Source organism: Streptomyces sp. NPDC043427, assembly GCF_056436655.1.
The window spans coordinates 259,527-314,803 of the sequence record NZ_JBWKCC010000004.1; the positions used below are offsets into that span (position 1 = coordinate 259,527).

General features: G+C 71.9%; 51 protein-coding genes and 4 pseudogenes (1 of these 55 only partly in view). 30 read left to right on the forward strand and 25 right to left on the reverse strand.

From position 1 onward, the window contains the following. The 3 genes from AC067M_RS10865 to AC067M_RS10875 all read right to left on the reverse strand — a co-directional run. A protein-coding gene (locus tag AC067M_RS10865) for a transporter (RefSeq protein WP_478696672.1) crosses the window boundary here: on the reverse strand, nucleotides 1–836 show its 5' portion. 754 nt of this gene lie to the left of the window's left edge; the window shows 836 of its 1,590 coding nt (coding positions 1–836); its start codon is at nucleotides 834–836; its stop codon lies off the left edge, out of view. After that, nucleotides 833–1,621 carry an ABC transporter ATP-binding protein gene (locus tag AC067M_RS10870; RefSeq protein WP_478696873.1) on the reverse strand — a complete coding sequence of 263 codons (789 nt, stop codon included), beginning with the start codon at nucleotides 1,619–1,621 and terminating at the stop codon, nucleotides 833–835. Before AC067M_RS10870 ends, AC067M_RS10865 begins: the two co-directional genes overlap by 4 nt. Nucleotides 1,622–1,747: 126 nt before the next feature. Next, the gene (locus AC067M_RS10875) at nucleotides 1,748–2,410 is read right to left on the reverse strand and encodes a bifunctional DNA primase/polymerase (protein ID WP_478696673.1); all 663 of its coding nucleotides are present in this window, start codon (nucleotides 2,408–2,410) and stop codon (nucleotides 1,748–1,750) included. A 350-nt stretch (nucleotides 2,411–2,760) separates the two neighbouring features. On the opposite strand from AC067M_RS10875, the gene AC067M_RS10880 reads away from it, so the two are divergent. Next, nucleotides 2,761–4,146, forward strand: coding sequence for a transcriptional regulator (locus AC067M_RS10880; RefSeq protein WP_478696674.1), 1,386 nt, complete (start codon nucleotides 2,761–2,763; stop codon nucleotides 4,144–4,146). A gap of 199 nt (nucleotides 4,147–4,345) precedes the next feature. Beyond that, the gene (locus AC067M_RS10885) at nucleotides 4,346–6,220 is read left to right on the forward strand and encodes a hypothetical protein (protein ID WP_478696675.1); all 1,875 of its coding nucleotides are present in this window, start codon (nucleotides 4,346–4,348) and stop codon (nucleotides 6,218–6,220) included. Between the two features lie 45 nt (nucleotides 6,221–6,265). On the opposite strand, the gene AC067M_RS10890 is transcribed toward AC067M_RS10885, so the two are convergent. Next, nucleotides 6,266–7,582 carry an ABC transporter substrate-binding protein gene (locus AC067M_RS10890; protein ID WP_478696676.1) on the reverse strand — a complete coding sequence of 439 codons (1,317 nt, stop codon included), beginning with the start codon at nucleotides 7,580–7,582 and terminating at the stop codon, nucleotides 6,266–6,268. Nucleotides 7,583–7,699: 117 nt separating this feature from the next. On the opposite strand from AC067M_RS10890, the gene AC067M_RS10895 reads away from it, so the two are divergent. Both AC067M_RS10895 and purU read left to right on the forward strand, forming a co-directional pair. After that, complete coding sequence (locus tag AC067M_RS10895) at nucleotides 7,700–8,200, forward strand: SCO4402 family protein (protein ID WP_478696677.1); 501 nt, start codon at nucleotides 7,700–7,702, stop codon at nucleotides 8,198–8,200. A gap of 245 nt (nucleotides 8,201–8,445) precedes the next feature. Beyond that, a complete protein-coding gene (purU, locus tag AC067M_RS10900) occupies nucleotides 8,446–9,327 on the forward strand; it encodes a formyltetrahydrofolate deformylase (protein WP_478696678.1) in 882 nt (293 codons plus the stop codon). A gap of 67 nt (nucleotides 9,328–9,394) precedes the next feature. Here purU and AC067M_RS10905 read toward each other — a convergent pair. Further along, nucleotides 9,395–10,012: pseudogene (locus AC067M_RS10905) on the reverse strand (transposase); the annotation flags it as partial. Between the two features lie 265 nt (nucleotides 10,013–10,277). On the opposite strand from AC067M_RS10905, the gene AC067M_RS10910 reads away from it, so the two are divergent. The 4 genes and pseudogenes from AC067M_RS10910 to AC067M_RS10925 all read left to right on the forward strand — a co-directional run. Continuing rightward, nucleotides 10,278–10,619, forward strand: coding sequence for a PadR family transcriptional regulator (locus AC067M_RS10910; RefSeq protein WP_037689838.1), 342 nt, complete (start codon nucleotides 10,278–10,280; stop codon nucleotides 10,617–10,619). Then, complete coding sequence (locus tag AC067M_RS10915; protein ID WP_478696679.1) at nucleotides 10,616–11,572, forward strand: hypothetical protein; 957 nt, start codon at nucleotides 10,616–10,618, stop codon at nucleotides 11,570–11,572. Before AC067M_RS10910 ends, AC067M_RS10915 begins: the two co-directional genes overlap by 4 nt. A gap of 201 nt (nucleotides 11,573–11,773) precedes the next feature. Continuing rightward, nucleotides 11,774–12,586, forward strand: coding sequence for a phosphatase PAP2 family protein (locus AC067M_RS10920; protein WP_478696680.1), 813 nt, complete (start codon nucleotides 11,774–11,776; stop codon nucleotides 12,584–12,586). 168 nt (nucleotides 12,587–12,754) lie between these two features. Continuing rightward, a pseudogene (locus tag AC067M_RS10925) lies at nucleotides 12,755–13,111 on the forward strand (transposase); the annotation flags it as partial. A 115-nt stretch (nucleotides 13,112–13,226) separates the two neighbouring features. Here AC067M_RS10925 and AC067M_RS10930 read toward each other — a convergent pair. Both AC067M_RS10930 and AC067M_RS10935 read right to left on the reverse strand, forming a co-directional pair. Next, nucleotides 13,227–14,498: pseudogene (locus tag AC067M_RS10930) on the reverse strand (zf-HC2 domain-containing protein); the annotation flags it as partial. Nucleotides 14,499–14,932: 434 nt separating this feature from the next. Further along, nucleotides 14,933–15,523, reverse strand: coding sequence for a sigma-70 family RNA polymerase sigma factor (locus AC067M_RS10935; RefSeq protein ID WP_478696681.1), 591 nt, complete (start codon nucleotides 15,521–15,523; stop codon nucleotides 14,933–14,935). A gap of 377 nt (nucleotides 15,524–15,900) precedes the next feature. Here AC067M_RS10935 and AC067M_RS10940 point away from each other — a divergent pair, with 377 nt between their 5' ends. Together AC067M_RS10940 and AC067M_RS10945 are read left to right on the forward strand one after the other, a co-directional pair. Further along, entirely contained in the window at nucleotides 15,901–16,278 is a 378-nt protein-coding gene (locus AC067M_RS10940) for an STAS domain-containing protein (protein ID WP_478696682.1), read from the forward strand. A 167-nt stretch (nucleotides 16,279–16,445) separates the two neighbouring features. Next, nucleotides 16,446–16,958, forward strand: a complete 513-nt coding sequence (locus AC067M_RS10945; RefSeq protein WP_478696683.1) for an EF-hand domain-containing protein — start codon at nucleotides 16,446–16,448, stop codon at nucleotides 16,956–16,958. On the opposite strand, the gene AC067M_RS10950 is transcribed toward AC067M_RS10945, so the two are convergent. Continuing rightward, the gene (locus AC067M_RS10950) at nucleotides 16,942–18,459 is read right to left on the reverse strand and encodes a class I adenylate-forming enzyme family protein (protein WP_478696684.1); all 1,518 of its coding nucleotides are present in this window, start codon (nucleotides 18,457–18,459) and stop codon (nucleotides 16,942–16,944) included. The two genes, AC067M_RS10945 and AC067M_RS10950, sit on opposite strands and share 17 nt — an antisense overlap. Before the next feature lie 99 nt (nucleotides 18,460–18,558). On the opposite strand from AC067M_RS10950, the gene AC067M_RS10955 reads away from it, so the two are divergent. The 5 genes and pseudogenes from AC067M_RS10955 to AC067M_RS10975 all read left to right on the forward strand — a co-directional run. Continuing rightward, nucleotides 18,559–19,752: an amidohydrolase family protein gene (locus AC067M_RS10955; RefSeq protein ID WP_478696685.1), complete on the forward strand. Its 1,194-nt coding sequence runs from the start codon at nucleotides 18,559–18,561 to the stop codon at nucleotides 19,750–19,752. Then, nucleotides 19,752–20,885, forward strand: coding sequence for an acyl-CoA dehydrogenase family protein (locus AC067M_RS10960; RefSeq protein WP_478696874.1), 1,134 nt, complete (start codon nucleotides 19,752–19,754; stop codon nucleotides 20,883–20,885). The genes AC067M_RS10955 and AC067M_RS10960 overlap by 1 nt, the downstream gene beginning before the upstream one ends. Nucleotide 20,886: 1 nt before the next feature. Beyond that, complete coding sequence (locus tag AC067M_RS10965; protein WP_478696686.1) at nucleotides 20,887–21,792, forward strand: acyl-CoA dehydrogenase family protein; 906 nt, start codon at nucleotides 20,887–20,889, stop codon at nucleotides 21,790–21,792. Nucleotides 21,793–22,190: 398 nt separating this feature from the next. Next, nucleotides 22,191–22,340 (forward strand): hypothetical protein, encoded by a 150-nt coding sequence (locus tag AC067M_RS10970; RefSeq protein ID WP_478696687.1) that lies wholly within the window; start codon nucleotides 22,191–22,193, stop codon nucleotides 22,338–22,340. A gap of 18 nt (nucleotides 22,341–22,358) precedes the next feature. Then, a pseudogene (locus AC067M_RS10975) lies at nucleotides 22,359–22,826 on the forward strand (ATP-binding protein); the annotation flags it as partial. Between the two features lie 518 nt (nucleotides 22,827–23,344). On the opposite strand, the gene AC067M_RS10980 reads toward AC067M_RS10975, so the two are convergent. Continuing rightward, the gene (locus tag AC067M_RS10980) at nucleotides 23,345–24,271 is read right to left on the reverse strand and encodes a cyclase family protein (protein WP_478696688.1); all 927 of its coding nucleotides are present in this window, start codon (nucleotides 24,269–24,271) and stop codon (nucleotides 23,345–23,347) included. 86 nt (nucleotides 24,272–24,357) lie between these two features. Between AC067M_RS10980 and AC067M_RS10985 the strand changes: the two genes are divergently transcribed. The 3 genes from AC067M_RS10985 (at nucleotide 24,358) to AC067M_RS10995 (ending at nucleotide 27,593) form a co-directional block, all read left to right on the forward strand. Then, complete coding sequence (locus AC067M_RS10985; RefSeq protein WP_478696689.1) at nucleotides 24,358–25,269, forward strand: SDR family oxidoreductase; 912 nt, start codon at nucleotides 24,358–24,360, stop codon at nucleotides 25,267–25,269. 120 nt (nucleotides 25,270–25,389) lie between these two features. Beyond that, nucleotides 25,390–26,544, forward strand: coding sequence for an acyl-CoA dehydrogenase family protein (locus AC067M_RS10990; RefSeq protein WP_478696690.1), 1,155 nt, complete (start codon nucleotides 25,390–25,392; stop codon nucleotides 26,542–26,544). Beyond that, a complete protein-coding gene (locus tag AC067M_RS10995) occupies nucleotides 26,544–27,593 on the forward strand; it encodes a Zn-dependent alcohol dehydrogenase (protein ID WP_478696691.1) in 1,050 nt (349 codons plus the stop codon). The genes AC067M_RS10990 and AC067M_RS10995 overlap by 1 nt, the downstream gene beginning before the upstream one ends. Here AC067M_RS10995 and AC067M_RS11000 read toward each other — a convergent pair. Further along, on the reverse strand, nucleotides 27,583–28,602 hold the full coding sequence (locus AC067M_RS11000; RefSeq protein ID WP_478696692.1) for a GlxA family transcriptional regulator: 1,020 nt from the start codon (nucleotides 28,600–28,602) through the stop codon (nucleotides 27,583–27,585). The two genes, AC067M_RS10995 and AC067M_RS11000, sit on opposite strands and share 11 nt — an antisense overlap. A 71-nt stretch (nucleotides 28,603–28,673) precedes the next feature. Between AC067M_RS11000 and AC067M_RS11005 the strand changes: the two genes are divergently transcribed. Beyond that, nucleotides 28,674–29,993: an MFS transporter gene (locus AC067M_RS11005; protein WP_478696693.1), complete on the forward strand. Its 1,320-nt coding sequence runs from the start codon at nucleotides 28,674–28,676 to the stop codon at nucleotides 29,991–29,993. Between the two features lie 157 nt (nucleotides 29,994–30,150). Further along, complete coding sequence (locus tag AC067M_RS11010) at nucleotides 30,151–30,603, forward strand: nuclear transport factor 2 family protein (protein WP_478696694.1); 453 nt, start codon at nucleotides 30,151–30,153, stop codon at nucleotides 30,601–30,603. On the opposite strand, the gene AC067M_RS11015 is transcribed toward AC067M_RS11010, so the two are convergent. Beyond that, the gene (locus AC067M_RS11015; RefSeq protein ID WP_478696695.1) at nucleotides 30,549–31,220 is read right to left on the reverse strand and encodes a hypothetical protein; all 672 of its coding nucleotides are present in this window, start codon (nucleotides 31,218–31,220) and stop codon (nucleotides 30,549–30,551) included. The genes AC067M_RS11010 and AC067M_RS11015 overlap by 55 nt on opposite strands. Before the next feature lie 215 nt (nucleotides 31,221–31,435). Further along, nucleotides 31,436–32,020, reverse strand: a complete 585-nt coding sequence (locus AC067M_RS11020) for a flavin reductase family protein (protein WP_478696875.1) — start codon at nucleotides 32,018–32,020, stop codon at nucleotides 31,436–31,438. Nucleotides 32,021–32,100: 80 nt separating this feature from the next. Here AC067M_RS11020 and AC067M_RS11025 point away from each other — a divergent pair, with 80 nt between their 5' ends. After that, entirely contained in the window at nucleotides 32,101–33,024 is a 924-nt protein-coding gene (locus AC067M_RS11025; RefSeq protein ID WP_478696696.1) for a hypothetical protein, read from the forward strand. 250 nt (nucleotides 33,025–33,274) lie between these two features. On the opposite strand, the gene AC067M_RS11030 is transcribed toward AC067M_RS11025, so the two are convergent. From AC067M_RS11030 to AC067M_RS11045, 4 genes are all read right to left on the reverse strand, one after another. After that, nucleotides 33,275–34,072, reverse strand: a complete 798-nt coding sequence (locus AC067M_RS11030) for an enoyl-CoA hydratase/isomerase family protein (RefSeq protein WP_478696697.1) — start codon at nucleotides 34,070–34,072, stop codon at nucleotides 33,275–33,277. Continuing rightward, nucleotides 34,035–34,547 carry an ankyrin repeat domain-containing protein gene (locus AC067M_RS11035; RefSeq protein ID WP_478696698.1) on the reverse strand — a complete coding sequence of 171 codons (513 nt, stop codon included), beginning with the start codon at nucleotides 34,545–34,547 and terminating at the stop codon, nucleotides 34,035–34,037. The genes AC067M_RS11030 and AC067M_RS11035 overlap by 38 nt, the downstream gene beginning before the upstream one ends. A 39-nt stretch (nucleotides 34,548–34,586) precedes the next feature. After that, a complete protein-coding gene (locus AC067M_RS11040) occupies nucleotides 34,587–36,812 on the reverse strand; it encodes an acetate--CoA ligase family protein (protein WP_478696699.1) in 2,226 nt (741 codons plus the stop codon). A gap of 196 nt (nucleotides 36,813–37,008) precedes the next feature. Beyond that, a complete protein-coding gene (locus tag AC067M_RS11045; protein ID WP_478696700.1) occupies nucleotides 37,009–38,220 on the reverse strand; it encodes a flavin-containing monooxygenase in 1,212 nt (403 codons plus the stop codon). A gap of 234 nt (nucleotides 38,221–38,454) precedes the next feature. On the opposite strand from AC067M_RS11045, the gene AC067M_RS11050 reads away from it, so the two are divergent. Together AC067M_RS11050 and AC067M_RS11055 are read left to right on the forward strand one after the other, a co-directional pair. After that, the gene (locus tag AC067M_RS11050; protein WP_478696701.1) at nucleotides 38,455–38,904 is read left to right on the forward strand and encodes a DoxX family protein; all 450 of its coding nucleotides are present in this window, start codon (nucleotides 38,455–38,457) and stop codon (nucleotides 38,902–38,904) included. Continuing rightward, nucleotides 38,904–39,305, forward strand: coding sequence for a Zn-ribbon domain-containing OB-fold protein (locus AC067M_RS11055; protein ID WP_478696702.1), 402 nt, complete (start codon nucleotides 38,904–38,906; stop codon nucleotides 39,303–39,305). Before AC067M_RS11050 ends, AC067M_RS11055 begins: the two co-directional genes overlap by 1 nt. Nucleotides 39,306–39,373: 68 nt before the next feature. Here the strand turns inward: AC067M_RS11055 and AC067M_RS11060 are convergent, their stop codons facing one another. Together AC067M_RS11060 and AC067M_RS11065 are read right to left on the reverse strand one after the other, a co-directional pair. Beyond that, the gene (locus tag AC067M_RS11060; protein WP_478696703.1) at nucleotides 39,374–40,039 is read right to left on the reverse strand and encodes a pyridoxine/pyridoxamine 5'-phosphate oxidase; all 666 of its coding nucleotides are present in this window, start codon (nucleotides 40,037–40,039) and stop codon (nucleotides 39,374–39,376) included. Nucleotides 40,040–40,063: 24 nt separating this feature from the next. Continuing rightward, on the reverse strand, nucleotides 40,064–41,236 hold the full coding sequence (locus tag AC067M_RS11065; protein ID WP_478696876.1) for a thiolase C-terminal domain-containing protein: 1,173 nt from the start codon (nucleotides 41,234–41,236) through the stop codon (nucleotides 40,064–40,066). A 103-nt stretch (nucleotides 41,237–41,339) separates the two neighbouring features. Here AC067M_RS11065 and AC067M_RS11070 point away from each other — a divergent pair, with 103 nt between their 5' ends. Both AC067M_RS11070 and AC067M_RS11075 read left to right on the forward strand, forming a co-directional pair. Beyond that, nucleotides 41,340–42,746 (forward strand): acyl-CoA dehydrogenase family protein, encoded by a 1,407-nt coding sequence (locus tag AC067M_RS11070; RefSeq protein ID WP_478696704.1) that lies wholly within the window; start codon nucleotides 41,340–41,342, stop codon nucleotides 42,744–42,746. Further along, nucleotides 42,743–43,276 (forward strand): nitroreductase family deazaflavin-dependent oxidoreductase, encoded by a 534-nt coding sequence (locus AC067M_RS11075; RefSeq protein WP_478696705.1) that lies wholly within the window; start codon nucleotides 42,743–42,745, stop codon nucleotides 43,274–43,276. The genes AC067M_RS11070 and AC067M_RS11075 overlap by 4 nt, the downstream gene beginning before the upstream one ends. Here the strand turns inward: AC067M_RS11075 and AC067M_RS11080 are convergent. Then, a complete protein-coding gene (locus AC067M_RS11080; protein ID WP_478696706.1) occupies nucleotides 43,200–43,823 on the reverse strand; it encodes a LysE family translocator in 624 nt (207 codons plus the stop codon). The genes AC067M_RS11075 and AC067M_RS11080 overlap by 77 nt on opposite strands. 82 nt (nucleotides 43,824–43,905) lie before the next feature. Between AC067M_RS11080 and AC067M_RS11085 the strand changes: the two genes are divergently transcribed. Then, a complete protein-coding gene (locus AC067M_RS11085) occupies nucleotides 43,906–44,358 on the forward strand; it encodes an Lrp/AsnC family transcriptional regulator (RefSeq protein ID WP_478696707.1) in 453 nt (150 codons plus the stop codon). Between the two features lie 78 nt (nucleotides 44,359–44,436). On the opposite strand, the gene AC067M_RS11090 is transcribed toward AC067M_RS11085, so the two are convergent. Further along, nucleotides 44,437–45,072, reverse strand: coding sequence for a TetR family transcriptional regulator (locus tag AC067M_RS11090; protein WP_478696877.1), 636 nt, complete (start codon nucleotides 45,070–45,072; stop codon nucleotides 44,437–44,439). A gap of 134 nt (nucleotides 45,073–45,206) precedes the next feature. Here AC067M_RS11090 and kbpA point away from each other — a divergent pair, with 134 nt between their 5' ends. The 3 genes from kbpA to AC067M_RS11105 all read left to right on the forward strand — a co-directional run bounded on the left by kbpA (nucleotide 45,207) and on the right by AC067M_RS11105 (nucleotide 49,217). Continuing rightward, a complete protein-coding gene (gene kbpA / locus AC067M_RS11095; RefSeq protein ID WP_478696708.1) occupies nucleotides 45,207–45,929 on the forward strand; it encodes an AfsK-binding protein KbpA in 723 nt (240 codons plus the stop codon). A 177-nt stretch (nucleotides 45,930–46,106) separates the two neighbouring features. Continuing rightward, nucleotides 46,107–48,449, forward strand: coding sequence for an outer membrane protein assembly factor BamB family protein (locus AC067M_RS11100; RefSeq protein WP_478696709.1), 2,343 nt, complete (start codon nucleotides 46,107–46,109; stop codon nucleotides 48,447–48,449). 201 nt (nucleotides 48,450–48,650) lie between these two features. Beyond that, complete coding sequence (locus AC067M_RS11105) at nucleotides 48,651–49,217, forward strand: hypothetical protein (protein ID WP_478696710.1); 567 nt, start codon at nucleotides 48,651–48,653, stop codon at nucleotides 49,215–49,217. Nucleotides 49,218–49,224: 7 nt separating this feature from the next. Here the strand turns inward: AC067M_RS11105 and AC067M_RS11110 are convergent, their stop codons facing one another. From AC067M_RS11110 to AC067M_RS11120, 3 genes are read right to left on the reverse strand one after another with little or no spacing between them, the layout of a single operon-like run. Next, entirely contained in the window at nucleotides 49,225–49,998 is a 774-nt protein-coding gene (locus tag AC067M_RS11110) for an enoyl-CoA hydratase/isomerase family protein (RefSeq protein ID WP_478696711.1), read from the reverse strand. Further along, a complete protein-coding gene (locus AC067M_RS11115) occupies nucleotides 49,995–50,414 on the reverse strand; it encodes a Zn-ribbon domain-containing OB-fold protein (RefSeq protein WP_478696712.1) in 420 nt (139 codons plus the stop codon). The genes AC067M_RS11110 and AC067M_RS11115 overlap by 4 nt, the downstream gene beginning before the upstream one ends. A 1-nt stretch (nucleotide 50,415) precedes the next feature. Next, nucleotides 50,416–51,564, reverse strand: a complete 1,149-nt coding sequence (locus AC067M_RS11120) for a lipid-transfer protein (protein WP_478696713.1) — start codon at nucleotides 51,562–51,564, stop codon at nucleotides 50,416–50,418. 97 nt (nucleotides 51,565–51,661) lie between these two features. On the opposite strand from AC067M_RS11120, the gene AC067M_RS11125 reads away from it, so the two are divergent. Next, on the forward strand, nucleotides 51,662–53,266 hold the full coding sequence (locus AC067M_RS11125) for a FadD3 family acyl-CoA ligase (RefSeq protein ID WP_478696714.1): 1,605 nt from the start codon (nucleotides 51,662–51,664) through the stop codon (nucleotides 53,264–53,266). A gap of 51 nt (nucleotides 53,267–53,317) precedes the next feature. On the opposite strand, the gene argG is transcribed toward AC067M_RS11125, so the two are convergent. Both argG and AC067M_RS11135 read right to left on the reverse strand, forming a co-directional pair. Next, nucleotides 53,318–54,763: an argininosuccinate synthase gene (gene argG, locus AC067M_RS11130; protein WP_478696715.1), complete on the reverse strand. Its 1,446-nt coding sequence runs from the start codon at nucleotides 54,761–54,763 to the stop codon at nucleotides 53,318–53,320. Between the two features lie 52 nt (nucleotides 54,764–54,815). Further along, nucleotides 54,816–55,277: TetR-like C-terminal domain-containing protein (locus tag AC067M_RS11135; protein WP_478696716.1), on the reverse strand; the 462-nt coding region annotated here is incomplete at its 5' end.

Here is a 55,277-nt window from a genome sequence, read left to right on the forward strand (position 1 = left end):
GTACCGCGATCGCGCGAGGCCGACTCCGCGGCCTGCAGCGTCGAACCGTCGGGCGCGGTCATCAGTCGCGTCAGACTGCGCGCCCACGCCACGACCAGCAGCACCAACGCGCCGACCGACACGGCGAGTTGTCCGACGGCGACACCGTACGACCCCTCGCTCACCGAGTCGACCATGCCGAGCGCGGAGGCGGGCGGCACCCAGCGCAGTACCGCGGCCGCCGGGTCCAGCTCCCCGAGTCCGGCGGAACCGAGCCGCTGCGCACCGAAGTTGACGACCTGCGCGCCGACGGCGATGACCAGCCCACTCAGCACCGCCAGATCCCGTCCCTTGCGGCTGGTCAGCAGGCGGATGTTGGCGGCGGCGACGGCCCGCGCGAGGGACAGGCACAGCAGCAGCGCGAGGGCGACCCCGACGACGGCCGTCACGAACGCGGCCGCCCCGTGCGCCACGGAGATCGCCGAGCCCACGAGCAGCAGCAGGGTGAACAGCGGCCCGATCCCCACCAGCGAGGCCGCGAGCAGCGCCCGCACCAGGGGCCGGGGCCGCAGCGGCAGCATCACCAGCCGCGTCGGATCCAGCGTCTCGTCCCCGCTGGGGAAGAACAGCGGCATCACCGCCCACCCCAGCCCCAGCACCGCCACGAGCAGCACGACCAGCGAGACGGCGTGCTCGTGCCCGCGCAGCGCGAGGAGACCGAGGAACTGCAGAGCGGCGAACAGGAGAACGACGACGGCGGAGACGATGTACGCCGCCCGCCGTCCCCCGGACTGCCGCAGCCCGTTCCGCAACAGCGACAGCTTCAGCCGTACGACGGTGGAGGTCACGCTCGTCATCGGCGGCCACCGAGCCAGTCGAGGTCGGTACCGGTGTCGCGGCCACTCGCGCCGACGAGGTCGAGGAACGCCCGCTGGAGGGTGGGGTGGTCGCCGCGCACCTCGTCGAGCGTGCCGTGGGCGCGGATCCGGCCGGCCGCCATCACGGCGACCCAGTCGCACAGTGACTCGACCAGCTCCATGACGTGCGAGGAGAAGACGACGGTGGCGCCGGAGGCCGTGTACCGCTCCAGGACGCCCCGGATGGTCTGGGCGGAGACCGGGTCGACGCCCTCGAACGGCTCGTCGAGGAAGAGCACTTCGGGATTGTGGAGGAGAGCGGCCGCGAGCCCTATCTTCTTGCGCATACCGGTCGAGTAGTCGACGACCAGCTTGTGCTGTGCGCCGGCCAGGTCGAGGACGTCGAGGAGCTGCGTGGCCCGCTTGTCGACCTCGGTACCGGGCAGCCCGCGCAACCGCCCGCTGTACCCGAGCAGTTCCCGCCCCGACAGCCGCTCGAACAGCCTGAGCCCCTCGGGCAACACCCCGATCCGCGCCTTCACCGCGACCGGATCCCGCCACACGTCGTGCCCTACGACCTCGACGGACCCCTGATCGGGTCGCAGCAACCCGGTCACCATCGACAGCGTGGTGGTCTTCCCGGCCCCGTTGGGCCCGACGAGCCCCACGAACTTCCCCGCGGGCAATTCCAGATCGATCCCGGCAACGGCAACCTGCTGCCCGAACCGCTTCCAGAGCCCCTGCACGCGCACGGCGCTACTTCCCACCCCAGCTCCCTCCGTCAGGGATCAACCCTACGTGCCGGTAGCGCCCCGAAGGGGCGCGGGGAACTGCCTGAGAAACCACGAACAACCGGCAGCCGCCGACGGACAAGCACCAGGCAGATACGAGGGCGAACGGCTACCGAACGGCTACCGATCCCTACCGCAGGCGTAGGCGAGCGGCGAGATCAACTCCTCCGCATCCGGCAGCCACCGATTCGCAGGCGTAGGCCGGCAGGCCCACTGCACAGCCCCGCGAGACCCGAACCGCGTAGGCGGCGCAGCCACGTACGCCCCCTCCCCGAGCGCGACCAGATCAAGGGACGAGGGCGACCAGCCCAACTTCCGCACCAGATCCGGCATCTTCACCGACGCCCCCGGCAACACGAAGAAGTGCATCCGACGATCCGGCGTCAACGTCACAGGGCCCAGCGTCAACTCCATCCGTTCCATCCGCGCCAGCGCCAGAAACCCGGCCGTCTCCGGAACGGAGATCGCGTCGAACGTCCGCCCCGTCGGCAGCAGGATCGACGCCGTCGGCTGCTTCTGCCACATCCGGCGCGCCACGGTCGCGCTGCCGGTGGCCTGTGTGGCCCAGTCCGCACGCGCCGGATGCGCGCCGGGGACGGCGCACGCGGCGTCGCCGCAGGAGCAGTGCTGCACCCCTTCGACCGCTTCCAGCCAGGTGCCGGGGAACACGTCCCAGTGGCGTTCCTCGGCATAGCGAACGGCGGTCTCCAACAGCGATTCCCCGCGCTGCTTCGGAATCTGAACGGCTTCGGTGCCCGCGATCGTCTCTTCCACGTTGAGCACAACTCCCGCGTCCACCTGGAGTTACGGCTCTCGAAGCCTGCCGTCGGAGATTGACGGCATGGGTCCGGCGCGCGCCGGGGAGGAGCTTGGGCCCCCCTCTGGGGCGCATGGGTGCATGTGTGGGGGCGCGCGGAAGGATCCGGGTTGTGAGTGGGTAGGCAGGGTTGGGGCCGGCTTCTGCCGTTACCCCGGCAATCCTCACATGCCTCGCATTTTCGTCCTGTTTGCGGGGCATTGATCTTTGCGGCCGGATCTTTGCGCTTCTGCTCGCCGGAGGCGACGTGACCCGGTCGGGAAAGACACATCAACTCGGTGCGCGGGCAGGCACCGCAGCCACAGGGGGTACGCCAATGGCCGCAAGGCCACTCGTCGCGCGGCAGCCGAACGAACGGCTGCAGGCGCTCATCCAGGAAGCGGGGTGCTCGAACGCCGGGCTGGCCCGACGGGTCAACATGTGCGGCGCCGAGCACGGCCTCGACCTGCGCTACGACAAGACGTCGGTGGCGCGCTGGCTGCGCGGACAGCAGCCGCGCGGACGGGCCCCGGCGATCATCGCCGAGGCGCTGGGCCGCAAGTTGGGCCGTACGGTCACGATCGACGAGATCGGCATGGCCAACGGCAAGAACCTCGCGTCGGGTGTCGGTCTCCAGTTCTCGCCGACGGTACTGGGGGCCATCGAGCAGGTGTGTGAGCTGTGGCGGAGCGACGTGGGCCGCCGCGACTTCCTCTCCGGCTCGTCCGTCGCCGCGTCCGCGCTGGTCGAGCCCAGTCGCGACTGGCTGATCTCCGCGCCGGACGCCCAGGTGTCGCGCACGGTCGGGCCGCGTGTGGGCCAGTCCGACGTGGCGGCGGTCCGCGCGATGACCCAGGCGCTGGTCGACCTGGACCACCAGTACGGCAGCGGGCACGTACGCCCGGTCGTCGTGCACTACCTGAACAGCGTCGTCTCCGGGCTGCTGGCCGGCTCGTACCGGGAGGCGGTGGGCCGTGATCTCTTCGCCGCGGTCGCGCGGTTGACGGAGCTCGCCGGGTACATGGCGGTCGACACCGGCCAACCGGGCCTGGCCCAGCGGTACTACATCCAGGCACTGCGGCTCGCGCAGGCGGCGGGTGACCGCGGATACGGCGGGTACGTCCTCGCCGCGTCCATGAGCCATCTTGCCGCGCAGCTCGGGAACCCGCGGGAGATCGCGCAGTTGGCGCGGGCGGCGCAGGAGGGGGCGCGCGGGCGCGTGTCACCGCGCGCGGAGGCCATGTTCTTCGCGGCGGAGGCGCGCGGCCACGCCCTGCTGGGCGATGCCCGGGCGGCCCACGTGGCGTCCGGGCGCGCGGTCACCGCGCTGGACGCGGCGGATCCGGACTCCGGGGACGACCCGGCGTGGATCGCGCACTTCGACGAGGCGTACCTGGCCGACGAGTTGGCGCACTGCCACCGTGACCTGGGGCAGGCCGAGGCGGCGGCGCGGTGCGCCGAGCAGTCCCTGGCCGGGCACCCCGAGTCACGCGCGCGCAGGCGGGCCATCGGCCACCTCCTGCTCGCCACCGCCCAGGTCCAGCAGCGCGAGGTGGAACTGGCCTGCCACACCGGGATGAAGGCCGTGGAACTCCTTGAGAAGCTCCGCTCCAACCGGGGCGCCGAATACCTGGAGGACTTCCAGCAGCGGCTCGATCCGTTCCGGGACGAGTCGGTGGTACGGGAGTTCGGGGCGCGGCTGGAGGTGAAGGTCGCCGCGTGAACGAACGGAAAACAGGGCTCCGGTCGGGAAGGGAGGGCTCGTTCGGCGGAGGGGGAGCGCGTTCCGTCTCGGCGGCCTGGTGATCTGTTACGGCGGTCACAGGGACCCAGGTCACGGCCTGAGCTGCGTAGCACCTGGCTCCGCGAACCCGGTAGCGTGAGCCGACGATTCCGAAGGTCCCCCATTCGTAGGAGTCCCGGTGACGCAGAGTGGACAGGGCGAGGAGCCCTCGGCGCGGCCCGCGCGCGAAGGCATCGTGCTGCCCTCCGACGGTGGCGAGCCCCTGCTGCCGGGCATGACGGGTGGATCGGGTGACCGACAGCCGGGCCCGCAGCGGGGGCCCGCGACGGGGCAGCACCACGGCGGGCAGTACGGCCGCCAGGACCCCGCCGCGGCACCGCCCGGCGGCCAGGCCTGGGACCGCCCGTGGGGCCCCGACCAGCAACAGAACCCGGCCCCGCCGCCGAACCCGGGCTGGCCGACCCCGCCCGACCAGCAGTGGAGCACGCCCGAGCCGCCGGCCTGGGACGCGCCACAGCAGCCGGGCGCACTGCCCCAGGAGGGCTCCCCGTCCCAGGGTTACGGCACCGGCTCCCAGCCGCAGGGCTACGGCGCTGACGCCCACCCGCAGGCCTACGGCACCGGCGCACCGTCGCAGGCCTACGGCACCGGCGCACAGCCCCCCGCGTACGGCAGCGGCAGCACGCCCGCGCAGCCTCCGGCGTACGGCGCCGAGGGCACGGGCGGCACGCAGTCGTCGTACCCCGGGCAGGGAGGCGGCACGGGCGGTGCCCCCGGCACCCCGCTGCCCCCGGCCGACGAAGGGGCCACCCAGTACATACCGCCGGTCCCGGCCGCCCCCACGGACGAGGCCACCCGTTACATACCGCCGGTCGCCGCCGCCCCGGCGGACGAGGGGGCCACGCAGTACCTGCCGCCGGTCCCCGCCGCGCCCGCCGACGAGGGCGCGACGCAGTACCTTCCGCCGGTCGGGCCCGGGGCGCTGCCGCCCGAGACGCCGGCCGAGTCCACGCACTTCCTGGGACGCGCGACGCAGGGCGGGCCCGGACCGATGCCGGAGCACGGTGCGGCGTCGGCCGGGAGACCCGGCCCGGGCGCGGGGCCCCGGCCCGGAGCCGGGCCGCTGCCGCCCGCCGCAGGGACCGACGCCGAGGCCACCCAGTACATCCCGCCCGTGACGGGCGGGCCCGGTGGGGCGCCGTACGGGAACCAGCGCACGCCCTCCGAGTTCGACAACCTCTTCCGCAGCGACCAGGGCGACGGGGGCCAGGCCGGCTCCACTCAGCAGCTGCCGCGGATTCAGCAGCCCCAGGGCGGCCACGACGGATACGCGCCCATGGCCTCGTACGCCCCGCCCGCCGGTCCGGACGGGCGGCGCGGGACGCGGGACGACGGTGGCGACGAACGCGGCCGCGGCGGGCGTACCGGCTCGCGCGTGCCGTTGATCGCGGCCATCGGCGTGGGTATCGCGGTCGTCGGCATCGGCGCCGGCGCGCTGCTGGCCGGCGGGGGCGGCGGTGATGACAAGGGTGACGACAAGACCGTGGCCGCCTCGGCGCCCGCGACGGACGCCTCCGGTTCCGCGGCCGCCGATCCGGCCGAGCAGCAGGCGACCGCACTGGACGCGCTGCTGGCCGACAGCGGCAGCAGCCGTACCAGCGTGATCAACGCTGTGGGCGACGTGAAGTCCTGCACCAACCTCGGCCAGGCGGCCACGGACCTGCGTGACGCGGCCAAGCAGCGCAACGACCTGGTGACCAAGCTGTCGGGGCTGTCCGTCGACAAGCTGCCGAACCACACGGAGCTGACGGCCGCCCTCACCAAGGCGTGGCAGGCGTCCGCGGCGGCCGACAACCACTACGCCGCCTGGGCCGACCAGGTCGCCGGCAACAAGAAGCTCTGCAAGAAGGGCCAGGCCCGCTCCACGGGCCAGACCCAGGCGGGCAACCGTGAGAGCGGCACGGCGAGCACGCAGAAGAAGACCGCCGCCGAACTGTGGAACGCGATCGCGAAGACGTACGGGCTGACCCAGCGCCAGCCGGTCCAGCTCTGAGACGGGCGGGCCCCGCCCCGCCCCCGGCCCCAGTCGGGGTCCGCGTCAGTCGAGGTCCGCGTCCAGCAGGGTCTTCGTCACGTCGACGAAGCCCTTCTCGGCCGCCACCAGCCTGCCCTGCCGGACGACCTGCAGGGTCACGGAGGTGTTGACCAGGCGCGGGAAGCCGACGGAGGCGAGCCGGTCCGAGTAGCGCCAGCGCAGTGGCGGCGTGAGCCCGCCCGTGGTCACCTTCAGCCCGTCGTTCAACGCCTTGCGCACGGTGGACGCGCTCACCTCGCCGTCCTCGAGCGACTCCACGGCCTGCCGGAACGCGGTGTACGCGATCCAGGTGGTCTGCACTCCGGCGTCCGCGGGATCGATGCGGTTGTCGGAGAAGGCCTGCTCCTTGATGACCTGCTTCATCTCATCCCACCGTTCGTCGGTGGCCACCGGGTACCAGCCGCTGATGTACGCGCCTTCGTACGGCCCCGACGCGCCGCCGGAGGCGTCGATGACCGTCTGGTCGACGCTGCCGAGCACGGTCGCGGTGCGCACGGTGGGATGGTCGGCGCGGGTGCGACGGAAGGAGTCCATGAAGGTGTCGTTGCGGTCCCCGAGGGCGGGCACCACACACCCCTCCTTCGCCGGGTCCCCGGCGGCGTGCTCCAGCGAGCGCTGGGACTGCGTGCCGTACTCCGTGGAGTCCTCCTTGGCCAGCAGGTCCTCCGCGGCCTCGTGCCGGCCCGCCCGCAGTCCGGAGTCCAGCAGGGCCGGCAGCTGGTCGCCCGCGATGGAGTCGGGGCGCACGAGCGAGACGGGGCCGCAGCGGCCCGCCAGCTCCTTGCCCAGGCCGGCCAGGAGCGCGGGCTGGCCCCCGTTGACCGGGTAGGACAGCGGGCTGGTGAACTCGCTGTTGGTGACGCCGTAGCCGCCGATGTACGGGACGCCGCCGCTCTCCAGCGCCGGGAAGAACGAGTTGGCGTACTGGCTGTAGGAGCCGACGACGGCGACCACGTTCTCCTTGACCGCGCGCCGGGCGCATTTCGCGGCCTCGACGCTGTCGTTGTGGTCGTTGCAGGTCAGGACCTTGAGCTTGCGGCCCTTGATGCCGCCGTGGGCGTTGACCCAGCGGGCGTAGGCGAGCGCGAAGGCGGGCATTCCGGGTTTGTTGGTCGCCTGGGTCTGTTCCGGCGCCCAGGTCATGACGGTGACGGGGGCGTCCCCGGCGCCCCCCGTGCCGCCGGGGACGACTCCGCAACCGGCGGCGAGCGACGCACACGCGGCCAGCGCGCCCACCGAGCGAACAGCGGCTCTGACGGGACGAGTGGAGTGGCCGAACAAGGGGAGGAAGGTGCTTCGCTTGCGTCGCCTGCCGGTCATGGAAACGCACGATTCCTGCACACCGCTAACCTGGGAGTGACCTCCGGTCAACGGTCGGTGACGCGGAGGTGAATTGCAGGGGGCGGTGACCCGTGGTCGAGGGGGAACGTACGATCGATGACCGTGCAAGGTGCGGACAACTCTTCCCGTCGCGGGCGTCGCTCATTCACCATGGGCGGCATGCCCCTCAACGACATGCCCTGGTGGCGCTGGCGCAGCAATGTGCGCTCGGCGCTGCACATGCTCTCCGATCCGGTGTTCCAGCGGGACGTCTGGCTGGCAGGCGTGGACGGGTACGGGGACGTCACCGACGCCGTGTACCGCCTCGTCGAGGACACCTGGCTGGACAACTGGTCCGCCGAGAAGTACGTCGGCACGATCTTCCGTGACTCGCAGGAGGCGGCGCTCGTCGACACCGCGGTGCTGCGGGTGCTGCGGATCATGCACCAGGTCGGCCCGGACGCGCCGGTCTCCGCCTATGTCGACCATCCCGCCTGGCCGGAGGCGGTGCGGGCGGCCCGCGACGCGCATGTGCGCATGGCCACGGCCGACGGGGAGGACGCGGACGTGCCGCCGCGAACCCTGGAGGTGCTGCGGATCATGACGCGGTCCGCCTAGGGCCTCTCGTTTGGATCATGCCGGGCTCGCGGGCCCCGGCACCGCGCCTCGCCGCGTTGTCGTCGGTCGGCAGGGCTCCGCCCTGCCGCCCTCCTCCGCCTTGCGATGCACGGCACCGGACCCCGCTCCCTGATCCGGCCTGATCCAAACGAAAGACCCTAGCGGTCTGCGTCTGGTGTCGGCGGCTCGGTCCGCGTGGCGGACGGGTTCCGGTGGGGTCCATGGGATATGGGACCCTTTCCTGCATGAACGAGCAGTCCACCCGAGCCGCGGCCCCGGCCGACCAGTACGTCCTCACCCTCTCCTGCCCGGACAAGCAGGGCATCGTGCACGCCGTGTCGAGCTACCTCTTCATGACCGGCTGCAACATCGAGGACAGCCAGCAGTTCGGCGACCACGACACGGGCCTGTTCTTCATGCGCGTCCACTTCTCGGCGGAGTCGCCGGTGACGGTGGACAAGCTGCGCGCCAGCTTCGCGGCGATCGGTGACTCTTTCCACATGGAGTGGCAGATCAACCGGGCCGACGAGAAGATGCGCATCGTGCTGATGGTCAGCAAGTTCGGGCACTGCCTGAACGACCTGCTGTTCCGGGCGCGGATCGGGGCGCTGCCGGTGGAGATCGCCGCGGTGGTGTCCAACCACACGGACTTCGCCGAGCTGGTGGGTTCGTACAACATTCCCTTCCACCACATCCCGGTGACGAAGGACACCAAGGCGCAGGCCGAGGCGCAGCTGCTGGAGCTGGTGCGGGCGGAGAACGTCGAGCTGGTGGTGCTGGCGCGGTACATGCAGGTGCTCTCCGACGACCTGTGCAAGCAGCTCAACGGGCGGATCATCAACATCCACCACTCGTTCCTGCCGAGCTTCAAGGGTGCGAAGCCGTACCACCAGGCACACGCGCGTGGGGTGAAGCTGATCGGGGCCACCGCGCACTATGTGACCGCGGATCTCGACGAGGGGCCGATCATCGAGCAGGAGGTCGAGCGGGTGGGGCACGACGTCACGCCGGACCAGCTGGTCGCGATCGGGCGGGACGTGGAGTGCCAGGCGCTGGCGCGGGCGGTGAAGTGGCATGCGGAGCGGCGCATTCTGCTGAACGGACGCCGGACGGTTGTGTTCGCCTAGTGCCGCATCAGGCAACGTTCGCCCTGTTCACGACCTCGCGGAGGCGTTCGTCGGCGGCGTGCTTGTTTCACCAGATGATGTAGCGACGGATCATGCTGCCCTGCTCAAGTTGTCGAGCACGATCGCGATGTGGATCTCAGGCGGGTAGAGGCTGCGCAGGTAACGCAGAACTCCAGGAACCTGGTCCGCTTCTTCTTCGGCTTGATGTGGCCCCGTAGAGCTTGCCCTTGGCCAGGTCGTAGGCGGCGAGCAGGTGCCGGACCCCGTGCGGGCGGGTGTAGGTCGCCCGCCGGCGGGGCCTCGGTTCCCGGGCGGGGTCCTTGTGGCGGCCGCCGCGTTCGGTCCACTGCCGACCGGGGTGGGGCTGGAGCTTGAGCGGCCCGAACTCGTCCATGCAGAAGATGACTTCGGGCTCGCCTTCCTCGGGTATGACCTCACCGTCGGCGATCGCGCAGAGGTGTTCGACCTGGGCCTTCTTGGCCGCGTAGTCGTGTGAGGTCTTCCAGGTCCCTATGCATTGAAATCAGACGCCTTCCTCGCGGAGCAGGGCCCGAAGGCCCTCGTGGCTGATGTCGTCGAACGCCCCCTCGGCTACCAGGAAGTCGCCCAGCTCGGCTGGGCTCCAGGTCGAGAACGGCAGGCCGTGCTCGGCCGGCTTGGATCTGGCGATCTTCTTGATCTCCCGGCCGGTCCGGGCGAACAGAGTCTGGTCCATGGAAGATTCAACGGAGGCGAGACGGGTCCGGCGGACACGGTGGGAATGACATTCCGCTCGGCCCGGACCAGGTCGCGGTGAGCATCCGCCAACGCCGCGCGGGTGTGTCGAGGAGACCGCCGTCGCGCCCGCCGGCCGGCCGGGAGAGGGTGACGCTCGCCGCGGGCGTGGAGGTGCTGCCGGTGATCACCCAGTGCTGGCAGATATATTTCGTAGCTCGATATATGCTCGATGCATGACCCGACAGAATCCGCCCTTGACGGAACCGCAGTACTTCATCCTTGCTGCACTCATGGATGGTCCGTTGCACGGTTACGGCATCATCAAGGCTGCCGAGCAGGCCACCGACGGGCGACTCCGGATCGCTGTCGGCACTCTCTACGGCGCGCTGGAGCGGATGGAGCGGGCCGGGCTGGTGGCCGCCGGCCATGAGGAGATCGTGGACGGGCGGGCGCGGCGCTACTACCGGCTCACCGAGGACGGCACCGAGGCGCTCGGCCGGGAGGCGCTGCGGATGCAGCAGGCGGCGGCCGTCGTCATCGGACGCTCGCGGGATGCCGGAGCGGCCCCGGCATGAATCGTCTGCTGCTTGCGGTCTATCCCGAGCCCTACCGTTCCCGGCAGGGAGAGGAGGTGCTGGCCTGCCTGTCCGAGGCGTATCCCGGCCGCTCCTGGCCCCCGCCGCGGGAAGTTGCCGCCCTGGTGCGCGCCGGGGTGCAGGCCCGCGCCCGTGCCGTCGTCGACGACACGGCCCGGCCGTGGTGGCTGGACGGCATCCATCTGGCCGCCCTGGCCCTCGCCGCGCTGGCGCTGGTTCCGTACTTGCAGGATGTGTGGCACTGGGCACTGCGCATCGACCCCGGACAGCACGCCATCGCCTTCCGCTTCTCCGGCTGGTACCCGTGGGCCGAAGGTCCCACGCGGATACGGCTGCTGCCCTACGGGCTGCTCCCGCTGGGCTGCCTGATCGCTCTGCTGCGTGGCAGACCGTGGATCGCGCTGCCGGCCGCGGCAGCCATGATCTGGGCCGGCGCCACGTCCCACGGCCGCACCCTCTTCGGTGACGAGGGCAAGGCGGGCCTGGGCTACTACGGTCTTGGCGCCCCGATAACGGCCCGTGACCTGGTGCTCTCGGGGGCGCTGTGCGCCGCGTGCGCGGTGCTGGCGCTCTGCCGTCCCAGCCGTCTGCGACGCCGCTCGTACCGCTGGCTGGCCCCCGTCGTGCTCGCCATGTTCGTGGCCGGGGGCCTGCACATCATCTCCGTCAGTCCGGCTTTCCAGCGCGGTTTGTTCGTCCTCGAGGTCACCGCGCTGCTCGGCGCGTGGGCGGCGACGGCCGCCACCGGCGACCACCGGTGGCTGATCCCCGTCGCGGCGGTCGCGATCGTCCGCACGCAGGCGATCGTCGTCCGTCCGGACGCGTTCATGCAGTCCTTTCCGGACCTGGTCGTCCTCATCCTGCTGATCGCACCCCTCCCCGCCCTGGCGATCGCCGCCCAGCGCCGACAGGGGCAGGCACTCGCCGAATAGGAGCGGACCCTGGTGGGCCGGCCGAGCCCGGCGGCCCACGTCGTGCCGCAAGACGTGCGTGACCGAACTCTCCCCAACGGAAGAAACAGAGCGATGACTCAGCACGATTCTCCGTCCCTGCCCGCGCACCGTCCGGGGGCCTCAAGGCAGGCCCCCGAGGCCCCCGACGACCCCAGCCCGTCGCGTACGACACGGCCGTGGATGCCGGCCCTGCTGTACACCCTGGGGTTCCTGACGGTCTACCTGCTCGCCATCTGCACCCCGTGGGGGCAACGAGCTGAGAACGCCCTGTTTGGCCTCGGTATACAGGGCGGCGAAGAAGCATGGATCTACCCCCTGTCAGGATCGACCTACGGCTCGACACCCCTGCCGCCGATGGAATTGACCGCCAAGCCCACCCTGATGGTCGGTCTGGCCGTCATCGTGGTCCTCACCCTGGTGCGGCGGTGCTGGCGGCAGGGGTGCGCGGCGCTCGGGGTCGTCATTCTCGCGACCGGAGGCAAGGAGGTGTTCAAATCGACCATGCCCCGCCCCGATCTGGTGGGCGCGCCCGAAAGTCTCCTTGATCAGGGCTTTCCCAGCGGGCACACGGCCATCCCCGCCGCGCTGACCCTCGCCACCGTCCTCGTGGTTTCCCCCCGCATCCGCCCCTACGTCGCCACGGCCGGTGTGCTGTGGCTCGCCTGCATCGCCGCCGCCAGCGCGACCATGGGCGGCCACCGGCCCAGCGAAGTGCTGGGAGCCACACTGTTGGCCTGTGCCTGTTACGGCCTCGCAACCTGGCTGCTGCCGCCAGCCGCCGCGCCAGGCGCCACGTGGAGCCCCCGTGCGCTGCCCGTCATCACTCTGACGCTGGCCTTGGCCGTCGCCCTCGTTTCCGGCGCACGGAACGACACCCTCACAAGGTCACTAACCTCCGCGGCGGCGGCCTTCATATGTGCGGCCCTGGTCTGGTACGCCGCAGTCGGGCGGCCCGCACGCGCCGCACGCCGCACACGCCCCGCGCTGGGCTGACCACCCGGCCGGCTCCGGGCGGGAACCGGCGCATCCTGGCAAAGCGGCGGTCCGACGCCACCGCCCAGTCGTCGAAGCCGTCGACGCCCGAGCGGAGATGCGCTCCCGCCCGGCGTGTCCTCCCGTAGTCCGGTCAACAGGCCGGTGTCGCCCGGCGCGGCAACCGGACGGCGGACGCAGTTCCTGGAGTTCTGCCGCTACCTGCGCACCCTCTACCCGGACAAGGTCCGTATCGCGATCGTCTGCGACAACTTCTCCCCGCACCTGACCACGAACAAGTGCCAGCGGGTCGGCACCTGGGCCGCGGCGAACAACGTCGAGATCGCCTACACCCCGACGAACTCCTCCTGGCTCAACCGCATCGAGGCCCAGTTCACCGCCCTGCGCTACTTCACCCTCGACGGCACCGACCACGCCACCCACAAAGAGCAGGGCAGCATGATCCGCCGCTACATCATCTGGCGAAACCGCCATGCCGACGACCGGCACCTACGCGCCGTCGTCGACAGGGCGAACGTTGCCTGATGCGGCACCAGCAGACGGTTGTGTTCGCCTAGGGCCCGACGTTTTTCAGGGGCGCGGGGAACTGCGCGACCTGCCACCACTCACCCGCACCCGCCCGCGAAGCAGCAACCCAGCCCTACATCCGGCTCAACGACGCCGCCGCGAACAGCACGTCCTTGATGGCCTCGCGGTCACCGACCTGACCAGCCGCAGCCTCCGCAGGAGATACATGTCCCGCGGCCAACCGGCAGAACTCCCCTCCGTCCAGGGCGATATGGGCCACCTCGTGCTCGGCGGAGCCCACCGCGGCGGGGGAGTCCAGCGGGATCAGCCACTCGCCGCCGCCCAACCCCTCGATCTCCAGCCGCAGGCTGCGTCCCGGCTCGCCCGCCGGGACGAGGTGGCGGTGGCGGGGAGGCGTGGCCAGGCCGGCCTGACGGCGGGCCGCGAGCGCGTTCGGCAGCACCCGCGCCGCCAGGCCGATCATGCGGTGCAGATGGCGCGGGGACGGCGGTGCGTACGGGTAGTCGACCGCCTCCGCGATGTCCTCGGCGTGCACCCAGCACTCGAACGCCCGGTCCAGCAGGGCGTCGCGCAGGTGCAGCTCGAAGTCGCCGTACGACACGACGCGCTCGCCCGAGCCGCCGGTGAACGACACCGTGCGGACGATGTCGTGGCCCTGTTCCCGCCACGGTGTCCGTACCTTGCGGGTGGGCGGGAAGTGCGAGGCACGCCAGTACGCCTCGGTGCGGGCGGCGGGCGTGGTGGCCTTGCCGGCGGCGGCGTCGCCGAGGGGGTCGTCGAGGCCGAGCGCGAGCGCGACGAGCCCGTCGACGGCGAGCAGGTGCGCGATGACCCCGGCGACGGTCGTACGACGGCTCGTCGCGGCGTCGCGCTCGAACCAGCGCAGGCGTACGGGAGCATGCCACTCGGCGTCGCCGAAGTCCTGGAGCAGGGCGTCGAGGCGGGCGGTCTCGGCGTCGTACGAGGCGGCCCAGTCCGGTACCGGGATGCGCGGCGGGCGGCGGTCGAGGCAGCCCGCGAGGACGCGGGTGCGCAGGCCGGGGTCGAGGTCGAGGCTCTCCGGGCGCTGCAACAGGCCGACCGCCTCACGCAGTCGCCGCGCCTCGTCCGCGCAGGCCCCGCAGTCGCCGAGGTGTTCCTCGACCGCCGCCGTCTCCTCCGCCGAACACGCCGCAAGCGCCCACGCCCCGAGCAACGCCTTCAACACCCGATGCTCCAGCACCGGCGCCTCCACCGCCCCCAACCCGGGCAACACCAACCCACTGTCCTCGACGGACACACGAGGCATCGGTATACGCGGAGGCTCGGCGGGATCACCCGAACCGCCACTCGGGCTCCCTGCCCCACCGGTCCCGTCTGACCCACCGGTCCCATCGGTCCCGTCAGGCCCCTCGCTCCCGCCAGACCTGCCAGACCCGCCAGACCCGCCAGACCCACCAGTCCCGCCAGACCCGGTCCCGTCAGGTTCACCGGTCCGAGCAGTCCCCTCAGGCCCACCGGTCCCGCTGACCCCGCCAGTGCCGCCAGTGCCGCCAGTCCCGCCAGACCCGGTCCCGTCAGGTTCACCGGTCCGAACAGTCCCCTCAGGCCCACCGGTCCCCTTAGCCCCACTGGTGCCGCCCGAGCCGTCGAGGGTGTCCGGTGCGCCCCAGTCGCTCGGGTCCTGCGCGCCGGAGCTGTCGGTCGAGTCATCCGCCATGTTCTGCCCTTGCGTCGCCGTTCCCGGAGCACCCGCGAGCCCGGAGGCGCTGTGCGCGGCCGTACGCTCCCGTCCCTGCTGCGCCGCACGCTCCGCGTCGTCGAACCCCCCGGCCCCCCTCACGCCGCACCCCCGTACCCCGGCGGTGCTCCCGGCGTGTCGGTGTCGTGGGCGGTGGAGAGGAGTTGGAGGCCGAGGCGGAGGCGGCGGCGGGCCTCGTCCTCGGTGACACCGAGGTCGACCGCGGTCTGGCGATAGTCGCGGCGCTGGAAGTAGGCGAGTTCGAGGGCGGCGCGGAGTGGGGTCGGCATGGCGTGGACGATGTAGTCGGCGCGGGCGGCGACCGAGGCGTGCCGGACCTTGTTCTCCAGGTCCTCGGCGTCGTCGGCGGAGCCTTCGCCGCCCTGGGTGAGAGCCTCCGTCTCCGTCGCGCGCAGCCGCTGTACGGCGAGACGGTGGGTGAGCGTGGCGACCCAGGTACGCAGGGGGCCCTTCTTCGGGTCGTAGGCGTCCGGGTTCTCCCAGACGTGGGTGAAGACCTCGCGGGTGATGCGGTCGGCCGCCCGTTCGTCCTCGAGCACGCGGTGGGCGAGGCCGTGCACGAGCGACGCGAACCGGTCGTACAGCTCACCGAGGGCGGCAGCCTCCCCGCGGGCGAGCCGCTGCTGCATCCTGCGGTCCCAGCGGGGCGGTGCGTCCTGCGTCGCCATGCGGCCCCCTCACCCCTGTGCTCGTGCGGCCCTGCCGGTCCGTCCCTGCCCAGCCTGCGTCCAACGTCACCTTGAATGTAGTCGGCATGGCCAAGCGCGCACGCCCCTTTGTGGCAATGTGCGCCCCCCGACCCGTCCCAGGTGGTAGGGGGGCCCGGGGTGCGCCGGGCGGACTTCCGGGCGCGTCTACCCCCGATCGCCTCTGTCAAGCCTGATCGAACAGGATCGAATACGACTGAAACAAGCCTCTTTTGTTCGATTACCGTTTCTGACGTCGTGTTTCAGGGAACCGCCGCTGGGCAGCCGCGCTGCAAGGAAGCGTAGGGACGGCTTCCGCTTCCGGTTTTCCGGGATTCTCCAGCGAGTGAAGGGCGTCGGTGGTGGCGTTCAAAGTGACCGACGTTGAGCAGGCCGGATGGGCCGTGCTCCACGTCTCCGGTGAAATGGACCTGGTGACATCGCCGGTGCTGCGTCAACGAGTGCACGACGTGGTGGCCGAGGGCCGCCACAGCCTCGTCCTCGACCTCTCCGAGGTGCAGTTCTGCGACTCCAGCGGTGTCGGCGTGCTGATCGCCTCCCGCCGCCTCATCCGCTCGTGCCAGGGCACGCTGCGCCTGATCCTGCCGGCGCAGGGGGCGGTCGACGGCTCGCACGTCAACCGGGTCCTCGGAGCACTCGGCGTGCGACGCCTGTTCGACGTGTACGCCGACGTCGACGGCGCCCTGGAGGAGGAGGCCGGCCCGCTGTCGGCGTGAGACGCCTGAGAGACCGGATCGTCACCGGGCCCGCGACTGCCACACCGTTGTCGCAGAATTTCCCCGGTCTTGGTACAAGCGTCGATTTCCCGCGCCCCGACGGCCCACCACGTCGTACGCTCCGTGCCAGATACACCCTCACGTGACGTAAGGCGGCCCGAAAAGACATGGTCAGCAGCGAGTACGAGCGCAGGATCGCCGACCGGTTCGCCACCTTCGACCAGGACGGCAACGGCTACATCGACCGCGAGGACTTCAACGTGGCGGCCAAGGCGCTGCTCGTGGAGTTCGGCACCGCGGCCCGCTCCGACAAGGGGCAGGCGCTGTACGCCGGAGCGGAGGCGTTCTGGCAGGGCATGGCCGGCATAGCGGACCGGGACGGCGACCAGCGCATCACCCGGGACGAGTTCCTCAACGGCGCGCTCAAGCGCCTGCGCGACAACCCCGAGCGGTTCGCCGAGATCGCCCGACCCTTCCTGCACGCGGCCCTCGACATCGCCGACACCGACGGCGACGGAGCGGCCACCATCGACGACACCGCCCGCGTGCTTGCCCTCCTGGGCGTGCCGGAGGACGCGGCCCGCGCGGCGGCCGCCGCACTCGACGCGGACGGCGACGGCAAGGTCGGCGAGGCCGAGATCGTGCCCGCGTTCGCCCGCTACTTCACCGTCCCTGAGTAGCGGTCCCCGCGTAGCGTTCGCGCAGCTTGTACTTGAGCACCTTGCGCAAGGTCTCGTTGCGGGGAAGGGCGTCCACCACCTCGAGCTGCTCCGGCAGCTTGTGCACCGACAGCCCTTCCTCGCGCAGATACGACGTGACCGCCGCCAGGGTCAACTCCTCGGCCCCCGGCGGCTGCTCCACCACCGCGCACACCCGCTCCCCGCGCTCCGCGTCCGGCAGCCCGATCACGGCCACGTCCCCGACGGCCGGGTGCGCGTGCAGAAGGTTCTCGATCTCCTTCGCCGAGACGTTCTCGCCCTTGCGGATGATCACGTCCTTCAGGCGCCCCGTCAGCACCAGATGTCCGCTGTCGGTGAGGTGTCCGAGGTCGCCCGTGCGCAGGAACCCGTCCTCGTCGAAGGCCTCCGCCGTCTGCGCCGGATCGAGATAGCCCCGGCAGACGGCCTCCCCGCGCAGCCGCACCTCCCCGTCGACGATCCGTATCCTCATCCCGTCCGGCGGCCGCCCCTCCGTCGTCGCCAGGTTCTCCGCGGTGTCGTCCGGCGACCCCATCGTGATCATCGGCACCTCGGTCATGCCGTATCCGTGGGTGAGCCGTACCCCCATCTCCCTGATCACGGCGTGATAGAGCTCCGGGGGCTTCGGCGCCCCGCCGCCGGCGAGCAGCCGCAGCGTCGGGATCACCTTCCGGTCGGGCCGCTTGCGCTGTTCGGCGAGGAACATCGAGTAGAACGCCGTGGACCCGCCCGCCATCGTCACCCCGTGCCTGCGGTATCCCTCCAGCGCGTCCGGCAGCGCGAACTGCTCGAACATCACCGCGGGGAAGCCGTAGAGCAGCAGCATCACCGTGTAGTCGGGGCCGCCTATGTGGGCGTACGGGAAGGCGATCGAGCCGACGTCGGTGGCCGTCGGGCGCAGCGCGTGGGCGAGGCAGGAGCCGCCCGCGATGAGGGAACGGTCCGTGTGGAGCACGCCCTTGGGGTCGGAGGTCGTGCCCGAGGTCCAGTAGATCCAGCGGACGGAGGTGCCGTCGGCCGGCGCGGGCGGCAGTACGGACGGATCGCCCTCGGGCAGCTCGTCGTACGCCTCGAAGATCCCCTTCGCGCCCAGTCGCCGGGCCATCTCCGTGTGGTCGAAGCCCCGCCACACGCCCGGCACCGCGAAGAACTCCGCCTTCGACTCCCGCAGCGCGAAGCCGACCTCCCGGTCCCGGTAGAAGGGGATGACCGGGGTCTGTACGGCGCCCAGGCGTGCCAGGGCGAAGGACAGGACTGCCGTTTCGAGGCGGGTGGGGAGTTGCCAGGCGACCACCGTGCCGGGGCGTACGCCCATGTCGTACAGCCCGGCCGCGACCCGCTCGGCCCGCGCGCGCAGTGCGCCGAAGGTGAGTGTGCGGTCGTCCTGGAGGAAGAGCGCGCGATCGGGGGTGAGGCGGGCGCGACGGTCGAGCAGGTCCCACAGCGTGCGGGAGGAACTCAGGGCGTGCGGGGTCTCGTTCACGGATGCCCCCTCCTTGGCTGACAGCCTTGGCTGACGGATCGTCAGATGCGATGCTATCTGACGCCCCATCAGATAAGTACCGTCCGGCGGAGGGGACCCATGGCCGAACTGCCCCGCATCATCAGCGTCGACGACCACGTCATCGAGCCCGCGCACCTCTTCGAGACCTGGCTGCCGCAGAAGTACCGCGACCGCGGCCCGAAGCCCCTCACCGCAGGCATCGGGGACCTCGCCTACGTCGGCGGCAAGTACCGGATCACAATGGATCCGGACGGCCCGCCCACCGACTGGTGGATCTACGAGGACCTGCAGTTCCCGTACAAGCGCAACATCGCCGCCGTCGGCTTCGACCGCGACGAGATGACCCTGGAGGGCATCACCCGCGCGGAGATGCGGCGCGGCTGCTGGGACCCCGTCGAGCGGCTCAAGGACATGGACCTCAACCACGTCGAGGCCAGCCTCTGCTTCCCGACCTTCCCCCGCTTCTGCGGGCAGACCTTCGCCGAGGCGCAGGACAAAGAGGTGGCGGTCGCGTGTGTGCGCGCCTACAACGACTGGATGGTGGAGGAGTGGTGCGGCGACAGCGGCGGGCGGCTCATCCCGCTGTGCCTGATCCCGCTGTGGGACATCGACCTCGCCGTCACGGAGATCCACCGCAACGCCGCCCGCGGGGTGCGCGCGGTGACGTTCTCCGAGATCCCCACCCACCTCGGTCTGCCGTCGATCCACTCCGGTTACTGGGACCCGTTCTTCGCGGCCTGCCAGGAGACCGGGACGGTCGTCAACATGCACATCGGCAGCAGCTCCCAGATGCCCGCCGCCTCCCCGGACGCCCCGCCCGCCGTCCAGGCCTCGCTCAGCTTCAACAACGCGATGGCCTCGATGATGGACTTCCTGTTCAGCGGGGTACTGGTGAAGTTCCCCCGGCTGAAACTCGCGTACTCCGAGGGTCAGATGGGCTGGATCCCGTACGCCCTCGAACGCGCCGACGACGTCTGGGAGGAGCACCGGGCCTGGGGCGGGGTGCGTGACACGATTCCCGAGCCGCCGTCGACGTACTACTACCGGCAGATCTTCTGCTGCTTCTTCCGCGACAAGCACGGGATCGCCTCGCTGGACGTCGTCGGACGCGACAACGCCACCTTCGAGACGGACTACCCGCACGTCGACTCGACCTTCCCGAACACCAGGGAAGTCGCCCTCGATCATGTGAAGGGCCTCGACGACGAGACGGTCCACAAGCTGATGCGGGGCAACGCGATCCGCATGCTGGACCTGGACCTCGACACGTGATGGACCTCTCCTGCACGCCCGAGGAGGAGGAGTTCCGGGCCCGGCTGCGGGAATGGCTCGCCAAAGTGCTCCCCACCCTGCCACCCAAGCCGGACCCCGCCGACTGGCCGGGCCGCCGCGCCTACGACCTCGGCTGGCAGCGGATGCTGTACGACGCCGGGTACGCCGACGTTCACTGGGGCGGATCACCGAGCGTTCGCCTGATCTTCCTGGAGGAGACCGAGAAGGCGGGCGCGCCCTATGTCGGCGCCAACTTCGTCGGGCTGCTGCACGCGGGGCCCACCATCGCAGCCGAGGGGACGCCCGAGCAGCGGGCGCGGTGGCTGCCGCCCGTCCTGCGCGGCGAGGAGGTCTGGTGCCAGGGCTTCAGCGAACCGGGCGCCGGGTCCGACCTCGCGGCACTGCGCACGCGCGCGCGGCGCGACGGCGACCACTACGTCGTCAGCGGCTCCAAGATCTGGACCTCCCACGCCGAGGTCGCCGACTGGTGCGAGCTGCTGGTGCGCACCGACCCCGACGCGCCCAAGCACCGGGGCATCACCTGGCTGGCGATGCGCATGGACACGCCGGGCGTCACCGTACGGCCGCTGCGCACCCTTGCCGGGTCCGCCGAGTTCGCGGAGGTGTTCCTGGACGAGGTGCGGGTGCCGGTCGCGGGCCGGGTGGGCGAGGAGAACGACGGCTGGCGGGTCACGATGGTGACGCTGTCCTTCGAGCGCGGCACGGCCTTCGTCGGCGAGGTGGTCGCCTGTCGGCGCGTCCTCGGCGAACTCGCCCGGGAAGCGCGGAGGAGCGGCCGCTGGGACGATCCCGCGCTCCGGCGGCGCCTCGGCCGGCTGAACGCCGAGTTCCGCGCGCTGTGGCGGCTGACCCAGTGGAACGTGAGCGAGGCGGAGGCGTCGGGCGGGGTGCCCGGCGTAGGGGGGTCGGTTTTCAAACTGAGGTACTCACACGCGCGTCAGGAGCTGTACGACGCCGCCGCGGACGTCCTGGGCGACGCCGCGCTCGACCTGGACCAGCCCTGGACGCTCGACCGGCTCTCCTCGCTGTCGTACACCATCGCGGCCGGCACCTCGCAGATTCAGCACAACATCGTGGCCGAGCGGATCCTGGGCCTGCCGAAAGGGCGCTGACGTGCGTTTTCAACTGACCGAGGAACAGCGGGCCTTGCGGGCGGGAATGCGGGAACTGCTGGCGCGGCGCTTCGACGCCGAGGCCCTGCGCGCCGCCGTGGAGCGCCCGGGGCTCGACCGAGCGCTGTGGCGGGAGTTGGGCGAAGCCGGGTTCTTCGCGCTGCGGCTGCCCGAGGCGGACGGCGGCGTCGGGGCGGGGCTGCCCGAGGCCGTGTTGGCGTTCGAGGAGGCGGGCCGCGCGCTGCTGCCGGGCCCGCTGGTGGCCACCCATCTCGCGGCGGGGAGGGTGCCGGGGGCGACCACCGGAGAGACGGTCGTGACGGCCGTGGACGGCGGGCTGGTGGAGTGGCGGGCGGAGGCGGACGTGGTGGAGGGCGCGGCGCGCGGGGGAGCCGAGGAGGCGTGGGATGCCTCCGGTGCCGTACCGGTGCGGTCGGTGGATCCTCTGACGCCGCTGCACCGCGTCGACGGCTGTGTGCGGCCCACTGATCCCGTCGCGGTACTCCTCACCGCCGCCGAACAACTCGGCACGGCCACGCGCGTGTGCGAGCTGGCCGTGCAACACGCCCGGACGCGTGAGCAGTTCGGGCGGCCGATCGGGGCCTTCCAGGCGGTCGCGCATCTGTGCGCACAGCTCCTCGTGCGGGCCGAGACGGCCCGTGCGGCCGTGTACGCGGCCGCGGTCACCGCCGACCCGGCCGACATCGCCGCCGCCCGGCTGCTGGCCGACGAGGCCGCCGTACGCGGTGCTCGCGACTGCCTTCAGGTGCACGGAGGCATGGGCTTCACCTGGGAGTCGGAGGTGCATCTGCATATGAAGCGGGCATGGGTACGGACGCGACGTGCGGGGACGACCACGGAGAGTGAGGAGCTGCTCGCCGCCGACCTGTTGGCGGACGTGGACTGACGGGCCGCTGACCTGCGCTGTCGCGCGCCTGGCGGCCGTTGCGCGCGCAGGTGTCACAGATTGTGGCAAAAAATGACTACGGAGCGTTGATATCGGCTTGTGTCCTCGGCGTGACTCGTCACGGCCCGGAGTCGGCGTACCCCTCGGGTACCTTGTGTGGGATGCGAGCGGTGCCGAGCACGATCCTTGCCGGTGTGGCCCCTGGGGCGGCGCCGGATCCGACGGTGCGCGCCGCTGCTCGCAGGGCGGATGCGGTGGTGGCCCCCGCCTGTTCGACTCCCTGCGGCGAGCGTCGCACAGTATGCCGCACGGGTACTCCTTCGCGCTGGAATATGCCCGAAGCGCTTGTTGAGGTGACTGTACGTCAATCAAGCTGTCCCGTAAGGGATTTACGTTCCGTGACTTCGGCCGTGACTCCGGTACTGGCCGTTGTTCTGGTCATGCAAAAAATGGTTACGATCGTGGCCCTCGTCGTAGCCCTCGTCATGGCGCTCGTCGTGGCGCTCGCGTGCCGCGAGGTCATGTGTCCGCCGGTTCGGATGGTGTGAGCGGTGCAGGTGCTTCAAGTGCAGCTGGAGATCCGGCCCGACCCCGCGGAGGTGGGGCGCGCCCGGAGATGGGCCCGGTCGCGGCTCGCGGGGTCCGGGATAGAGGCCGACGAGCCACTCGCCGAGACCCTTGTCCTGCTGGTCTCGGAGCTGGTCACCAACGCCGTGGTGCACACCGGCCGTCCGGCCGTGCTCCGGCTCTCCCTGCCCGGTTCCGACGCGGGGGACGAGTCGACCACCGTGCGCCTGGAGGTGGCCGACAGCAGCGGCCGGGCCCCGGCGCCGCGGTGCGCGGACGACGACGCCACCGGCGGCCGCGGCCTCGCCCTCGTCGACGGCCTCGCCGACCGCTGGGGCTGGGCCCGCGAAGGCGCCGGCAAGCGCATCTGGTGCGAACTCGACCGCTGCGCACAGCCCCGGCAGGCCGCGGCCGGCTGTGGGGTCGCCGGTGTGTCGGCGTACGAGGAACTGGCGTACGAGGCGTTGTTCACGGGGGGCCTGACCACTGCGCGGGGGCTTGACCCCGTTGGTGGCGGTCGACGTGACGGGCGCACGACGTGACGGGCGCACAGGGTGCGAGTGCGCGGTAGGTGTCGTCGGTTCGGTGCACGGGGGCAGAGAGCGCTGTCGCGGCAAGTCGGGCGGGGCATCCGTGCGCCCGGATGTGCTTCCGTGCGCGCCCACGACAAACGGGGGCAAAAACAACAGGGGTGTTGACGCCTCGTGTCCGCCTGATCACGCTTGAGGTTCAGCGACTCGCCGCGAGGGGACGGCAAGGGCTCGGTGACGGAAGCCCTTGTCGAGTGCGGGTCGTCGGGTTCGGCGTCGGCTTCCTCAGGGCCTAGGGGGGCCGATGGGGGCACCTCCCGCTCGAGCGCGGTCGAGAGAGGGGGAGGGCACGCCGGAGCCGGATGGCGGCGCGCGGTGCCGTGCTCGGGGCGGGCACGGCGCGCCGCCGGCCGGAGGCGGGTCCCGGGGTCAGGGGTGCCCCCGGGACCCGCGGTTCACAGGATGGCGACCGGTGCCACGGGAGTGCCGGTCGCGCCGACGAACGGCTCGGGCATCGCCGCCAGCAGGAACGCATGGCGGTTCGCTTCTCCACAGGCTGTGGACAACTCTTCGAGATTCCAGTTCTGGCCCTGTGGCATCCCCATCTCCACCAGATCGAGCGCGTGGACGGGCAGCCACAGGTCGTCGATCTCGGGCGGAAAGATCTCGAATGTCATCGTGTCATTGGCGACCGCGGCCACATCGCGCGCGTGGAACCACTCCGGCGTACGGATCGACAGCCCGGGCGACGGGTAGGCGTACGCCTCCCTCTCACCGGCGAGACAGACCTGCATCTGCCCGGTCCGTACGAGCACGATGTCGCCGGAGCGCACACGCGTACCGGCGAGCTCCTCCGCGGCCTCCAGGTCCTCCGGGGTGACGGCGTGCCCACCGGGCAACCGGTCGACGCCCCGCGCGCGTGCCACGTCGAGGAGGACGCCGCGCGAGACGATGTGCCGCGCCTTGTCGATACCGCTGAACTCGGCGCCGCCGTGCGGGGTGATGGTGCTCGCCGGGCGTCCGTTGTAGAGCCGGCCCGAGTGCGAGACATGGGTGAGCGCGTCCCAGTGGGTGCCGGCCTGCAGCCCCATCGTCACGGCGTCGTCGCTGCACGCCACCGTCCCGGGACCGAAGATCTCCTGGTTGATCTGCACCATGGCGTGCAGGGGGTTCACCCGCCCCGGGATCATCCCCGTCTGCAGGCCGTCCTGCTTCAGTGGCAGCGCGAGAGGCACGCGGCGCCCGCTGCGGACGGTCTCCGCGGCCCGGCGTACGACCTCGTCGGTGATCAGGTTGAGCGTGCCGATCTCGTCGTCGGCCCCCCAACGGCCCCAGTTGTTGACGCGCTTGGCGATGTCGTGGAACTCGGCCGGCAGTGACATCCGGTGCCTCCCCGGGGCTTGTCCTGGCCCGTCTGACGCGACATAAAATCTAACGGACCGTCAGAAACCGCGGGAAGGGGCCGGGCGTGGGGAACTTCTTGGCAGGCAAGGTCGTCGCCGTGACGGGCGCGGGACGGGGCATCGGCCGGGCGGTCGCGCTGGCGGCGGCGGGGGAGGGAGCGCGGGTCGTCGTCAATGACTACGGGGTGTCGGTGGACGGCGCCTCGCCCAGCAGCGAGATCGCCGAGGCCGTCGTCAAGGAGATCGAGGCGGCGGGCGGGGAGGCTGTCGCCGTCGCTGATGATGTCTCCACGATGGCGGGCGGACAGCGGGTGGTGGACGTCGCGCTGTCGTCGTACGGACGGCTCGACGGGGTGGTGTGCGTCGCCGGGATCCTGCGTGAGCGGATGCTGTTCAACATGTCCGAGGAGGAGTGGGACCCCGTGGTCGCCACGCATCTCAAGGGCACGTTCACCGTCTTCCGGGCGGCGTCCGCGGTGATGCGCCAGCAGCGTGGCGGCACCTTGATCGGCTTCACCAGCGGCAACCATCAGGGGTCGGTGTCCCAGGCCAACTACAGCGCGGCGAAGGGCGGGATCATCTCGCTCGTACGGAGCGCCGCGCTGGGGCTGCACAAGTACGGCGTGACCGCGAACGCGGTTGCGCCGGTGGCACGTACGCGGATGTCGGCCGGTGTTCCGATGGAGCTCGCGGAGATCGGGGAGCCGGAGGACGTCGCCGCGTTGGTGGTGTACCTGCTGTCCGATCGGGCTCGGGAGGAGGGGATCACCGGGCAGGTGTACACGGTCGCGGGGCCGAAGATCGCGGTGTGGGCCCAGCCGAGGGAACTGCGTTCGGCTCATGCGGAGGGTTCCTGGACGCCGGAGCGGATCGCTGAGGTGCTGCCGGGGACGGTGGGGGTGGATCCGATGCCGATGTTGCAGCGGTTGGAGGAGATGCGGCGCGCTGCGCGGGAGGGGGCGCGGCCGAACGGGTGAACCGGGGTTCGTTGGCGGGTGCGGGCGGTGTGGCTGGTCGCACCCACGCGGCGGAGCCGCACATCGATAAAGCCCCGCGCCCCTTGGCCGGAGCAGTCGCCCCCCACTCAGGAGGTGAACGTGGAGTTCGGATTCACTCCCGCCGATGAGGAGTTTCGTGCCGAAGCGCGTGCCTGGCTCGATGCGCATGTCGACGGGCGACAGGACCGGCGCAGCTGGGAACGGGCCCTCGGGGAAGCCGGGTGGATCGGGCTCGGCTGGGCCGAAGGCGGTTACGGCAACCGGACCGCCTCCCTCACCCGACAAGTCGCCTGGGCCGAGGAGTACGCCCGCTCAGCCGCGCCGCCGCGCTCCGGGCACATCGGGGAGAATCTGCTGGCGCCCACCCTGCTGGCCCATGGCACGGATGAGCAGAAGGCGCGCTTTCTGCCGCCGATCGCGGCCGGTGCGGAACTGTGGTGCCAGGGGTACAGCGAACCGGGTGCCGGGTCCGACCTCGCCGGGGTTCGTACGAAGGCCGAACTCGGCCCCGACGGGCGGGCGTACCGGGTCGCCGGGCAGAAGATCTGGACCTCCCTCGCGCACGAGGCCGACTGGTGCTTCGTGCTTGCTCGCACCGATCCCGAGTCGGCGCGTCATCACGGGCTGAGCTTTCTGCTGGTGCCGATGGACCAGCCGGGGCGGATCGAGGTGCGGCCGATCCGGCAGATGACCGGGACGAGTGAGTTCAACGAGGTGTTCTTCGACGGGGCGCAGGCGGCTGTGGAGCATGTCGTCGGGGGCGAGGGGAACGGGTGGCGGGTCGCGATGAGTCTGCTCGGGTTCGAGCGTGGGGTCTCGATGCTCGCCCAGCAGATCGGGTTCGCTGCGGAGTTGGGGCGGGTGCTGCGGACGGCCGTTCAGACGGGTGCGGCGGACGATCCCGTCGTACGGGACCTGCTGGTGCGGCAGTGGGCCGAGTTGCGCACCATGCGGTGGAACGCCCTGCGGACCCTGGGGAGTTCGGGTGACGTGGGGGCGCCGAGCGTGGCGAAGTTGTTGTGGGCCGGTTGGCATCAGCGGCTCGGGGAGCTGGCGATGCGGGTGCGGGGGGTGGAGGCGGGCGTCGGGCCTGCGGACTGGTCGCCGTCCGCGCCGTACGAACTCGACGCGGCACAGCACCTGTTCCTGTTCTCCCGCGCCGACACGATCTACGGCGGCTCGGACCAGGTCCAGCGCACGATCATCGCCGAGCGTGTGCTCGGTCTGCCCAGGGAACCCAAGGGAGCCGCGTGATGAGAGGCGTGATCTACGACGGGAAGCGGATCGAGGTCGCCGACGATCTCCAGGTGCGGGACCCGGGGCCCGGTGAGGTGCGGGTCGCGATCTCGGCGGCCGGGCTGTGCCACAGCGATCTGTCGGTCGTCGACGGGACCATTCCGTTCCCCGTGCCCGTGGTGCTGGGGCACGAGGGTGCGGGCGTGGTGGAGTCGGTGGGGGCCGGGGTCACCCATGTCGTGCCCGGGGACCACGTCTCGCTGTCCACGCTCGCCAGCTGCGGCACCTGCGCGGAGTGCGGGCGGGGCCGCCCCACGATGTGCCGGCGGGCGATCGGGCGGCCGGAGCGGCCCTTCTCGCGGGGCGGCCGGCCGTTGTACCAGTTCGCGGCCAACTCGGCCTTCGCGGAACGCACGGTGGTGAAGGCCGTCCAGGCCGTGCCCGTCCCGAAGGACATCCCGATGGCGTCCGCCGCGCTCATCGGGTGCGGGGTGCTGACCGGGGTCGGCGCCGTGCTCAACCGCGCGCGCGTGGACCGTGGGGACAGTGTGCTGGTGATCGGCACGGGCGGGGTCGGCCTCAACGTCATCCAGGGGGCGCGGATCGCGGGCGCGCTGCGGATCGTCGCCGTCGACGCCAACCCGGCGAAGGAGGCGGTGGCGCGGCAGTTCGGTGCGACGGACTTCCTGACGTCGACCGAGGGGGTGCGGGAGCTGTTGCCGACGGGCGCGGACCACGCCTTCGAGTGCGTGGGGCGCGTCGAGCTGATCCGGCAGGCGATCGACCTTCTCGACCGGCGCGGGCAGGCGGTCCTCCTCGGTGTACCCGCCGCGACCGCCGAGGCGTCCTTCCTCGTCTCCTCCCTCTACCTCGACAAGTCCGTCCTGGGCTGCCGCTACGGCTCCTCCCGCCCCCAGCGGGACATCGCCCTCTACGCCGAGCTGTACCGGCAGGGCCGGCTGCTGCTCGACGAGCTGGTGACGGCGACGTACCCGGTGGAGGACTTCGAGAAGGCGGCGGCGGACGCGGAGGCGGGGCGCGTGGCGCGGGGGGTGCTCACGTTCTGACGCCGGTCTCGTTCGTGCTCGCTCTGAAGGTTCTGCGGTAGGCGGTCGGCGTGACGCCGAGGGTCGCCTGCAGGTGCTGGCGCATCGACTGGGCCGTCCCGAAGCCGGCCTCGGTGGCCACCTGGTCGACGGACAGCTCGCTGGACTCAAGGAGGTGGCGGGCCCGTTCGACGCGCTGCTGGGTGAGCCACTGGCCGGGGCTGAGGCCGGTCTCCTCGCGGAAGCGGCGCGTGAAGGTGCGCACCGACATGGCCTCCTGCGCGGCCATGTCCCGCAGCTGGATCGGCTCGTGCAGCCGCCCCAACGCCCATGCGCGCGCCCCGGTCGTGGTGGCCTGTTTGGGGTCGGGGACGGGCCGCTGGATGTACTGCGCCTGCCCGCCGTCGCGGTGCGGCGGCACGACCGTCCGGCGGGCCACCTCGTTGGCGATCGCCGTGCCGTGGTCGCGGCGCACGATGTGAAGGCACAGGTCGATCCCGGCCGCGACGCCCGCCGAGGTGAGGACGTCGCCGTCGTCGATGAAGAGCACGTCCGGGTCGACCCTGACCTGCGGGAAGAGGCGTTGCAGACGGTCGGCGTCGATCCAGTGCGTGGTGGCCGGGCGGCCGTCCAGGTATCCGGCGGCGGCGAGGATGTACACACCGGTGCAGATGGAGGCGAGGCGGGTGCCGGGCCGGATGTGGGCGAGGGCGGCGGCCAGTTCGTCGGTGAGGACGCCCTCCTCGTAGACCGGGCCGAGTTCGTACGACGCCGGGACGATGACCGTGTCGGCGGTGGCCAGCGCCTCGGGGCCGTTCGGGACGTGGATGGTGAAGTCGGCGTCGGTCTCGACCGGGCCGGGCGGCCGGATCGAGCAGGTGACGACCTCGTACAGACGTCGTCCCTCGGCGTCCTTGGGCCGGTCGAAGATGCGGTGCGGGATGCCCAGCTCGAAGGGGAGCAGTCCGTCGAGGGCGAGGACGGCGACGCGGTGGGGGCGGAACGCCGACGGCGCGTGCTCTGAGGTCATGGCCCGATCCTAGCGAATGGTGTCTCTCGGGCCACTCGTTCGCGGAGACCGCAGGCCGGAAGCTCGATGACGTGACTCAGACGACCGAAGCCCCCGTTGCCGTAGAGGACTCCCGCAAGCGTCCCGGCTCCCGCTCCCGTTCCCGTATCCACCGGGCCTGGTTCGTCGCCGCCGTCACCTTCGTGACGATCATCGGCGCGGCTGCCTTCCGCTCCCTGCCCGGGCTGCTCATCGACCCGCTGCACGCGGAGTTCGGCTGGTCGCGCGGCACGATCGGCGCCGCCGTGTCCGTCAACCTCGCCCTGTACGGCCTGACCGCCCCCTTCGCCGCCGCGCTGATGGACCGCTTCGGCATCCGCAGGGTGGTCGCCGTGGCCCTCACGGTGATCGCGCTCGGCTCCGGCCTGACCGTGTGGATGACGGCGGCCTGGCAACTGCTGCTGTACTGGGGCCTGCTGGTCGGCCTGGGCTCGGGCTCGATGGCGCTGGCCTTCGCGGCGACCGTCACCAACCGCTGGTTCACCGAGCGCCGGGGCCTGGTCAGCGGCATCCTCACCGCCGCCTCCGCCTCCGGCCAGCTGATCTTCCTGCCGATGCTGTCCTGGCTGGTCGAGACGCACGAGTGGCGCCCGGCGGCGGTGACGGTGGCTCTGGCCGCCCTCGCGGTCGTCCCCTTCGTCTGGCTGCTGCTGCGCGACCACCCGGCGGACGTGGGCCTGAAGCCGTACGGCGCACGGGTGTTCGTGCCCAAGCCCGCGCCCGTGCCGGGGGCCGCACGGCGGGCGGTCACGGTCCTGCTCTTGGCGGTGCGCACCGGCCCGTTCTGGCTGCTCGCCGGCACCTTCGCGATCTGCGGCGCGTCGACGAACGGCCTGATCCAGACCCACTTCGTGCCCGCGGCCCACGACCACGGCATGCCCGTCACCGCGGCGGCCTCACTGCTCGCGGTCATCGGCGTGTTCGACGTCGTCGGCACGATCGCCTCCGGCTGGTTCACCGACCGCTTCCCACCGCGCCGCCTGCTGGCCGTCTACTACGCCCTGCGCGGTATCTCCCTGCTGTTCCTCCCGATGCTGCTGGCCTCGACGGTCCACCCCCCGATGATCTTCTTCATCGTCTTCTACGGCCTCGACTGGGTCGCCACCGTCCCGCCCACCCTCGCCCTGTGCCGCGAGCACTACGGCGACGACAGCGCCATCGTCTTCGGCTGGGTCCTCGCCTCCCACCAGGTCGGCGCGGCCCTCGTCGCCTTCCTCGGCGGCGTCGCCCGGGACGTCTTCGGCTCGTACGACATGGTTTGGTACGCGTCGGGGGCGCTGTGCGCGGCGGCGACACTGATGGCGCTGGTGATCCGGCGGGGGCCGAAGGCCCCTGTGCCGACGGCGGCCTGAGAGCCGAGCTGTCGGTGCGCAGGGCCCAGGGCTCAGGGCCCACCATGGGGCACACATGACCCCCGGGGTAATCGACCGTTCTCCCCGCCCCCGGCAGGATCGGACAGACCGGCGGGAACCCCCGCCGGGATCCGCCCGCCACCGCGAGGAGAGCGCGATGTCCGACAAGTCCACTGCCACCACGACGAGTTCCGTCGCCGAGGCCACCCGGGCCGTCGTGCGGGAGTTCCTCGCCGCCCGGCTGGCCGGGGACACCACGCGCCTCGTCGCCCTCTTCGCCGACGAGGTCGACTGGCTGCTCGCCGAGAACCCCGCCGTCCCGTGGATCCGCCCACGGTCCACCGCCGCCGAGTGCGCCGCCCAGGGCGCGGAGTTGATGGAGCACACGGTGCCCGAGGACGCCCGCGCCTCCGTCGACACCTTCCTCGTCGACGGCACCGACGCCGTCCTGATGGGGCACCTGTCGGGGACCGTACGGGCGACGGGAAAGTCCTTCGAGGGCCCGTTCGCCCTGCGCCTCACGGTCGAGGACGGCCGGATCACCCGGCACCACCTCTACGAGAACAGTTTGTCGATCGCCGAGGCCTGCACCCCGCGCGTGCGGAGGTGAGCTCCGGGCACCGCAGCGCGGGGAGTTGCCGCAGCGCGCCCCAGGGGAGACAGTGCCGCGGCGAAGAGGAGCCCGCCGAGCGGCAACAGATCCAGACTGGCCGCCATGGTCGCCGTACCGAGCACCACCAGCGCGGGACGCCAGACGCTGATGCGGCGCTGTACGGCGAGTTGGATCACCAGCCACAGCAGACCGACGTAGAACAGCATCGGGCCGACCGTGTACACCGCGGGCATCACGCCCGGGTGGCTCTGTATGTCCTCGAAGAGTCGCTCCATCCCGGCCCGGTCGTCGGCCCGGAAGCCGACGACGAGATCGATGACGCCCTGGGCGGTGACGGCCACCGTCCCCACCAGCCCGAGTAACGCCGCCACACGGGCGCTCAGCCGTGCCGCGCCGGTCGTCGGTGCCGACAGCCGCAGCAGGCCCAGGAAGATCACGCCGAAGAGCAACACCCCGGCGACCAGAAGGACATGACCGCCGCTCCAGGCAGGACCCGGACCGTGGTCCGGGTCGGACAGACGGATGGTTCCGTAGGCGAGCATGCACAGGGGTGCGGCGATGAAAGCGGTCCGCGTCAGTGCGGTCCGGCGGATTCCCCGAGGTCGGTTCGTCATGTGTCGATCTTGTCGGCCGGCCCGGTGCCCCGAGATCAGGCATCCCCCCGAGAAGACCCTCACCCACCCCTGACAAGCCTTCAGGGCCGACCCTCAGGGTCGGCGCCGGTGCGGCCGGAGAGATCCTGGGTGACTGTCGGATGTGTGTCACGCGGGCCGGGGCGAAACCCCTGTTCGAGTGGGCCTCGTGTGGCACGGATCCGCCAATCACCGCTTCAGAGGAAGCGACCCCTGTGGAAAAGCAGCGGTGATGCGGAGTCGTCACCCGTCCCCAGGGCGGTCACCCTGCCCACGACGATCAGGTGGTCGCCGCCGGTGTGCACGGCGTGGATCGTGCAGTCGATCCAGGCGAGCGTGTCGGCGAGGCGGGGGGAGCCGGAGGCGGGGGCCGGGTCGTAGGGGACGCCGGCGAACTTGTCGGCGCCGCTGACCGCGAAGGCGCGGCACAGGTCGCCCTGGTGTGCGCTCAGGACGTTGACGCAGAAGGCGCCCGCGCGGGCGATGCGCGGCCATGTCGTCGACGTGCGGCCGACCATGAAGGCGACCAGGGGCGGGTCGAGGGAGAGGGAGGTGAAGGACTGGCAGGCGAAGCCGGCGGGGGCGGGATCGCCTTCGGTGGCCGGTGCCGTGATGACGGTGACGCCGGTCGCGAAGCTTCCCAGTACGCGTCGGAAGTCGCCCTGGTCGACCGGCGCTCGCTCGTCCTCGCGGACACAGCGCAACTCGGGGCGCGGTAGCGCCTCGACGGGGTGTTCCCTGAGATAGCGGACGGCGGCCGCCGCCATGCCTGCGTGTCCCATCACGTCCCCATTGAAGCTGACGGTGTGTCAGATGGGAACCCCCGTGGAGGGGGGAGAGCGCGCGTGCGTACGCTGCGGCCATGGGGTGGGGAACGGTCCGACCGGTGCTTCGCGGCATGCGTGCGGCATGGGAGACGGACGACCTGAACGCGGCCGCCGCGGCGAGTGCCGCGCAGCTTCCTGCGGCCGGGCTGGTCTGGTGGATCGACGTCGCGACCGGCGACGACCACGGCGCAGGTGGCGGCGGTGCCATCGGCCTGCTCTGCCTGTTCGTCTTCGCACCGCTGGTGCTGTCGGTGCTCGGGCTGCTGCACGCGTGCGTGCACACCATGCCGGCCGCGGTCCTGGCCCGCCTCGCCGGTCGGCGCGTGCCGGGGCCGGAGTGGGTCCGGCACCTGGTGGGTGCCATGGTGGTCGGGGTCGCCTGGGCCGGCGTGGCGGCCCTGCTGTGGGACTGGGCGTTCGGCACCACCGCCCTCGTACTCTGTGCCCTGGGCGTGCTGCCCGTGCTCGGGGTCGCGTACGTCCGGCGGCGCGCCCGGGGCACCGGGCGGGCGTGGGGGCACGGGCGCGTGTGGTGGCGCGCGGCGCTCGCCTCCGCCGGCCTGTTCGTGCTGGTTTTCGGGGGTGGGGTGCTGGCCACGGTCACGGGGCTGATCGAGCAGTACGAGCCTCCGAAGCTGTCCGCCGACCGGCTCGCCGGGGTCTGGCGTGGTGACGACGGCGCGGTGCTGCGGCTGGGGCCGGGTGGTCGGGCCGAGCTGAGCAAGGTGCCGGCCGAGCCAGGCTTCGGGGCGGGACGGGACTACACGGTGTGCGACGGCGGTGGCACGTGGTCCCCCGACCGGGACGGCCGTGACGGTGTCGTCGTACGGCTCGACGGGACGTGCGGGCAGGAGACGCGCTGGACCATCGGCGGCACCGAGCGCGATCCCGAACTGTTCGTACTGTTCGGCGACCCCGACTCGGGCGAGCTGCGGATCCTGAAGCGGGCAGCCACCTGATCCTCACCGGCACCTGAAGCGGCCCGCCGCCTGGCCCTCACGCGTCCCCTGGGGCGGGCCCCGGCTTCGTGCTCACCCGGTCCTGTTGCGTGGGCCAATGGCCGCGCAGCCTGCGCGAGTCGAGCGCAAGCGGGCCGCCGCCTGGTCCTCACGCGGGCCCCCAGGGCGTGCCCCGGCCTCGTCCTTCGCGGTCCTGGAGCGGGCCGTGGCCTGATCCTCACCGCTTCTGGAGCGGGCCGCGGTCTCGTCCTCACCGGCCCCTGAACTCCGGCGCCCGGCGCTCCACGAAGCTCGACACGCCCTCCTGCGCGTCCGCCGTCGTCATGTTGATCTCCTGCGCGGCGGCCTCGGCGGCGAAGGCGGTGGCCCGGTCGCTGTCGAGGGAGGCGTTGACGAGCTGCTTGGCCAGAGCGAGCGCGCGGGTCGGGCCGGTGGCCAGGCGTTCGGCCCAGGCGCGGGCCGTCTTGTCCAACTCCTCGTCCGGGACCACCCGGTTGACCAGGCCCAGACGTTCGGCGTCGGCCGCCGTGAGCGCGTCGCCGAAGAACATCAGCTCCTTCGCGCGCTGGGGGCCGACCAGGCGGGGGAGGAGGTAGGCGCCGCCGGCGTCGGGGACCAGGCCCCGCCGTACGAACACCTCGATGAAGCGGGCCGATTCGGCGGCCAGGACCAGGTCGCAGGCGAGCGCGAGGTGCGCGCCCAGGCCGGCCGCCGTGCCGTTCACCGCGGCGATGACCGGCTTCTCGCAGTCCAGGACGGCGGCGATGAGGCGCTGGGCGCCGAGGCGGAGGGTGCGGGCGACGTCTCCGGCGACCCGTTCCCCGGGCGCGGACCCGCCCCGCAGGTCCGCGCCCGCGCAGAAGCCCCGGCCCGTCCCTGTCAGGACGACGGCCCGGACCTCCGCGTCGGCGGACGCTTCGGCCAGCAGGTCGATCAAGCGGTCGCGCTGGTCGGGCGCAAGGGCGTTGAGGGCCTCGGGGCGGTCGAGGGTGAGGTGGGTGACGTGGTGGTCAGTCCGGTGGCGTATCCACGGCTCGGGCACGGTCATGCTCCGTTCTGGGGGGAAGGGCCAGCCATGAGCGGGCGGACCTGCCCTTCATCTCCGCGTCGAGGTCCGCCCCGTGCCGCAGCAGCAGGTCGACGATCTCCGAGTGGGGTGGCGGGCCGCTCGTCGCCGCCAGCACCACGGGCAGGTACCCGAACCTGTTCTGGGAATCGGGGTGTACTCCGGCGTCGAGCAGCACCTCCACGACGGCCCGCTGACCCTCGGCCGCCGCCAGGGTCAGCGGCGTCCAGTCGTCGTACGCGCCGACGAGCTGGTCCGGATCCGCTCCGGCCTCGATGAGCGCGCGTATCCCGTCGACGTCGCCCTGCCGCACCGCCGCGTAGAGCGCCTTGGCCGTCGGCTGTCGGGCCTGCCACGCCTCGATCGGCTCGTCTCTCCAGCCCTTGCCGACTCGCGGGCTCCTCCTGACTCCCTCGCCGGTCCCCGCCCTCTCGCCGGCCCCATGCGTCTCGTCCATGATGTGATCTTCGCCGGTACGGCGCCCCGCGCCCACCCCTCACCGGCACACCGCCAACGCGTCCAACGCCACCGCCCCCTGCCCCCGGGGCAGCACCATCAGCGGGTTGATGTCGAGCTCGGCCAACTCGTCCCCCAGTTCCAACGCCATGCGCTGGACGCGCAGGACGACTTCGACGAGGGCGTCCAGGTCGGCCGGGGGGCGGCCCCGGACCCCGTCGAGGAGGGCCCGGCCGCGCAGTTCCGTCACCATGTCGCGCGCCTGGTCCTCGCCGAAGGGCGGCACGCGTACGGCCGTGTCGCGCAGCACCTCGACGAGGACGCCGCCGAGGCCGACGGTCACGGTCGGTCCGAACAGGTCGTCGTGGGTGACGCCGACGACCATCTCCACGCCCCGCTCGACCATCTGGCACACCAGGACACCGTCCAGCGAGACGCCCTCGTAGCGGGCGATGTCGGTGAGTTCGCGGTAGGCGTCGCGGACCTGGCTCGCCGAGGTCAGGCCGATCTTCACCAGGCCCAGCTCGGTCTTGTGGGCGATCTGCGCGCCGGACGCCTTCATCACCACCGGGTAGCCGACCAGCCCGGCCGCCCGTACGGCCGCCGCGGCGCTCGTCACCAACTGCTCGCGCGGGACCCGGATGCCGTACGCCCGCAGCAGCTGCTTCGCCGCGTGCTCGCTCAACTGCTGGCCCGGCCGCATCAGCATCCGTGCCTTGCGGAAGGAGGGGGACGGGGTGCGCGGGGCCTCGTCGAAGGGGGAGCGGTAGCCGCGTACGAAGCGGTGGTGGTCGAGGTGGGCGCGTACGGCGGTCAGGCAGTTGGCGACGGTCCGGAAGGTGGCCACGCGCGAGGAGCCCAGCAGCACCTCGCGGTACGCCGGCTCAGTGCCGACCGGCGACCCCCACACCACGCACACCAGCTTGTCCGTGTGCTCGGCCGCGTCCACCAGGTCCTGCACCAGCCGGTCGCTGAGCGGCGGGAACGGGCCGGTGATCGGGCAGATCAGCACCCCCACCTCGGGGTCGTCGAGGATCGCGTCGATGATCTTCCGTCCGCGCCAGTCGCCGACCGGATGCCCGCCGTTGTCGACGGGGTTGGCCACGTTCAGGTACTCCGGTATCCACTCGTGCAGCTCGGCCTGTCTGGCCTCGGACAGCACCGGCAGGCGCAGGCCCGCCTCGGTCGCGAGGTCTGCCACGTGCGCGCCCGTGCCGCCCGAGATCGAGTAGACGACGACCCCGTCCGCGCGCGGGGGCCGGGCCCGCGCCAACAGGGCCGCGGTGTCCTGGAGTTCGTCGAGGCCGTCGACGCGGATCACCCCGTACTGCCGCATCGCCGCGTCCACCACCGCGTCCGCGCCGGTCAGCTTGCCGGTGTGGGAGGCGGCGGTGCGGGAGCCGGTCTCGGTGCGGCCCACCTTGACCGCGACGACCGGCACACCGCGCCGCGCGGCCCGGTCGGCGGCGAGCAGGAAGGAGCGGCCGTCCTTGAGCCCCTCTACATAGCAGGCGATGGCGCCCACCTCGGGCTGCTCGGCGAAGTAGGAGATGAAGTCGGCGGTCTCCAGGTCGGCCTCGTTGCCGGTCGGGGCCCAGTGGGAGAGGCGGACGCCGAGTTCCTGGAGGGCGAAGACCGGGCGGCCCTGGTGCCCCGACTGCGTGATGAGCGCGATGGCGGGGCCGTCCAGGTCGTCCCGGAACCGTTCGAAGGCGTTGAGGTTGGTGTTGGGTCCGAGCATCCGCAGTCCCGCCTGCTGAGCGGCGGCGGCCAGCCGGGCCTGCGCGGCCGCGCCCTGCGCCCCCGTCTCCGCGAACCCGGAGGCGAAGGCGACCGCGAACTTCGCCTTGGCCTCGCCCAGTTGGCCGATCACCGAGAGGGGATCGGCGACCAGCAGTACGGCGAGGTCGACCTGCTCGGGCAGGTCGGCGACGGCGGGGAAGCAGGGGACGCCGAAGACGGACTCGCGGGTGGGATGCACTGGGTGCACCCGCGCCCCGACCCGCTCGGCCCAGGTGAACAGTTGCCGGGTGATCCCGGTGTTGGGCCGTCCCTCCGTGTCCGAGGCGCCGATCACGGCGACGGACTCGGGGCGGAAGAAACGGTCCAGATCGGGGACGTCGGCGTACAGCGGACGGCCGCTGACGTCGAAATCGTCCACGTCGGCCGGGCGGCCGTGGACGGCGGGCGCGGGTGGCTCGCCGCACGCGATGGCCCGGGCCCGGCGGGAGTCGGTGGTGAGAGTGCCGTGGGTTGATCCAAGCATCGGTCCGCCCGCTCTTGTGAGACGGCAATGACTCAATAACTGACGCTCTGTCAGATTACTGAACTGACGGGTCGTCAGGAATGGTCGTGCACGCAAAGAACGGAGGGACCCATGGGGACCCACGCAAAGAACGGAGGACCCACGGCGACCCCCGGCACAGGGGGTCGCTCCAGGATCCCCGACTCCGGGCCTTGGGTCAGCCCGGGATTCCGGACACCTTTCCCGCCCCGTCCCGCGCGATCGCCTTCGCGATCTTCTCCGCGTCCAGGGCCAGCTCGCGGAGCATGCCGCTGATGGGGTTGGTGAAGCCGGTGAAGTACAGGCCGGGGGCGCCCGGCGGGGTGCGGGCGCCGTGGACGACCGGTCTGCCGTTGGGGCCCAGGACGTCGAGGTGGCCGACGAGCTCCTCGAGGGCGCGGACGTAACCGGTGGCCGCGATGACCACGTCGGGGGAGACGCGGGTGCCGTCGGCGAGGACCACCTTGCCGTCGTCGAAGCCGTCGACGGCGGCCACGATCTCGACCTTCCCCTTGCGTACGGCGTCGATGAGGCCGACGTCCTGGACGGGGATGGCCCCCTCGTTGACCCGGCTGTAGAGGCCGGTGTCGGGGCGGCGCAGGCCATGGGCCGACAGATCCGGCACGCTCAGCTTGGCGAGCGGCTTGGCGAGCCGGTCGACGAGCGCGACCGGCAGGTGCCGAACGAGGACGCCCGTGTACTGGGAGGCCCAGCCTGCCGTAGAGCGGCGCAGGAGGTGCGGGGCGGTGCGGACCGCGAGGCGGACCCGGGAGGCGCCGCCCTCCACCAGGTCCACGGCGATCTCGGCCCCCGTGTTGCCGATGCCGACGACGAGGACGTCACGGCCGGCGTAGGGCTTGGCGTTGCGGTATGCGGAGGCGTGCAGCAGCTCGCCGGTGTAGTCGTCGGCGCCCGGCCAGTCCGGGATGCGCGGCGTGTGGTTGTAGCCGGTGGCGACCACGACAGCGCCGCCGGTCAGCTCACGGCCGCCGGTGGCGTGCAGCAGCCAGCCGGTGCCGTCGGCGGAACGCTCGACGCGGGAGACCTCGACACCGGTGACGATCTCCAGCTCGTGGTGCTCGGCGTACTTCTCCAGGTACCGCACCACGTTCTCCCGGGACACCCACCGCCCGAACCGGCGCGGCATCGCCAGCCCGGGCAGGGCGGACAGGCGCCGGGTGGTGTGCAGGTGCAGCCGGTCGTAGTGGCGCCGCCAGGACGCCCCGACCTGGTCGGACTTCTCCAGGACCACGGCGCGTATGCCCTGGGCGCGCAACGCGTAGGCGGCCGCGAGGCCGCCGGGGCCGCCACCGATGACGTAGACGGGGCGATCGGCGGGGTGCGCGGTCGGGGGCCCGGTGGGGGGTGCGGGCGAGGTGGAGTCGGCCATGAGCGCGAGCGTAATCAGATGGGGTGTTGATGGGTCTCGGTCAAGACCGGAATTGGTTGCGGATTGATCACGGCCGTGGGAGGAATGGGTGGGACCGGTGGCGTAGGGGGCCTGGTCGTGGGGGATTCGGGTGCATCCTGACCCCCGCCATGCCCAGCGAGTACGCGCGCCGCACGGCGAAGCCGGGAACCCACGGGCTTCCCGGCCCGGCACATCTGACGTACCGTCAGATCCATGGACACGATCTGGCTCAGCGGGGCGGAGTGGCTGGCCGTGTTGCGGATCGGGCTCGGGCTGTGGTGGCTGGAGAGCTGGCGGCACAAGGACAAGAAGGGCTGGTTCGAGCGCGGCACCGGCATCGCGTGGGCGGCCGACGTCGCGGCCAAGCACCGGTGGAACGCCGTACGGTCCGGCTTCGACGTGATGGTGGCGCCCAGGCCGCGGACGATGGCGTACGTCGTCGTGTACGCGGAACTGGCGCTGGGACTGGGGCTCGTAGCGGGTTTTCTGACACCGATTGCCCTGGTCGGCGGGCTGCTGCTGAACCTCCTCTACTTCACGCTCATGATCCACGACTGGGCCGAGCAGGGGCAGAACGCGATGATGGCGCTGATCTCGGCGGTGGCGTTGTTCGGGATGTCGTGGCAGGCGTGGTCACTCGACAACGCGCTGGGACTTTTCTGATGGCCGCGCGGTACGACCTCCCCGAACCCGACACCTTCACCCGCGCCTACTGGGGCGCGGCCGCCGAGGGCCGCCTGCTGATCCGCCGCTGTGGTGCGTGCGGGCGGGCCCACCACTACCCCCGTGAGTTCTGCCCGCACTGCTGGAGCGAGGACGTGACCTGGCAGCCGGCGTCCGGCCGCGCGACCCTCTACACCTGGTCCGTCGTCCACCGCAACGACCTGCCGCCCTTCGGGGAGCGGACGCCGTATGTCGCCGCAGTGGTCGACCTCGCGGAGGGGCCGCGGATGATGACGGAGGTGGTGGGGTGCGGGGCGGGGGAGTTGCGGGCGGGGATGGAGCTTGAGGTGGCGTTCAGGGAGGGGGTGCCGGTGTTCCGCGCACCGGCTTCGGGCGCTTGAGCCATCGAGGCGCACGAGGTCGGCGCCCTGGTAGGCGAGGGCCATCGGCGCGGTATGCACAGGTCCTGTCAGGGCCACAGCAGATGCTTGGTCCAACCCCCTTCCTGACGCCGGTACCTGAGCCGTACGTGCCGCCGCCGTTCGTCCCCCTGGAAGAACTCCACCTCTTCCGGGGAGAGCCGGTACAGCGTCCAGGTCGGGGCGTCGACGGTCGGGTTCGCCTGGGCGTGCTCCCACGCGGCCTCCGACGTCCGCGCCAACTCCGCCACCGAGCTCAGCACCTCACTCTGCCGCCCGGTCAGCGCGGCAGCCAGCGCACCCGTCGAGCGTGCGTGCAGGTCGGCCTGCGCCTCCTCGGCCGGGGCGACGGAGACCGGCCCTCGTACCCGGACCTGGCGGCCCTGGGCGGGCCAGTAGAAGGTGAGGGCCGCGTACGGATGGGCGGTGAGCTGGCGGCCTTTGCGGCTGGTGGCGTGGGTCGCGAAGGACCAGCCGTCGGCGTCGGCGCCGTGCAGCATGACGATGCGGGCGTCGGGCAGGCCCTCCTCGTCCGTGGTCGCCAGTGTCATCGTGTGCGGCTCGCGCTCGCCGGCCGCGACCGCCTCCGCGAACCAGGACGTGAAGAGGGGGAGGGGCGAGGCGGGGGCCGACGTCGGGTCGAAGGGCGGCAGCTCGGTCACCTCCGGGTCCCACACCCGAAGTGACCTGAGCAGTTCGTGAAGATCCGTAGCCATGCTCCGAGTATCCGGCGTCCGCCGTCAGTCCCGCCCCAGGATCACCGTCCCCGACGAGCAGAACCACCCGCCCGTGCCGGAGGCGACCCCCAGGCGCGGCAACTCGCCGTCCGCCCGCCGCACTTGCCGGGCCCCCGCCTCGCCCCGTAGCTGGCGTACCGCCTCCACCAGCAGGAACAGGCCCCTCATCCCCGGGTGTTGGGCCGACAACCCGCCCCCGTCCGTGTTCACCGGCAGTTCCCCGACCTCGACCCGAAGCCGTCCCTTCTCCACGAACGCCCCGCCTTCCCCCTTCGCGCAGAAGCCGAGGTCCTCCAACGTCACAAGGGTCATGTACGTGAACGCGTCGTAGATCTCCGCGAAGTCCATCTCCTCCGGCCGTACGCCCGCCCGCTCGAACGCCAGCCGCCCGCTCACCGCCGCCGGGGAGACCGTGAAGTCCTCCCACTCCGACAGGCTCGCGTGGGAGACGTGCTCCCCGGTGCCGAGGACCCACACGGGCGCGCTGCGGCAGTCCCGTACGTACTCCTCGGCCGCCAGCAGCACCGCCGCACCGCCGTCGGAGCGCAGGCAGCAGTGGAGCTTGGTGAAGGGGTCGGCGATCATCGGGCCGGACAGGACGTCGTCGACCGTGATCGGCTCGCGGTACATCGCGCCGGGGTTCAGGGCCGCGTTCGCCCGGGCCTGGACGGCCACCTCGGCCAGCTGCTCGATGGTCGTGCCGTACTCGATCATGTGGCGGCGGGCCGCCATCGCGTACTTGGCGATCAGGGTGTGGCCGTAAGGGACCTCGAACTGGAGGGGGCCGCGCGCGCCGAAGGAGAGGTCGCCCGTGCGGCGGCCCGCCCGGATGTCAGCGCGGGCCGTGGATCCGTAGACCAGCAGTACGGCGTTCGCGTGGCCCGCGGCGATCGCGTCCGCCGCGTGGGCCGCCATGACCTCCCAGGTGGAGCCGCCCACCGAGGTGGAGTCGACCCAGGTGGGGCGCAGGCCCAGGTACTCGGCGACCTCGACCGGTGCGAGGACGCCCAGACCCGCCGAGGCGAAGCCGTCGACGAGAGTGTGGTCCAGGCCCGCGTCCGCGAGGGCCCTGCGGGCCGCCTGGGCGTGCAGGGCGTAGGGCGTCGCGTCGTCCACCCGGCCGCAGTCGGACAGGGCCACGCCCACCGCGGCCACTTTGCGGTTCCCTGGGGTCACCATGAATCTGACGGTATATCAGATCGGAACGGCACGACAGCCTTCCCGGCTCCGCCGCCCGCCCCTAACATGACGGACCGTCAGATCGGGAGGGAAGGCAGCCATGGACGCCAGCTTCACCGCCGAACAGGACGAGATCCGCCGCACCCTGCGGGAGTTGCTCCACAAGCGCTGCGGCCCCCATGAGCTGCGCGCCGCCCTCGACACCCCCGGCGGTCACGACCCGGCCCTGTGGACCGCCCTCGCCGAACAGCTCGGCCTGCCCGGTCTGGCCCTGCCCGAGAAGTACGGCGGTGTCGGCTGCTCCGTGACCGAACTCGCCCTCGCCTGCGAGGAGGTGGGCCGCGTACTCGCCCCCTCCCCGCTGCTCGCCACGGCCGGACTCGCCGCTCCCCTCCTCCTCTCCCTCGGTACCGACGCCCAGCGCGCCGACCTGCTGCCCCGCCTCGCCTCCGGCACCCTGACCGCTGCCCTCGCGGTACCCGGCCCCGGCCTCACCACCGCCCTCGCGCTGACCGGCGGCAACGACGGCGGCTGGGCGGGCGACGGCCGTGCGGGCGGGGTGCAGGCCCGACAGACGCGGGGCGCGGGGTCCGGGGGCGGGTGGCTGCTGTACGGGGAGGCCGACCAGGTCCTCGACGGGCACAGCGCCGGGCTGCTCCTGGTCGCCGCCCACGCCGGTGGGTTCGCCCGCTCCCGCACCCTCCTCTTCCTCGTCCCGGGCGACGCGGCCCGACTCGTCCGCGTACGGCAGACCGCCCTGGACGCGACCCGGCCCCGGGCCCGTGTCCAGTTCAGGGACGTGCCGGCCGAGTTGCTGGGCGAACCGGACGCGGACGTCCCGGCGTCCCTCGCCGCCGTCGGCGACGGACTCGCCGCCCTCCTCGCCTGCGAGGCCGTCGGCGCCGCCGACCGGGCGCTGGAGCGGACGGTCGAGTACGTCGGGCAGCGCGAGCAGTTCGGACGGCCGATCGGCTCCTTCCAGGCGGTCAAGCACCGGCTGGCCGACGTGTACGTCCAGGTGCGGGCGGCACGCTCGGCGGCCTATTACGCCGCCTGGGCGACGGCGCAGGCGGACCCCGAGGGCCGCAGCCTCGCGCAGGCGCCGCACACGGACCCGGCGGGGGGCCTCGCCTCAGCCCCAGTGCCGCACACGGGGCACGTCGGCGGTCTGGCTCTGCCCCAGGCGCCCCGCACGGGCCCGGGAGGGAGCCGCGTCCCAGCCGAGGTCCCGCATACGGACCCGGCAGGCGGCCTCACCCCCGCCAAGGCCCCGCACACGGAACGCGTCGGCGGTCTCGCTCTGGCCCAGGCACTGGAGGCGCTGCGCATCGCCGCCGGGGAGGCGATTCAGCTGCACGGCGGTATGGGTTTCACCTGGGAACACGAGGCTCACCTGTACTTCAAGCGGGCGGCGGGCGACGAGTTGCTCTTCGGGCCGGTGCACCGGCTGCGGGCGCACGCCGCCGAGCGGGCGCGGCTCTTCGAGCGGACGGAGGTGGCGGTGTGATCGGCGTCCGGGTGGTGCAGAGGGTGTCCTCGACGCGGGGCTTCGCGAAGGTCGCCCCGCATGTGATTCCGGCGCTGGACCGTGCCGTGCACCGGCTCACGCGCGGAAAGGTGCTGCTCAGCGCGCAGATGCTGCCCGGGGTCGTGCTGACCTCGACCGGTGCGCGCAGCGGGCAGCCGCGTCGTACGCCGCTTGCCTGTATGCCGGAGGACGGCGGGCGCGGCTGGCTGCTCGTCGGCTCCAACTTCGGCCGCAGCGGCCATCCCGCCTGGACCCACAATCTGCTCGCCCACCCCAACGCCGAGATCAGCTGGAAGGGCGAGGACATCCCGGTCATGGCGCGGCTCCTGGAGGGGGAGGAGCGGGCGGCGGCCTGGAAGGCGGTGCTGGCGTTCTGGCCGCCGTACGCGACGTACCAGGAGCGGGTGGAGCGGGAGATCCGGCTGTTCCGGATCAGCCGCCGAGTGCCAGCCGCTGGACCAGCAGAAACGCCCCGATCCCCAGCATCGCCGCCCCCGACGTCCGGGTGACCGCCCTGGCCGCGGCGGGCCGGGCGCCGAGCACCGCGCGGGCCAGGACGCCCACCGCCGCGTACACGGCGGCGCAGCACGCCATGTGCAGCAGCCCCAGGGCGGCGGTCTGCGCCGGGACGGGCAGGTGCGCGTCCCGGGTGACGAGGAACTGGGGCAGGACCGAGAGGTAGAGCAGCAGCCCCTTGGGGTTCAGGCCGCTGATCGTGGCCCCGCGCAGGAAGACCCGCCCGCCGCCCGTCACCACCGTCTCGCCCGCCTCCGGCACCCCCGGCCGGCGCAGCACGCTCCACCCCAGCCACACCAGGTAGGCCGCCCCCGCGACCGTCAGCGCGGTCAGCAGTGTCGGTGACCCGGCGACCAGGACCGCGAGGCCCGCCGTCGCGAGGGCGGTGTGCAGGGCGTACCCGCAGACCAGCCCGGCCACCGCCGCGCCCACCGAGCGCCCGCGAAGGCCCGCGGTGATCACATACGCCCAGTCCGCGCCCGGCACGCACACCAGCAGCAGGTCGAGAGCGAGGAAGGAAAGCAGCGTTGCGGAGTCCATACCGGGGACATTAGGCGCGATCCGGCCAAAGGTGTTCCCGAAGTTTGCTCAGAATCGCCAGGACTGAGGGAAGATCTGCCTCATGGACGACATGGACCGGAAGATTCTTGCCGAGCTGCAGCACGACGGGCGGCTGACCGTGACCGAGCTGGCCGGGCGGGTGCGGCTGAGTGTCTCGCCGTGTCACCGCAGGCTGCGGGAGCTGGAGCGGTCGGGGGCGATCACCGGCTACCGGGCGGTCGTGGACCCGGCCGCCGTCGGCCTGACCTTCGAGGCGCTCGTCTTCGTCTCGATGCGGCAGGAGGACCGGGACACCGTCGCCGAGTTCGAGCGCGCGGTGAGCGAGGTGGAGCACGTACTGGAGGCGCAGCGACTGTTCGGGGACCCGGACTATCTGCTGCGGGTGGCGACGGCCGACCTCGCGGCCTTCCAACGGCTGTACGACGAACGGCTGGCGACGCTGCCAGGGGTGCAGCGGCTGACGTCGACGCTGGTGATGAAGCACGTGGTGAAGGACCGGCCGCTGCGCGCATAGCACGGCAGGCGGCGGCCACCCGAGGGTGAGCCGCCGCCTGCCAGACAGGACTTGACCGTGCAAAGAGGTGGGGCCGGCCTACTTCGTCGGCTTCTTTCCGGTGATGCCCAGATGCACCAACAGCGCCAGGTTCGGCTTCAGTTCAGCCTGCTTGACGCCCCACGTCTGGAAGCCCTTCTGGTGCGAGGCGACCGCCGCGAGCATCGCGACGAGCGAACCGGCGATCGCGGCCGGGTTCACGTCCTTGTCGACCCTGCCCTTGGACTGCAACTCGGCGACGGCGTCCGACAGGGAGTTGTTCACCGAGTTCAAAATCTTCATGCGGAGCTTGTAGAAGCGCTTGTCGCCCTCGGCGGCACCGAGGTCGACCACGCGGAGGATCGCGTCGTTCTTCTTCCAGAACTCCAGGAACCCGTCGACGAGTTCCTGCGCCGTCTGCCAGCCCGACTTGCCGACCCAGGACCGGCCCTCGAGCAGCTCGGTCAACCCGGCGCCCTCCGTGGCCATTTGCTCGGCGATCTCCAGGACGGCGCCCTCGACGTCCGGGAAGTACTGGTAGAAGGTCGCGGGCGAAGTGCCCGCCTTCCGGGCGACATCGATGACCTTGACGTCCCGGTAGGGAGAGGAGCTGAGCATCTCGCTGAGGCAGTCCAGCAGCTTCTGCCGCGTCGCCTGCCCGCGCCGACCGGCCACGCGGCCGTCGACGGTACGCACTTGTCCTGTCATGTCGTCAGCTTACCGAGGGGTGATGGGAGCGCGATTCGGCCGACTGCAAATGGGGTGTGCGGGTGCTGCGGGGCGGGTGTGCCTGGTCTGCGGGCTGCGGGAGCCGACGTTACGTTGGCTGCATGGCCGAAAACAGGGCATCCGCGTATAGAGAGGGCGTCCCTTGCTGGGTGGACGCTCAGCTGCCGGACGTGGCAGCGGGTGAGCGGTTCTACGGTGAGCTCTTCGGGTGGACCTTCAAGGAGGCGTACGGCCCGTCCGTGTGGGCGCGACTGGACGGAGAGCCCGTCGCCGCGCTCGGGCGCAAGACGGACGGCCGTATGCCCACCGTCTGGACGGTCTACTTCGCCACCCCGGACGCCGAGGGCCTCGCCGACCGCATCTGGGCGGCCGGCGGTCAGGTCGTCACCGCCCCCATGCCGGTCGGAGACCTGGGCGTCGCCGCCCTCGCCACCGACCCGGAGGGCGCCGTCTTCGGTCTCTGGCAGCCGCACAAGCACACCGGCTTCGGGCGCCGCCACGAGCCGGGCACTTTTGCCTGGGCCGAGCTGTACACCCGCGACACGGAGTCCGCCAACACGTTCTACGGCGATCTCTTCCACGACGCCCTCTTCGGTCCCGGCGCCGATCCCGACTTCGGCCGCGCGCCCGTCGCCGACGTCTTCCCGGCCGAGATGCCGCCGCACTTCCTGGTCCACTTCCGTGTGGAGGACTGCGCGGCGGCACTCGGGACGGTGAACCGGCTCGGCGGCCGTGTCCAGGCGGGACCCTTCGACACCTCGTACGGGACAGTCGGCGTCGTCACCGACAATCAGGGGGCGTCGTTCGCGGTGCTGCAGCGCTGATCCGTCAGGTTCGTCCTGGTAAACAGTTAGACATCCTATTCCTCACCGGGTTCGCAACCTGTGGCCCGGCCAGGAAGAATCAGGGTGCGTGCCGCCACGGCGGTGCGGTGGTGAGACGCTGCACGGGGTCGCGTACACAGGTGAGCCACGCGGCTCGTACGGGGAGGTGGCAGGCAAGTGGTGGATCAGCTGACACAGCACGATCCGCGGCGGATCGGGCCTTTCGAGGTGCTGGGACGGCTGGGGGCCGGCGGCATGGGGCTCGTCTATCTCGCACGCTCGGCGTCCGGCCGGCGCGTCGCGATCAAGACCGTCCGCACGGAGCTCGCCGAGGACCAGCTCTTCCGCGTCCGCTTCACGCGTGAGGTGGAGGCGGCCCGGGCGGTCTCCGGTTTCTACACGGCCGCCGTGGTCGACGCCGACCCGCGTGCCGCGGTGCCGTGGCTGGCCACCGCGTACGTGCCCGCGCCCTCGCTCGAGGAGATAGTGAACGAGTGCGGGCCGCTCCCGGCCCAGGCGGTGCGCTGGCTCGCGGCGGGTGTCGCGGAGGCCCTGCAGTCCATCCACGGCGCCGGCCTCGTCCACCGCGACCTCAAGCCGTCCAACGTGCTCGTCGTCGAGGACGGCCCCCGGGTGATCGACTTCGGTATCGCCTCCGGCGTATCGAACACCCGTTTGACGATGACGAACGTCGCCGTCGGCACACCCGCCTACATGTCGCCCGAGCAGGCCAAGGACTCCCGCAGCGTCACAGGCGCCAGCGACGTCTTCTCGCTCGGCTCCATGCTGGTCTTCGCCGCCACCGGGCACCCGCCCTTCCACGGCGCCAACCCCGTCGAGACGGTCTTCATGCTGCTCCGGGAGGGCCCGGACCTCGAAGGGCTCCCGGACGAGCTGCGCCCGCTGATCGAGTCGTGCATGCAGATGGAGGCCACCGGCCGGCCCAACCCCGCCGACCTCCAGGCCCAGCTCGCCCCCCACCTCTTCGGCTCCGGTTCCGACGACAGCGGTACGGCGTCGGCGTGGCTGCCCGAGAAGGCGGTCGCCCTCATCGAGTCGCGCCGCGGCGGCCGCCCGCCCGCGCAGCAGACCTCCAGCGGCCCCCGCAGCGGCGGCAGGCCCGCGGTGCCGCCCCCGCCCTCGCACGACCCCGTCGTGCCCGGACCACAGCCCGTCCCGGTCGGCGGCCCCGACACCGGCCCCGTGCGGCTGGCCGGCGCGGCCGTCCCGATCGGCCCCGGCCCGCGCGTCGCCGACGCCCGCGCCGCCGCCGTCAAGGCACCCCCGCCCGAGGCGGGCCTGGTCGCCTCCTGGTCCCGGCCGCGCCCCGGCCTCAACGGCGCCGACCCCGCCGTACCCGCGCCGCCGCCCGTGCCCCCGGAGACGGCGGCCGGCTGGCGGCCCTGGCGGTTCCGCATGTCCAACGACGTGTGGGGGACCCCCAAGGTCGCCGACGACCTGGTCTACGTCACCTCCTTCGAGGTGCACGCCCTGGACGTGGCCACCGGCCGCCGCCGCTTCAAGACCCGGGACGTCGCCTGGTCCATGGCGGTCGCCGACGGCCGCGTCCACGCCTCCGACGGCCCCACCCTGTTCGCCCTGGACGCCCGCGAGGGCGGCGACCTGTGGCGGCTGTCCACGGACGCCTGGGTGTACTCCCTCAAGGCCGACCGCGGCACCGTCCTCACCGGCACCCGCGGCGGCGGCGTGCAGGCCTGGGAGGCCTCGGGCGGGCAGAAGCTGTGGGAGATCACCGGCTGCCAGACCGACTTCGAGTCCCCCGAGGCGGGGCCCGCCCTCCACGACGGCACCGCCTACGTCTGGCAGGACGCCCGCCTGCGCGCCCTCGACGCCCGCACGGGCGACGAGCGTTGGTCGTATCCCATCGGTGACGCGGCTTCCTGCAGCGGCGTCCCCGTCCGGGTGACGAACGGCCCCGACGGATACGTGTACCTCTCGGCGGGCTCCCGGGTCCTGGCCGTCGACGTGGCGAGCGGCAGGGTCCGCTGGCACTTCGAGGCGCCCGCCGTCTTCCTCTCCCCGCCCACCTTCGTCCCCGGCCCCGCGGTGACCGGCGGCGGCGTCTACCTCGCCGACTACCTCGGCACGGTGTACGCCCTCGACGCCACCGACGGCCGCGACCGCTGGCGCATCGCCACCGAGTCACGGACGTCCATCGAACCGGTCCTCGTCGCGGCGGGCCACGTCCACGTCGGCAGCGGCAAGGGCCTCTACACCCTGGACGCCGTCACCGGCACCCCCAAGTGGCGCTTCCAGGCGGGCGGCGACATCGTGGGCGCCCCCGCGGTGGCCGAGGGCCGCATCCACTTCGGCTCCACCGACCACCTGCTCTACACCCTCAAGGCCGACGACGGCCGCCTGCGCTGGAAGCTGGCCACCGGCGGAGAGATCACCGGCTCCCCGGTCGTGAGGGACGGCGTCGTGTACGCGTGCAGCAAGGACCGCTGCGTGTACGCGCTGGACGCGGAGAAGGGGACGGGGACGGCACGCACGGCGTGACGCCTGACGGCCGGTCGGGCTGCCGCACGGGGCCTGACCGGTGACGGCCGTCGCGCCGGGGCGCACAAAAGGGGATCCGGACGGCGGCCACCGCGTCGGGGGAACGGCCCGTTCACCGCTCTGTCCCAGGCGCTACGCCGGGTACGCGGTCATCGCCACGCGGTGACCTGATCGTGACAGGCGGTGCGTAGGGTGGCCGCCATGCATTCACGGGGACGCAGCATCAAGTTGGCAGCGGTGGCCGCACTCGTGGTCCTGTCGCTCACCGGCTTCTCGACAAGCCGCGGTCACGGCCACGGCAGCAGCCACGGCAGCGGCGGAGGCGGCGGGTGCAGCAGCTCGAGCCAGGATCACGACAGTTCGTCATCGACGTCCGGCGGTTCGGGCGGGTACGGGTCGGGGTCGCGCCACGACTACGACGATGACGACGACTACGACTCCTCCGGCAGCGGCAGCGGCAGCGGCAGCGGGTCGAGCGAGACGTCCACGCCGGTGCTGGAGAACGCCGAGACCGAGCTGATCAGCTGCGCCACCAAGAAGGCCCCCTACGCGACCGTCACCGTCACCAACCCGAACTCCACCAGCGGCACCTTCACCTTCGACGTCGCCTTCCTGGACAAGCAGGGTGACCAGGTCGCCCTGAAGAGCACGCAGGCCTACGTACCGTCGAACAGCTCGACCAGGGTGCAGGTCGAGGTGGGCGACACAAGCCTCGTCCCCCGCGTCGACCACTGCGTGGCCGACGGGTACGCCACGCCCGTGACCTGACGACCGCTCACCGCACTCGATACCCCCCGGACCGCCGCCCCGCGAACAACTCCGCCTGCCGGTCCGGGGGCAGGTTCCCCAGCGAGATGAGATGGGGCGCCTGCGCGAACCCCTGCGCCCGCGCGACCTCCTTGGCCGCCCACAGAGCACGCACGGTGCCCTGTACGGCCTCGACGGGATACCCGGCGATGACGGCGGCGCAGTCGACGGCGGCAGCCAACGCCCCACCCGCGTCCGTCACTTCGGACACCAGCCCGATCGCGTGCGCCCGCCGCGCCCCGATCCGCTCCGCCGTCCCCATCAGCATCATCCGGGCGACCTCCCCGAACGGCATCCGCTGCGCCATCAGCACCGACTCGTACGCGCTGACCATGCCGTACGTCGTGTGCGGGTCGAAGAACTCGGCACCGGCGCCCGCGACGACGAACTCGCACTCCCCGAGCAGGTAGAAGGCGCCCCCGCAGGCCATCCCCTCCACGGCGGCGACCACCGGTTTCCACAGGTCGTTCGCCTTCGGGCCGACGGTGAGCAGCGGATCGTTCTGCATGTACGGGGAGTCGGGCTGCGGCACGACGGCCTCCCGGTCGAGCCCCGTGCAGAACGCCCGCTCTCCCGCACCGGTGAGCACGACGGCCCGTACGGAGTCGTCGTACCGCAACGCGCGCCAGGTGGCGGCCAGTTCGTCGGCCGTGTCGAGGTCGATCGCGTTCAGCTTCTTGGGCCGGTCGAGGGTGATGACGGCGACACCGGTGTCCTCGTAGGTGCTGATCCGCAGGCTCACGGCCGCTCCAGGACCCACTGGGGAAGCCCGGTGGCCCCGTCGAAGACGACGTGCACCCTGGCGCCGATCCGAACCCGCTCCAGCGGAAGGGAGTTGAGCGCCGCCCCGGCGCGGCTGACCAGGTTCCCGACGAGCCGTATGCGCGGCGCCTCCGCCAGCTCCACCACGACCACGTTGTACGGCGCCTGCTCGGCGTAGTCGGGCAGCAGGGGCGGATGGGGGACGACGTACGACCAGATGCGGCCCTGCCCCGACATCGCACGCCACTCGCTCGCGAAGGACTGGCAGTGGGGGCAGCAGGGCCGGGGCGGGAAGCGGAGTTCGCCGCAGTCGGCGCAGGCCTGGACGCGCAGCTCGCCCTGGGCGGCGTACTGCCAGAAGGGGGCGCCGTCGGGGGCGACGATCGGCTGGAGCATCTCAACTCCTCAGGAGCAGGGCGGAGGTGGGGACTCCCTCGCCGGCGGTGACGAGGCAGGTGGCGGCGCCGGGGACCTGGGCGGTGCTGGTCCCACGCAGCTGCTTGACGCCCTCGTTGATGAGGTTGAAGCCGTGCACATAGGCCTCGCTGAGCCCGCCGCCGCCGGTGTTGAGGGGCAGCCGCCCGCCGATCTCCAGCGCACCGCCCTCGGTGAAGGCGCCGCCCTCGCCCCGCCCGCAGAAGCCGTACCCCTCGAGGGAGAGCGGGATGAGGGGCGTGAACGCGTCGTAGATCTGGGCGACGTCCACGTCCTCGGGGGTGAGGTCGGCGTGCTTCCACAGGTGACGGGCGGCGGTCCAGGCGGGCCCGGTGAGGGGGTCGTCGTTCCAGTAGTTGACCATGCCGTGGTGCTGGGCGGGCAGTCCCTGGGCGGCGGAGTGGACGTAGACGGGCGGTCGCCGGCAGTCTCGCGCACGCTCCCGGGAGACGACGACACAGGCCAATGCCCCGTCGGTCTCCAGGCAGTTGTCGAAGAGGCAGAGGGGCTCGCTGATCCATCGGGAGGTCATGTACATCTCGCGCGTGAGCGGGCGGTCGTGCATGAGGGCGGCCGGGTTCTGATTGGCGCGGTTGCGGCAGGCGAGGGCGACGTTGAACAGGTGGTCGCGGGTGGTGCCGTACTCGTGCATGTGACGGCGGGCGAGCATGGCGATCTCGTCGGCGGGACGGAGCAAGCCGAAGGGCCGCGTCCACTGGGCGGGAGTGGGGAGTTGGACCGCCGTGTTGGTCCACGGCCGGGGCCCGCTGCCGCGCTTGCGCGACCGCCAGGCGACTCCCACCGTCGCCTGCCCGGCGGCGATCGCGGCGGCGAGATGCGCGACGGTGGCACACGCACCGCCGCCGCCGAAGCCGACCTTGCTGAAGAAGGTGAGGTCACCGAACCCGACAGCCTTCGCCAGCTCCACCTCGTCGGTCTCCTCCATGGTGTACGAGGCGAGGGCGTCGACCTCGCCGGGCGCGATGCCGGCGTCGTCGAGCGCGGCGAGGACGGCACGGCAGGCGAGCGTCCGTTCGTCCTCGGGGAGGCGCTTGGCGAAAGGGGTCTGCCCGATGCCGACGATGGCGGTGGCGTCCTTGAGTCCGGCCATGCTGTGGCTACCTCCGCGAGGGTGCCCGGCTGCTGACAGTGCGTCAGGTTACAGCTAATCTGACGGGTAGTCAGCTCCTGGGGTTGGGAGGCCTGCTGTGGGCGCAGACAGGGCGTGGGGTGCCGTTCCGGGGCTGGTCCGGTGGGCCGCCGAGCGGTACGCGGACGTCGAGGCGGTCGTGGAGGGGCGTACGCGGATCACCTACGGCGAACTGGGCGCCCGGGTGGAACGCGCGGCGGCCGCGTGCGCGGCGAACGGGGTGCGGCTCGGGGACCGGGTGGGCATCTGGGCCCCCAACTCCCTCGACTGGATGGTCGCGGCGCTGGGCGCGGTGTCGGCGGGCGCGGTCCTGGTCCCCCTGAACACCCGCTTCAAGGGCGCGGAGGCGGCGGACGTACTGCGCCGCAGCGGCGCCCGGCTGCTGTTCGTGACCGGCACGTTCCTGGGGACGTCGTACGTGGCGTCGTTACGTAGAGCGGCGGGGGACGGAGACGGCACCGGACCGCTGCCCGGGCTCCCCGCGCTGGAGCGGGTGGTGGTCCTCTCGGAGGACGCCCCGGCCGACTTCTGTACCTGGAAGGACTTCCTGGCGAGCGGGGAGGGCGTGAGCGGTGCGGAGGTGAGGGCGAGGTCGGCGGAGGTGTCTCCGTCCTCCCCCTCGGACATCGTCTTCACGTCGGGTACGACGGGCCGTCCCAAGGGCGCGGTGATCACCCACGCGCAGACGCTGCGGGCGTACGAGGTGTGGAGCGACCTCGCGGGCCTGCGTCGCGGCGACCGCTACCTCATCGTCAACCCTTTCTTCCACACCTTCGGCTACAAGGCCGGCGTGATCGCCTGCCTGATGCGGGGCGCGACGATGATCCCGCAGCCGGTGTTCGACGTGGACGCCGTCCTGGCCAACGTGGCGGCGGAACGCGTCTCCGTCCTGCCCGGCCCCCCGACCCTGCACCAGTCCCTGCTGGATCACCCCGCCCGGACCGCCCACGACCTGTCCGCGCTGCGGCTCGTGGTGACGGGCGCGGCCGTGGTCCCGCTGCGCCTGGTGGAACGCCTCCGGGGCGAACTCGGCGTCGACACGGTCCTCACGGCGTACGGCCTCTCCGAGGCCAGCGGCATCGTCACCATGTGCCGCCGCGACGACGCCCCCTCGGTCATCGCGTCGACCTCCGGCCGCCCGATCCCCGGCACGGAGGTGAGGGTCGTGAACGCGCAGGGGACCCCGCTTCGGCCGGGCAACCCGGGGGAGATCTGGGTCCGCGGCTTCAACGTCATGCGCGGCTACTACGAGGACCAGGCGGCCACCGCCGAGACCCTGACCCCCGACGGCTGGCTCCGCACCGGCGACGTGGGCGTCCTGGACGAGTCGGGCAACCTCCGTATCACCGACCGCATCAAGGACATGTACATCGTCGGCGGTTTCAACGCCTACCCGGCGGAGATCGAGCAACGGCTCGGCCTGCACCCGGACGTGGCCGACGTGGCGGTGATCGGCGTACCGGACGCGCGACTCGGTGAGGTCGGCAAGGCGTACGTGGTGCGACGCCCCGGAACCGCGCTGACCGGCGACGAGCTCATCGCCTGGGCACGGCGCGAGATGGCCAACTACAAGGTGCCGCGGTCGGTGGAGTTCGTGGGGGAGCTGCCGAGGAACGCGAGCGGGAAGGTGCTCAAGGGGGAGCTGCGGGACCGGCTCGGGTGACGTGAAAGGCCGGCTCGGTGCCCCGAGCCGGCCTTTCACCTCACGTGTGGGTCAGTCGTTGCCCGACTCCATGGCCGCGCGGTCCAGCAGCGCGTCCTCGTCGGAGACCTCGCCGCGGGAGGCGATGGCCTCGGCGCCGCCCTCGGGCATGGTGCCGATGAGGCCGGTCGCGGCGGCCTGGGCGGCACCGATGGCGGGGCTGCCGGTGCCGATGAGGCCGAGGCCGGCGTACTGCTCCAGCTTGGCGCGCGAGTCGGCGATGTCGAGGTTGCGCATGGTGAGCTGGCCGATCCGGTCCACGGGACCGAACGCGGAGTCCTCGGTGCGCTCCATCGACAGCTTGTCCGGGTGGTAGCTGAACGCCGGGCCCGTGGTGTCGAGGATCGAGTAGTCCTCACCGCGCCGCAGCCGCAGGGTGACCTCACCGGTGACGGCCGAGCCGACCCAGCGCTGCAGCGACTCGCGGATCATCAGCGCCTGCGGGTCCAGCCAGCGGCCCTCGTACATCAGCCGGCCCAGGCGCCGTCCCTCGGCGTGGTACTGGGCGAGGGTGTCCTCGTTGTGGATCGCGTTGACGAGCCGCTCGTAGGCCGCGTGCAGCAGGGCCATGCCGGGGGCCTCGTAGATGCCGCGGCTCTTGGCCTCGATGATCCGGTTCTCGATCTGGTCGGACATGCCCAGCCCGTGCCGGCCGCCGATGGCGTTGGCCTCCATCACCAGGTCGACGGGGGAGGCGAACTCCTTGCCGTTGACGGTGACCGGCCGGCCCTGGTCGAAGCCGATCGTGACGTCCTCGGTGGCGATCTCGACCTCGGGGTCCCAGAACCGCACGCCCATGATGGGCTCCACGGTCTCCACGCCGGTGTCCAGGTGCTCCAGGGTCTTCGCCTCGTGGGTGGCGCCCCAGATGTTGGCGTCGGTGGAGTACGCCTTCTCCGTGCTGTCCCGGTAGGGCAGGCCGTGGGCGAGCAGCCACTCCGACATTTCCTTGCGGCCGCCGAGCTCGGTCACGAAGTCCGCGTCCAGCCAGGGCTTGTAGATCCGCAGGTGCGGGTTGGCGAGCAGGCCGTAGCGGTAGAACCGCTCGATGTCGTTGCCCTTGAACGTCGAGCCGTCGCCCCAGATCTGTACGTCGTCCTCGAGCATCGCCCGCACCAGGAGCGTTCCGGTGACGGCGCGACCGAGCGGCGTGGTGTTGAAGTAGGCACGTCCGCCCGAACGGATGTGGAACGCCCCGCAGGTCAGCGCGGCCAGACCCTCCTCGACCAGCGCGGCCCGACAGTCCACCAGGCGCGCGATCTCGGCACCGTAGGTCTGCGCGCGGCCGGGCACCGAGGCGATGTCGGGCTCGTCGTACTGGCCGATGTCGGCGGTGTAGGTGCACGGGATGGCGCCCTTGTCACGCATCCACGCGACCGCGACCGAGGTGTCGAGACCGCCGGAGAAGGCGATGCCGACGCGCTCGCCGGCGGGAAGGGAGGTGAGGACCTTGGACATAGGAAGATTATGCATTATCACGCATGATCATGCAAAGAGCTCTGCGTCACCTTTACGTCAGCAGCTCCTCCAGTTCGGCCGCGAAGAGCAGTGCGGGGTCGAATCCCATGCCGGTGAAGTGCCCTGCGAGCTCCAGGGACAGGATCCCGTGCAGCCGAGTCCAGAAGCTCAGGGCTCGATGGAGGGTCCCGGGCGGAGCGGGGTGCGCGCCCGCCCACTGCCGATGCCCTTCGAGGTGCGCGTCGAACGGCGTGCCGGGACCGTCGGAGGGCAACGCGGCGCACGCGTCGAGCAGGGTCGCCATGATCTCGGACGCGATCCCGGTGACGTCGTCGGGCGCGTGATAGCCCGGAACGGGCGTGCCGTAGACAAGGAGGTACCGCTGAGGATCCTCCAGGGCCCACCCCCGCAGGGCGTGCGCCAGGGGGGGGGGGGGGGGGGGGGGGGGGAGGGGGGGGGGGTGGGGGGAGGGGGGGGGGGGGGGGGGGGGGACGCCGACGTCGACGGCCAGCAC

Coding starts and splice junctions, on each gene's coding strand:
- AC067M_RS10915 (WP_478696679.1), top strand. CDS start 10,616: ATGAATCGTCTGCTGCTTGCGGTCTATCCCGAGCCCTACCGTTCCCGG.
- AC067M_RS10955 (WP_478696685.1), top strand. CDS start 18,559: ATGGCCGAACTGCCCCGCATCATCAGCGTCGACGACCACGTCATCGAG.
- AC067M_RS10910 (WP_037689838.1), top strand. CDS start 10,278: ATGACCCGACAGAATCCGCCCTTGACGGAACCGCAGTACTTCATCCTT.
- AC067M_RS11030 (WP_478696697.1), bottom strand. CDS start 34,072: ATGACCGTGCCCGAGCCGTGGATACGCCACCGGACTGACCACCACGTC.
- purU (WP_478696678.1), top strand. CDS start 8,446: ATGAACGAGCAGTCCACCCGAGCCGCGGCCCCGGCCGACCAGTACGTC.
- AC067M_RS11050 (WP_478696701.1), top strand. CDS start 38,455: ATGGACACGATCTGGCTCAGCGGGGCGGAGTGGCTGGCCGTGTTGCGG.
- AC067M_RS10880 (WP_478696674.1), top strand. CDS start 2,761: ATGGCCGCAAGGCCACTCGTCGCGCGGCAGCCGAACGAACGGCTGCAG.
- kbpA (WP_478696708.1), top strand. CDS start 45,207: ATGGCCGAAAACAGGGCATCCGCGTATAGAGAGGGCGTCCCTTGCTGG.
- AC067M_RS11120 (WP_478696713.1), bottom strand. CDS start 51,564: ATGGCCGGACTCAAGGACGCCACCGCCATCGTCGGCATCGGGCAGACC.
- AC067M_RS10895 (WP_478696677.1), top strand. CDS start 7,700: ATGACCGTGCAAGGTGCGGACAACTCTTCCCGTCGCGGGCGTCGCTCA.
- AC067M_RS10980 (WP_478696688.1), bottom strand. CDS start 24,271: ATGTCACTGCCGGCCGAGTTCCACGACATCGCCAAGCGCGTCAACAAC.
- AC067M_RS11055 (WP_478696702.1), top strand. CDS start 38,904: ATGGCCGCGCGGTACGACCTCCCCGAACCCGACACCTTCACCCGCGCC.
- AC067M_RS11015 (WP_478696695.1), bottom strand. CDS start 31,220: ATGACGAACCGACCTCGGGGAATCCGCCGGACCGCACTGACGCGGACC.
- AC067M_RS11085 (WP_478696707.1), top strand. CDS start 43,906: ATGGACGACATGGACCGGAAGATTCTTGCCGAGCTGCAGCACGACGGG.
- AC067M_RS10945 (WP_478696683.1), top strand. CDS start 16,446: ATGGTCAGCAGCGAGTACGAGCGCAGGATCGCCGACCGGTTCGCCACC.
- AC067M_RS11105 (WP_478696710.1), top strand. CDS start 48,651: ATGCATTCACGGGGACGCAGCATCAAGTTGGCAGCGGTGGCCGCACTC.
- AC067M_RS10995 (WP_478696691.1), top strand. CDS start 26,544: ATGAGAGGCGTGATCTACGACGGGAAGCGGATCGAGGTCGCCGACGAT.
- AC067M_RS11025 (WP_478696696.1), top strand. CDS start 32,101: ATGGGGTGGGGAACGGTCCGACCGGTGCTTCGCGGCATGCGTGCGGCA.
- AC067M_RS10890 (WP_478696676.1), bottom strand. CDS start 7,582: ATGACCGGCAGGCGACGCAAGCGAAGCACCTTCCTCCCCTTGTTCGGC.
- AC067M_RS11070 (WP_478696704.1), top strand. CDS start 41,340: ATGGACGCCAGCTTCACCGCCGAACAGGACGAGATCCGCCGCACCCTG.
- AC067M_RS11080 (WP_478696706.1), bottom strand. CDS start 43,823: ATGGACTCCGCAACGCTGCTTTCCTTCCTCGCTCTCGACCTGCTGCTG.
- AC067M_RS11010 (WP_478696694.1), top strand. CDS start 30,151: ATGTCCGACAAGTCCACTGCCACCACGACGAGTTCCGTCGCCGAGGCC.
- AC067M_RS11000 (WP_478696692.1), bottom strand. CDS start 28,602: ATGACCTCAGAGCACGCGCCGTCGGCGTTCCGCCCCCACCGCGTCGCC.
- AC067M_RS10960 (WP_478696874.1), top strand. CDS start 19,752: ATGGACCTCTCCTGCACGCCCGAGGAGGAGGAGTTCCGGGCCCGGCTG.
- AC067M_RS11060 (WP_478696703.1), bottom strand. CDS start 40,039: ATGGCTACGGATCTTCACGAACTGCTCAGGTCACTTCGGGTGTGGGAC.
- AC067M_RS10935 (WP_478696681.1), bottom strand. CDS start 15,523: ATGGCGACGCAGGACGCACCGCCCCGCTGGGACCGCAGGATGCAGCAG.
- AC067M_RS11020 (WP_478696875.1), bottom strand. CDS start 32,020: ATGGGACACGCAGGCATGGCGGCGGCCGCCGTCCGCTATCTCAGGGAA.
- argG (WP_478696715.1), bottom strand. CDS start 54,763: ATGTCCAAGGTCCTCACCTCCCTTCCCGCCGGCGAGCGCGTCGGCATC.
- AC067M_RS11045 (WP_478696700.1), bottom strand. CDS start 38,220: ATGGCCGACTCCACCTCGCCCGCACCCCCCACCGGGCCCCCGACCGCG.
- AC067M_RS10920 (WP_478696680.1), top strand. CDS start 11,774: ATGCCGGCCCTGCTGTACACCCTGGGGTTCCTGACGGTCTACCTGCTC.
- AC067M_RS11040 (WP_478696699.1), bottom strand. CDS start 36,812: ATGCTTGGATCAACCCACGGCACTCTCACCACCGACTCCCGCCGGGCC.
- AC067M_RS11035 (WP_478696698.1), bottom strand. CDS start 34,547: ATGGACGAGACGCATGGGGCCGGCGAGAGGGCGGGGACCGGCGAGGGA.
- AC067M_RS11115 (WP_478696712.1), bottom strand. CDS start 50,414: ATGCTCCAGCCGATCGTCGCCCCCGACGGCGCCCCCTTCTGGCAGTAC.